We start from the raw sequence: 54,043 nt of genomic DNA, 5'->3' as shown, positions 1-54,043 counted from the left end.
ATGGATCACCAGCGACACGCCCATCGCCTCCCACGGCTTGCCGCCCAGGTCCGGGCGATGCGCCGACGCCGACGGCGGCAGCTTGGCGCCCATCACGTGCGAGAAGTTGACGCCGCCACGTTCGATGACATTGCCTTCCTCGACCAGGCGCGAAATCCCGCCACCGCCCTCCGCGCGATCCCAGGCGTCGCGCAGGAAGGCCTTGCCGTCGAGCGCTTCCAGCGACGCGACGATGCGCTCCTGGAGCGCAAGCAGCCAGGCCTTGACGACGGCGGGATTCGGCGCGCTGGACATGACTTAGTGCTTCAGACCGCGCCAGCCGATGTCGCGGCGGCACTGCATGCCTTCGAACGAAATCTGGTCGACCACTTCGTAGGCCTGCTTTTGCGCCAGCTTGACGCTGTCGGCCAGGCCGACCACGCACAGCACGCGGCCGCCGGTCACCTGCAGCTGGCCGCCGACGTCGGCGGTGCCGGCGTGGAAGGTCACCGCTTCCGGCGTCTCGGCCGGAATGCCGTCGATCGCGGCGCCTTTTAGCGGCGCGTCCGGATAGCCGGCGGCGGCCAGCACCACGCCGACGGCGGTGCGGCGGTCCCATTCCAGCTCGATCTGGTCCAGCGTGCCGTTGACGGCGTGTTCCATCACCGCCACCAGGTCGGTCTTCAGGCGCGACATGATCGGCTGCGTTTCCGGATCGCCCATGCGGCAGTTGAATTCCAGCGTGCGCGGATTGCCCTGGGCGTCGATCATCAGGCCGGCGTACAGGAAGCCGGTGAAGACGATGCCGTCCTTCGCCATGCCGGCGATGGTCGGGTTGATGATCTCGCGCATGACGCGGGCGTGCATCGCCGGGGTCACGATCGGGGCCGGGGAATAGGCGCCCATGCCGCCGGTGTTCGGGCCTTCGTCGTTGTCCTTGAGGCGCTTGTGGTCCTGGCTGGTGGCCAGCGGCAGGATGTTTTTGCCGTCGCACATGACGATGAAGCTGGCCTCCTCGCCGGCCAGGAATTCCTCGATGACGATGCGCGCGCCGGCGTCGCCGAAGCGGTTATCGGCCAGCATGTCGTCGACCGCCTGGTGCGCTTCGTCCAGCGACAGCGCCACCACCACGCCCTTGCCGGCGGCCAGGCCGTCGGCCTTGATGACGATCGGCGCGCCGTTGGCGTCGATGTAGGCGTGCGCTTGCGCCACGTCGGAGAAGGTCTGGTACTTGGCGGTCGGGATGCCGTGGCGCTGCATGAAGGCCTTGGCGAAGTCCTTCGACGACTCCAGTTGCGCCGCTTCCTTGGTCGGGCCGAACACTTTCAGGCCACGGGCGCGGAACAGGTTGACGATGCCGCCGGCGAGCGGGCTCTCCGGGCCGACCACGGTCAGTCCGATGTTTTCGCTCTCGACGAAGTTCGCCAGTTCGTGCAGGTCGGTGATGTTGACGTTGACCAGGCGCGAATCGCGCGCGGTGCCACCGTTGCCGGGGGCGACGTACACCACCTGGATGCGTTCCGATTGCGCGAGTTTCCAGGCCAGCGCGTGTTCACGGCCGCCGGAGCCGACCACCAATATTTTCATAATTCCTCAGTCTTCGATCAGCGTGTTGGAATAGACCTCCTGGACATCGTCCAGCGCCTCCAGCGCGTCCAGCAGTTTTTGCATCTTGACGGCGTTGTCGCCGGTGATGACGGTTTCGGCGTCCGGCTTCATGATGATCTCGGCCACTTCGGCCTTGAAGCCGGCCGCTTCCAGCGCGTCCTTGACGGTGGCGAAATCGTGCGGACCGCAGATCACTTCGAAGCCGCCTTCCTCGTCGGCCACGACGTCCTCGGCGCCGGCTTCGAGCGCTACTTCCATCAGCGCGTCCTCGTTGGTGCCGGGCGCGAACAGGAACTGGCCGCAATGCTTGAACATGAAGGCCACCGAGCCCTCGTTGCCCATGTTGCCGCCGTTTTTGTTGAAGGCGTTGCGGACTTCGGCCACGGTGCGCACGCGGTTGTCGGTCATGCAGTCGACGATGATCGCCGCGCCGCCGATGCCGTAGCCCTCGTAGCGGACTTCCTCGTAGGCCGCGCCGTCCTCGCCGCCGGTGCCGCGGGTGATCGCGCGCTGCACGTTATCCTTCGGCATATTGGCGTCGGCGGCCTTGTCCACGGCCAGCCGCAGGCGCGGATTGGTCTGGATGTCGCCGCCGCCCATGCGTGCGGCGACGGTGATTTCCTTGATCAGACGGGTCCAGATCTTGCCACGTTTAGCGTCGGTAGCTGCTTTTTTGTGCTTGATGTTGGCCCATTTGCTGTGTCCAGCCATGTTCGGTCTTCCTTCGGCGCGGTTTTGTTGGTATGCGGTGAGGGCGGTATTTTAGCATAAGAGGACGGCCGGAAACCGCCGCCGCCGGAGGTGTAAGTCTCCCTCGTCCTCCAGAGGACGCATGTCACATGCGGATGACGATATTTATTCTTTTCATATCGCCGTGGTTGGCGAGGTGGCTTCAGTGACGATCAGCTAGCGGACACGCCAAGTGCGAGCTTAAGCGCGCTGGCTATGTCGCTGAGGCTTGCCGGGTTGGTTTGCGCATCATGCGCCAGGGCGGTTTTCAGCTCATCGCCTGTCATCGATAGCGAGGGAGACAGCGCAGCAAAGCCAACCGTGTTGACGACCAGCATACGCAATAATTCTTGCGCGACGCTATCCTCCCCTTCAGCAAGGGTTTCGTCTATCTCACCCAACAAGGCCTCGCTCAACGCCCGGTCACGTTGAATCCGTTCGTTGATTCCGACTTCGAAGTCTTGAGTCAGCTCCATAATATTCCCTCTTCCGCAGCTTTCTTTCGTCGCTTAAATTCTTCGTGCAGCATCTTGGCACGCGTAATATCATCCACCGATATTTGCATAGCCTATCACGGCCAGATTGACACGGCTCACCCATCGCGCGGAATATCAAAAAATCGGCTTGCCAAGCGGCAGCCGTCATTTGGCTTTACAATTTGTCCATGAATAAAAGCATCACAGACAACGCCCCGGCGCGCGCCGCCTATCTGGGCGGCTTGGGACTCGCCATCGGCGGCGCGGTGCTATTTTCGACCAAGGCCATCGTCGCCAAGCTGCTGTACCGCTATCAGATTGACGCCGTCACCGCGATCGCCTTCCGCATGATGTTCTCGCTGCCGGTGTTCGCCGCCGTGGCGTTCTGGAAGATGCGCACCGGCGCCCCGCTCAGCGCGTCGGACCGCTGGCGACTGGTCGGGCTCGGGCTGGTCGGCTACTACCTGTCCAGCTTTCTCGACTTCCTCGGCCTGCAATACATCTCGGTCGGGCTGGAGCGGCTGATCCTGTTCCTCACGCCGACCTTCGTGCTGCTGATCAGCTCCACCGTGCTCAAGCAGCACATCAGCCGCAAGCAGTGGCTGGCGCTGCTGACCTCCTACTGCGGCATCGTGTTCGTGTTCCTGCACGACCTGCGCGGCGGCGGCAACGTGGTGCTGGGCGCCACGCTGGTCACCGGCTCGGCCGCCGCCTACGCGGTCTACCTGCTGCTGTCCGGCGAAATGGTCAAGCGCCTCGGCGCGCTGCGGCTGGTGGCGTACGCGATGTGCGTCTCCAGCGCGGCCTGCATCGGCCAGTTCTTCCTGCTGCGCCCCGTGTCCGGCCTGATCCAGCCGCTGCCGGTGTACGGCCTGTCGCTGGTGAACGGCATCCTGTGCACGGTGATGCCGGTGTTTATGACCATGGCCGCCGTCGAGCGCATCGGCGCCGGCACCGCCTCGCAGGCTGGTATGATCGGACCCGTCTCAACGCTGTTCCTCGGCGCGCTGCTGCTGGGCGAGCCGGTCACCTCCTGGCAGTTGGGCGGCACCGCGCTGGTGCTGGCCGGGATCTATGTGCTGTCCAAAAAATAGAAAGATAGAGAGATGAAATTCCGCATTGCCCTGATCGCCCACGACAAGAAAAAAGACGACATGATCACGCTGGCCGGCGAATACAAGGCCTTCCTGTCCGGCTGCGCGCTGGTCGCCACCGGCACCACCGGCGGCCGCCTGATCGCCGAAGTCGGCCTGGAGGTGGACCGCAAGCACTCCGGCCCCTTCGGCGGCGACCTGCAGATCGGCGCCATGCTGGTCGAGGGCTTGATCGACTGCGTGATCTTCCTGCGCGACCCGATGACGCCGCAGCCGCACGAGCCGGACATCAACGCGCTGGTGCGCGCCTGCGACGTGCACAATACGCCGTGCGCGACCAACGTCTCGTCGGCGCATCTGGTACTGTCGCAGCTGCAGCTGCAAGCGGCGCAGAAAACAACGATCTAAACAATTTACGGAGGCAGTGATGGTCAAGGCAATCCGCATGAGCCGTGTCGGCGGCCCGGAGGTGATGGAACTGGTGGACATCGACCTGGGCCCGCCCGGTCCCGGCGAGGCGCAGGTGCGGCAGCACGCCATCGGCCTCAATTTCATCGACGTCTACTTCCGCACCGGCCTGTATCCGCAGCCGCTGCCTGGCGGCCTGGGCATGGAGGGCGCCGGCGTGGTCGAAGCGATCGGCGAGGGCGTCACCGAAGTCAAGGTCGGCGACCGCGTCGCCTATGCCGGGCGGCCGATCGGCGCCTACGCCGAGGCGCGCAACATGCCGGCCGCGCAGCTGCTGGTGCTGCCGGAGAAGGTCGGCTTCGACACCGCCGCCGCGATGATGCTGCAAGGCCTGACGGTGCAGTACCTGTTCCACCGCACCGTGCCGCTCAAGGCCGGCGACACCATCCTGTTCCACGCCGCCGCCGGCGGGGTCGGCCTGATCGCCTGCCAGTGGGCGCGGGTGATGGGCGTGACCCTGATCGGCACCGTCGGCTCGGAAGAGAAGGCGGCGCTGGCCACCGAGAACGGCGCGCACCACGTCATCAACTACAACACCGAGAACTTCACCGAGCGGGTCAAAGAGATCACCGGCGGCAAGGGCGTGTCGGCGGTGTACGACTCGATCGGCAAGGACACCTTCACCGGCTCGCTCGATTGCCTGCGGCCGCTGGGCACCATGGTCAGCTTCGGCAACGCCTCCGGGCCGGTGCCGCCGTTCAGCCTGGGCGAGCTGGCCAGCCGTGGTTCGCTATTCATCACCCGGCCGTCGATGATGGCCTACATGTCGACCCGCGAGGAGCTGGAGGCGGCGGCCAAGTCGCTGTTCGGCGTGGTCGGCAGCGGCGAGGTCAAGATCGACATCCGCCAGCGTTACGCGCTGGCCGACGTGGCCCAGGCGCACATCGAGCTGGAGGCGCGCAAGACCACCGGCTCGTCGATCCTGCTGCCATGAACGATTTGCCGGACGACCGCGACGACGACAAGGACGGCGACGGCGATTTCTCCGACATGCTGAGCGAGATGCGCATCCTGCTGCCGGGTGCGCAGATGCTGTCGGCGTTCCTGATCATCCTGCCGTTCAACGAAGGCTTCGCCAAGATCGTGCACATGGAGAAGCTGCTGTTCCTGGCCACCTTCTTCCTGTCGCTGACCAGCCTGGTGCTGTTGAGCGCGCCGGCGATCCAGCACCGGCTGATGCGGCCGCTGCGCGACCGGGCCCGCTTCAAGCGCATCGCCACGCGGCAGATCGTCGCCGGCGCGTTCTCGCTGGCGGTGGCGCTGGTGCTGGGCACCGATCTGGTGATCTCGGAAGTGTTCGGGCCGGTGGTCGGGATCGCGATGGCGCTGATCATGGCGGCGCTGGTGCTGTGCTTCTGGTGGCTGCTGCCGGCCTGGCTGAAACGCCATGATCGGGTTTAGGTACGCAAGCGTACAGAACGCTGCGCCGCCGCTGGGTACACTGTTCCTTAATGACTGGCTATCCCGGCCAGCCCTTATTCAGGAGCACTACCATGAACAAAGACCAAATCGAAGGCAAGCTGAAAAACATCGGCGGCAAGATCCAGGAAGAAGTCGGCGATCTGATCGACTCCCCTGAGCAAGAAGCCAAGGGCTTCCAGAAGCAGGCCGAAGGCAAGCTGCAAGAGAAAGTCGGCGACCTGAAAGAAGCCGCCCGCGTCGCCACCAAGTAATTGGCCGCCCCGCAAATGAAAAAGCCGAGCATTGCTCGGCTTTTTCGTTGCCTGGACCGGAATCAGTTGACCTTGGCCGGCGCCTCGCCCGCGACCTTGGCAGGCGGCGCTTCATAGGTATCGGTCTTCGGCTCGATCTTGATGTCGATCTTGCGCGGCACGCCGCTCTGGCCGGGGAAACCGGTGAACGCGCTCTGCACCAGCGCCGGCATCACATGCGGCGTGGCCTGGACGCCGCTGGTGTTCTGCACCGTCACGTCGTACAGCTTGCGGCCGCTGGTGCTGTTGATGGTCACGCGCAATTCGCGCTGATATTGGTGCCGGATGCGCTCGGTCAGCATCAGCGGCGGGCCGAAGCGCCATGGATCGTAGAACGGGCTATACCCCCAGCGCCCGTAACCGCCCCAGCCATAACGGCCGTAACCCCGACCCCAATACCCGCCCATGAACGGATCATCCGACTCGATCACCCGCACCGGATGGTCGATGGTCAGGAATTTCATGCCAACCAGCAACTTCGGCTGTTGGCCCTCGGCGGCCTGGGTGAAGCCCAGCTTGCCCAATTCGTTGCTCACAAGCACTTGATAGTTGCGGAATTCCAGCGTGTCGTACGCGCCCTGCGGGGCCTCGAAGGCGTACGATTTGTCCTGGATGTCGCCCTGCCAGTCGTTGAAGGCGGTGACATCGCTATGGATGGTGGTGGCGCAGCCGCTCAGCAGCAGGACGGCGGCGGTCGCCAGGGTGGCGAGATATTTCATGGTGGTGCCCCTCTCAGGTAAGACGGTATTTTCCAGAGCTAAGTGTATGACGCACGCCTGGAGCTTGCATGATTATTACAGATTGTTACGGCGGCGTGGAAACAAGCAACTTTACCGCGCCGCCGCAGGGCATTCAAGCGTCCGCCCGGACGCTGGTATTGGTAAAATAGGTTTTTGCCTACGTCACAGAGCCCCCAATGCGCACAGACAGCAGTCCCCAGACGATATTCCGCAAAGATTACACCCCGCCAGCCTTCCTGGTGGACACCGTTGAACTCGGCTTCGACCTGCACCCGGAACGCACCATCGTCGCCAATCGCATCACGCTGCGCCAGAACCCGGCGTCGAAGCGGCGCGACATCGTGCTGCACGGCGAGGACATCGAACTGGTCCAGCTGCGCATGAACGGCCAGCTGCTGGGCAAGGACGACTACCTGCTCGACCACGCCACGCTGACCATCAAGAAGGCGCCGGCGCAGGTGGTGCTGGAAATCGAAACGCTGTGCGCGCCGGTGCAGAACACCACGCTGTCCGGGCTGTACGTCTCGAACGGCAACTTCTTCACCCAGTGCGAGGCCGAAGGCTTCCGCCGCATCACCTTCTTCCCCGACCGCCCGGACGTGATGGCCAAGTACACCGTGATGCTGCGCGCCGACAAGGCCAGCTACCCGGTGCTGCTGTCGAACGGCAACCTGATCGAACAGGGCGACCTCGACGATGGCCGCCACTACGCCAAATGGGAAGACCCGTTCAAGAAGCCGTCCTACCTGTTCGCGCTGGTCGCCGCCAGGCTGGTGTGCCAGGAAGAGACCTTCACGCTGGCCGACGGCCGCGACGTGCTGTTGCAGGTATGGGTGGAAGAGGGCAACCTCGACAAGACAGACTATGCGATGCAATCGCTGAAGAACTCGATCCGCTGGGACGAGGAACGCTTCAACCTGGAGCTGGACCTGGACCGCTTCATGATCGTCGCCGTGGGCGACTTCAACATGGGCGCGATGGAGAACAAGGGCCTGAACATCTTCAACACCAAGTTCGTGCTGGCCAATCCGCGCACCGCCACCGACATCGACTACGCCGGCATCGAAGCGGTGGTCGGCCACGAATACTTCCACAACTGGACCGGCAACCGCGTCACCTGCCGCGACTGGTTCCAGCTGTCGCTGAAGGAAGGCCTGACCGTGTTCCGCGACCAGGAGTTCAGCGCCGACATGATCGGCACCGACACCGGCCGCGCCGTCACCCGCATCGACCAGGTGCGGACGCTGCGCCAGGCCCAGTTCCCCGAGGACGCCGGCCCGATGTCGCACCCGGTGCGGCCCGACTCCTTCGTCGAGATCAACAACTTCTACACCGTCACCGTGTACGAAAAGGGTGCCGAAGTGGTGCGCATGTACCAGACGCTGCTGGGCCGCGACGGCTTCCGCAAGGGCATGGACCTGTACTTCAAGCGCCACGACGGGCAAGCGGTCGAATGCGACGACTTCCGCGCCGCGATGGCCGACGCCAACGGCCGCGACCTGGGCCAGTTCGAACGCTGGTACTCGCAGGCCGGCACGCCGGTGGTCACCGCGCGCACCCGCTACGACGCGGTCAAGCGCAACTTCGACATCATCCTCAGCCAGCGCTGCGCGCCGAGCGCCGGGCAGCAGGACAAGCTGCCGTTCCACATCCCGGTCGCGGTCGGACTGCTGGGCGCCAGCGGCCAGGACCTGCCGCTGACCCTGGAGGGCGGCAAGCACGCCAAGGGCGCCACCACCATCGTGCTGGAGCTGACCGAGCAGGAGCAGATTTTCCGCTTCCGCAATGTCGACGAACGGCCGACGCCATCGATCCTGCGCGATTTCTCGGCGCCGGTGGTGCTCGAATACGACTACACCGACGACGAACTGCTGCACCTGTTCAGTCACGACAGCGACCCGGTCAACCGCTGGGAAGCCGGGCAGCGGCTGGCGATGGAACGCCTGCTGAAGCTGACCGCGCAAGTGGCGGCGGCCGGCGGCAGCGACGCCAACCTGAAGCTCGACCCGACCTTCATCAACGCCCAGCGGGCCGTCCTGACCGACGAGACGCTGGACGCGGCCTTCCGCGAACTGGCGCTGATCCTGCCGTCGGAAACCATCATCGCCGAGCAGATGGACGTGGTCGATCCGCAAGCGATCCACACCGCGCGCCAGTTCATGCGCCGCACCATCGGCGCCGCGCTGAAGGAAGAACTGATCGCGCAATACCACGCCAACCAGACGCCGGGCGACTACAGCCCGGACGCCCTGTCGGCCGGCAAGCGCGCGTTGAAGAACCTGTGCCTGTCGTATCTGATGGTGGCGCCGGACATGGCCGAACTCAAACTGGCGCAGCAGCAGTTTGAAAAAGCCGGCAACATGACCGACCGCTCCGCCGCGCTGGTGGCGATGATCCACAGCGGCGCCGCGACCGGCCCGTACCTGCAGAACTTCTACGAAGATTTCGAAGGCGAAGCGCTGGTGGTGGACAAATGGTTCGCCATGCAGGCAGCCGCGCCGACCACCAACGTCGCGGCGGTGCGCCAGCTGATGGCGCATCCGGCGTTCACGCTGAAGAATCCGAACCGCGCGCGCAGCCTGATCTTCAACTTCACCAACGCCAACCCGTCGCAGTTCCACGCGGCGGACGGCAGCGCCTATGATTTCTGGGCCGAGCACGTGATCAAGCTGGACGCGATCAACCCGCAGGTCGCGGCACGGCTGGCGCGCGCCATGGACCGCTGGCGCCGTTACGCGCCCGCGTTGCAGGCCAAGATGAAGCAAGCGCTGGAAAAAGTCGCCGCGCGTGCCAAGCTGTCGAACGACGTGCTGGAAGTGATCAGCAAAGCCTTAGCCAATTAATTTACATCCACTACAAGGGAACCCATGAAACGCGTCAGCCTCACACAATACCTGGTCGAAGAACAGCGCCAGAACAACACGATCCCGGCCGAACTGCGGCTGCTGATCGAAGTGGTCGCCCGCGCCTGCAAAACCATCAGCCACTCGGTGGGCAAGGGCGCGCTGGGCGAAGTGCTCGGCACCGCCGACACCGAAAACATCCAGGGCGAAGTGCAGAAGAAGCTGGACATCATCTCCAACGAAATCCTGCTGGAAGCGAACGAATGGGGCGGCCACCTGGCCGCGATGGCGTCGGAAGAAATGGAATCGATCCACCCGATCCCGAACCGCTATCCGAAGGGCGAATACATGCTGCTGTTCGACCCGCTGGACGGCTCGTCGAACATCGACGTCAACGTCTCGATCGGCACCATCTTCTCGGTGCTGAAAGCGCCGGAAGGCATGGGTCAACCGACCGAAGCTGACTTCATGCAGGCCGGCACCAAGCAAGTGGCCGCAGGCTACGCCGTGTACGGCCCGCAGACGATGCTGGTGCTCACCACCGGCAACGGCGTCAACTGCTTCACGCTGGACCGCGAGATGGGGTCGTGGGTGCTGACGCAGCGCGACATGCAGATCCCGGCCACGACCAAGGAATTCGCCATCAACATGTCGAACCAGCGCCATTGGCACGCGCCGGTGCAGCGCTACGTCGGCGAACTGCTGGCCGGCGACACCGGCCCGCGCGGCACCAACTTCAACATGCGCTGGATCGCCTCGATGGTCGCCGACGTGCACCGTATCCTGAATCGCGGCGGCATCTTCATGTACCCGGCCGACACCCGCGACACCTCGATGCCGGGCAAGCTGCGCCTGATGTACGAAGCGAACCCGATGGCCTTCATCGTCGAGCAGGCGGGCGGCGCGGCCACCGACGGCCAGAACCGCATCATGGAGATCCAGCCGCACAAACTGCACCAGCGCGTGCCGGTGTTTTTGGGCTCGCGGGACGAGGTGGCGGTGGTGACGGGCTATCATCAGGCCTGATTAGCTGATAAAACGCACAAGGCAATGATATTTTTGCATCATGACTCAAATTTATCGTTTTGGGACTAGCGTGTAGCAAGAAATATTTGTTAGAATGTGCGACTTCGCCGCTTTAGCTCAGTTGGTAGAGCAGTTCATTCGTAATGAAAAGGTCGCCAGTTCGATTCCGGCAAGCGGCACCAAGACACAAACCTGCGAACGCAGGCAAAAACCGCCAGACCCCGTTTTCATAGGGGGACGGCGGTTTTTTTACGTCCATCGATTTTGCAGACACCGGCATTTTTAGGCAAAATGCTGATACCATTTGCCAAAATTTACCAACGGATTTGGCAAAAATGGCGGCACCTAAAAAAGAGGGAACTATCTGGCGGCACCGCATAATGTTGGCCGGCGTTCGAACATCCGGCACGTTTGACACCAAAGCGGCCGCGCTGGCCTGGGAAGCCGAGCAGCGGGTGGCCACGCCAAAAGGAAAATTGGGCCTCACAAAGACGTGCGCCGACGCGTTCGAAAAGTACGAGCTGGAGGTGTCGAAGCAAAAGCGCGGCTATCGGTGGGAGGCGCTTCGGCTGGCCGCCATGGCGGAGACGGACCTCGGCAAGGTCAAGATGGTCGACTTGGACAGCACGCACATCGCCGCCTGGCGCGACCAGCGCCTCAAGCAGGTCGCTCCAGGATCGGTGACGCGCGAGATGAACCTGCTGTCGAACGTCTTTTCGGTGGCGCGGAAGGAATGGAAGTGGATCAGCACCAGCCCGACCGCTGATGTCAAACGGCCGAAGGCGCCGCCGGCGCGCAACCGCCTGATCTCGCAGCAAGAAATCGAGACTATGTGCCTCGCACTCGGTTGGCGGCACGATGTGGTCGACGTGGCGCCGACCACGAAGCAGCAGCGGATCGCGCTGGCGTTCCTGTTCGCGATCGAGACCGCGATGCGCGCCGGCGAGATCTGCGGCTTGAAGGCTGACGATGTCACGGGCCGGGTGGCCAGGCTGCATATGACCAAGAACGGTTTGCCGCGTGACGTGCCACTGTCAGCGCGCGCGCTTCAGATTTGGGAGATGGTGCCGGAAGGCTTCGGAGTGACGGCCGCAACGCTCGATGCGATGTTCCGCGTAGCGCGGAAGCGGGCGGGGATCAACGATATGACATTTCACGATACTCGGCATGAGGCGATAACCAGGTTGGCCAAGAAGCTGCACGTGCTTGACCTAGCCAGAATGGTGGGGCATTCCGATATTCGGCAATTGCAGACTTACTACAACGAGACAGCAGCGGACATTGCTAATCGCCTTTGAAAATTTATCGAATGGAAGGTGCCACTTATGAAAAAAAGTTTAGCAATCTTAATAGGTGTCTCGGAATATGACGACACCACCCTAAACTTGCCGCCTTGCGTTAACGATGTGCAATTAATGGAAAAAGTTGTTTTGTATGGTGGGCGCTTTACCGACGTAGTTTGTCTACCATCCACCGATGCCGCAGTTTTGAAAAATGCTTTAGCGGGAACTATTCAGCGATTCGCCCACGAAGACGTGGAAACTCTATTATTTTATTACAGTGGGCACGGCGAGTTTACCGAAAATAGTTTCCGCTTTCTTCTGAAGGACTTCTCGAAGCAAAAAGCGTCGAGTACGTCTCTTGCGATGAGTGATTTGGATCAGATGTTCCGGTCCCTAAATCCTGAGACCATGGTGAAAGTGATAGATGCTTGCTATTCTGGCGCGCCAATCATAAAAAGTTCCGAACAGTTGAGAGAAAATATATTTGATAAGGGCCTGTTCAAGAACTGCTATTTTTTATTCAGCTCACATTCTGACCAACGTTCGTATGCTGAAATCGGTTTGAGCGATTTTACTAAAAATATTGTTAAGTCAATCTCAGAATCCGAAGTTCCGGAAATTAGATTTCAGCAGTTGATTTCCTCGTTGACTGATGCATTTAGCCAGAATCAACGCCAAACTCCAATGTTTGTTACGCAGGGTTCTGGGTTACATTCGTTAGGCGAATATAGTGAAGATGCGCGTGATAAGCTTTCGAAATTTGTCGATTCTCCTTCATCGGAGGCTGTGGTCTATATCGAGGAAACAGTCGGGGAAGCCGCAGAAGTGAAAGCCCTTTCGTTGTTTGAACGGGCTTCTGCACATGCGAAAAAATATGTGTCTCGTGATACGGCGGAAGTACTATTAGACGCAGTCAAGTGCGACTTGCTCGGGGCTAAGATTGACAGTCAGTTTGCCGGGATGTATGAGGCCAAAATAGAATTCGAAGTCGATCCCAATAAAGTTCCTTTTAGAAAAGGTGTCGGAATTTGGCTGCATAATAATGCTGCTAGTGAATATTTTATGTTACCTGAATATTACGAAGAGGAATATGAAATTCCAATCTCTGAGTTCGAGCTAGTTCATATTTTTCGTAAAAAACGCACGAGAACTAGGTCAGTCGTTCACGGATTTAGAACAGGTCTACACGGTCTACCATTCGTCGCGGCATCCCTGGAAATGAATCCGCTGTTGGAGAATCTTAAGAAATATGGAATGTGGCTTACATTTGCATTGTCGAAAACCCACATTACCTTCTTTTACGCTTTCGTTAATTATTTGGAAAATGGTTGGGGGGATTATTCGGCTGAAGATGCTCAAGATTTTAATATCCAAAAATACTCCCTGACTGCATCTGCGCCACAGGAAATGGTGAGTGGCATTCTGAATGATTTTATGATTTGGGTCCGGGAACGCGCCGAAGTTGAATTGGATCGTCAGGACTTTAACTGAGGTCCTGCCGAATCCGGTAACTAGCACTGATGTTTTTCTGCCCACGTGACCACCTCGCGCGCTTTATAAAGCGCTTGAGCTCGACCTTTTACAGGGAGGCGAATCGGCTTTGGGAAGGATGGGAGCGAGATGATGTCGCTGTACACACGGTCCCTGGAACGGTGCAAATATGCCGCGATGTCGTTGGTATCCCACAACGCGATCGAGATCGGTTGCTGCGGCGCCGGCGCGGTCAGGCGCGCCAGCAGTTTTTCGAGAAGTTCGTCGGTGCTCATGTTAATCTCCATTGTTCGTTGCTGCCACGCGGTCCAGGCGCTCGATCCTGGTTGGTGTTCATGCGGCCTCCAAGTTTCGTTCGGCCGCTGGCGCGCGCGGCACCTCCTTTTTGCCGAAGGCCTGGCCCCAGTAGGCATGTGGTGCTGGGTCTTTGGCGTGGGACATCAGCGGCATGATGATCAGCATGAATTCCTGCGCGTTGCAAAACTCTACGACCAACGATGCGGTTGGCCCGGCCTGCCAGAAGCGGATAGCGCGCGCGGTTCCCTTGGCGAGCGGATGTGCCTTAGCGGCCAACTCGTGATAGCGCACGTCGATTGCGTCGGCGCCGCCGGGCAGCAGGCGGTCGAAGGGAGGCATCACCTTGCGCCAGTCGACGTAGCTGTTCGCCAGGCCGGTAGTGTTCACGATGCATTTTCCCGGCTGCAGGTATAGCTCTTCGAACGTCTGGCCTTCGGAGATGGTGAGGCGTTGCGTCTTCTCGTCGAGGGTGGCCACCGCGTCGACACTCCCACGTTTCTTCGCGCCGTGCCGCGCAGCGTCGGCATGTACGCTGAACGTCGTCGGTGCTTCGCATATGGCGGAAACGTCGCGCACGCACATCATGGTGTGGCCGTTGCAGGCGATCAGGACGGCGCCGCCATCCTCGTGTGGGGCGATGTGGATGGCGTTGAGGTAATACCGGATATCGTGCTGCTGAGCCTTGAAGGGCAGCAGGTGCTTCAGATAGGTGGCATTGAACTGGATCATGATTATCCTTAAACGGAGATACGAATTTGCTCTGCCGGCGGATGGTCGGCCGGCTCCTTTACCTGCATCGCCCGCATGCTGCCGGTGCGCAGGTTGACGAAGGCGCCGTGCCAGGTGAGCTGGCCGTGCCGGAAGAGCTCCCACAGGATGTGCAGTGCCGGCGTCACGATCGACTGATTGACGAACAGCTCCTGGCGCTCCAGTGCCTCGGCCAGGCCGCAGCTCGGTGTGTCGTCCTCGATGGCTTTCGCGTCGACCAGTTCAGGTAGCACCTCATACGGGCTTGGCAGGCGCGCGCTGCCGGCCGGGCTGGCGCTGACCGCGCGCAGTTCGCCGAACAGCACCTGGCCGTCGGCCGCGCGATTGCCCAGGTCCATCAGATACATCGGGCAGCTGCGGCTAAACGTGCGCGAGATCTCGTGCCTGGATTTGGCGCTGTCGACGCAGACGATGATGATGTCCGCGTTGAGCTTTTGCCAGTCGTAGCGCCCGAAGTACGCCTTCCAGTTCAGGCCGAAATACGCGTTGACGCGATTGATCAGGGTGTGCGCCTTGCTCGCGCCGATGTCGAACGCGCCGAAGAGTTGGCGGCCGATGTTGGCCTCGCTCACCGTGTCCGGATCGAATGCGCATACGGTCAGGCCGGGGTGGTCTAGCGCGACCATGGCATGGTTCAGGCGCGCGAGGCCCGTGAGCATTTGGGAGCCGTTGCCGCCGCAGCCTACCAGGGCGATCTTGACCTGGTGCTGCAGGAGCTTGGCGGGGATAAGGTGGGGCATGTAAATTCCGTAGGTGCGTGGGTTAGCCGAAGATCTTTTCCGCCGGCACCTGGATAGGCAGGTACAGGCCCAGCACGCACAGGCGGAACGCAACCGTCGGCATGTTCTGGTCCAGGTTGCCGAAGACGCCGGCGATCTTGACCGTGCCTGCGTCGTCCGCGTCGTCGGTTGGGCTGAAGAACGCGGCAGCGTGGCCGTGGCTGTGCAGGTCCATGGCGATGCTTTCGCTACCGTCTTCGGCCAGGTCGACCTGTTCGTACTGGATCCGCGATGCGGTCGCCTCGCCGATGATCTTGGGCATCTTGATCGACCACTGCTTCAGGTCGCTGTTCCAGATCAGGCTGGCGGCAGACTCGAGCGGCGCCGCTTCCATGGCGTGCACAGCGAACTCGCGCATCTGCTCGAGCGCCGTGCCCAGCTGGCCAAACGCCAGTTCCACTTTGTTCGCAAGCGCGCCGTACGGGATGCGCACCGAAGTGTGCTCCGCCAGACGGTGAATGAAGTGGAGCCATGGCCGGCGCACTTCCAGATACAGGCCGTCGGCGGCCAACAGGAAGCGATGGCCAGCGTCCTGCAGCGGGTGGAAGGGACTGTGCGCCGGAACCGCAGCGATCGGCGCCGCCTTCAGCAGCGCGACGTCCAGCTGGAACTTGTCGGCATCGATGTTCTGTTCGTCGACCGCCAGCACCATCGGACGCTGTTCGGCGATCGCGCGTTCGGTCTGTTCCGCAAAGGCGGCGTACGATGCGCGCGTGATGTCAAGCAGCTCTTCAAATTTGATAATCAGGTCTTGGCCGTTCATATTGGATCCTCGGTTAAATTTCGTTACGGTTGGATGAAGCGATCCGTTCGATCGCCGTTTTCAGGGTGGCCTTAGCCTGCTTCAGCGCGCGGCGCATAGCCACGGCATCGGCGTTTTCAAGCTGATCGAGCCACAGCTGGCGCATACCGCCGCGATACTTCACGGCGCCAGCGTGGTTCGGATGCGTGAAGTGACTGCGATAGAACGCATCCTCGTATTGCCCGATTGCGTCGCTGCTCGGCGCCGCCGGCATTTTGATATTGCCGACGCAGATCCTTCCGTCAGGGCTGACGTTGAAATGCGGCGAGTGGAACAGGGGCGTGCTCAAATCGGGGCGCACCGAATCGCGGAGCGCGAAGACGTGCCAGCTGTGTGGCTGTGCGACGAATACGAGCGCCGGGTGAGCGGCCAGTCCATCATGATTGCCGATGCCGCCGTCGTCGCCTTTGAACCACGTTTTGCGCACCACCGCCGGCGCCCACCAGGCCATCATGTTCGGCGCGGTGTACAGGAGGTTTTCTGGCACGAAGCCAGCGTAGGCGGTGGCCGCTTCGACGGCTTTCGCGAACTTGCTGAGGCTCGCGCGGCTCATCGGCGTACCGGCGCTGATGATCGAGCGGCTCGGCATTTCGGCGTCGACCTCCACAATATGTGTCGTTGCGTACACGCTGCCGCGACCCGATTCATACAGCAGCACGGCGGTCTTCAACTGCAGCGTTTCATCGCTGCTAGATAGCAAGCGGACGTTACTCATACAGGTTCTCCGATCAATTCAATAAGTCGCTCGGCCAGCGCCGCCAGCTGGAGGATCTGCTCGGTGCGCGCCGCGTAGTTATGAAACGCGGCACTGTTAAGTTCGAGCGGATAGCTATCGATGAATTCGACGCATTCACCACCCTGATAGGCGAGATCAACCGCTTCGTCGATCGCTTGGCCGACAACTCCGGGGCAGGTCCAGAGCAGCACCATGCATCCTCCAACCATCTCGTGGCCGGTGCGGTGCGACCCGACATCTGATGGGCAAAGCAAGAAGGTGCTGCTGGACGCGAAGGCAGATAGGGCATCGCACGCCGAAATTACATCGCGGGCGAACGGTGTCGTCGCTGCCGCCACCAAGGTGGCCTTCGGCAGAGTCTGACGTGGTGCGGTTACCCAACGTGGCATGTGCTCATAGAATCGTTCGCGGGTCATAATGTCGCTATCGCGCAGCACGTCGTCGGCCGTTTCGTAATTGTTGTCCACGCGGAATTGTTCGATCAGATCCGCATCGTTTTCCGAATGATTCCACCAGAGCCAGTCCGCCCATTCCACGGCGCGCCACGGGTCCAGCGCGTTTGGCAGATGCATGCACGTGTGCAGCAACACCGCGAGTACTTCTTGACCGAAGCCTGGCAGGAGTGCCTCAAGTTCGAGGAGGCGGCGCTGCAGCGTCCAGCGCGGAACCTCGAAATCGCTCTGCTGGCTGATGCAGAACCATGCGACTGGCGGCGAATCCTCCTGCTCGTGGCGGCCGGTGAGATCGTCCAGTTCCTGAACATGCAACGTCCACCGAAAATATTTCATCGGGTTTCTTGCATTCAGTTCGGTCCACCAGGTGCCGAGCGCCTGCTCCACCAGCTTGTGTTCGTGTGCGGCCGGCTCCGCCAGCATGCTGTCGGTGATCAGCTCGGCATCGATTAGAGCGATCGCCAGCGGCGCCGCCAAAATGGCTTCACCGGGGATGTGATAACGCGTCGGCACCTCCCTGCTGATAGTTGGGAGCGACAGGGCATGCGACATCATGGGAGCACCCCGTGTGCTGCCGCCGGCGCGAGCAGGCGAGCGCCGTCGAAATGGCTGTCCGTGGCGACGAGGCGCTGGATAGCGCGCGCGGTCGCGTCGGTTGCCTGGGCGCGCGTGATCACGTTGAGTCGCTTCTTCCCAGGTGCGAGCGTACCCGTTGCGCGCAGGCGGGCGAGGGCGGTTTCGCGGGTCAGCATGATTAGGCGGCCGATGCGGTGCAATGCTTGCCGTGCAGACCCAGCAGGCGCATGCGCGAATCGCAGTCGATCTTGATGACTTCGTTCTTCGCCAGCGATTCCTGCAGGTCTTTGATGAACTCGGCGTCACCGGCGTCGAGCCAGTTCGCGTGCAGCAGCTCCGCGACGTCGTTGATCATGTCGGCCAGGTTGGCGCCGCCCTTGGTACCCACCGCGCGGCGGAAGGTGTAGATGGTCTTGTTGCCGACCTGCTTGGGCCCTTCGATGTCGGCGCTGACGATCTCCGGATAGACGTTTGCGTAGAAGTCGCGCACCTGGGCCAGCGGCATGGACGGAAGCGGGTCGGCCAGGCGCACGCCGTTGTAGCTGAATTCGCGTTCAAGTTGTTCGATTTTCATGTGGCGACCTTAGAAGAGGTTGAGGGTCACGGTGTCGACGACGGGCGCCGGCGCGGGCGTTGGCGCGGGTGCGGGTGCTGCGGCGTCGTGCGCTGGCGATGGCGGGCTGCTGGGCGGCGACGAAATCGGTGCGGGCGCGTTGCGCGGTTTGCGCGGCGCCTTGTCCTCCTTCGACTTGTTTGCGGCGCTGCGGGGTTTGCCGTTGGTGCTGCTCTTGCCCTCCACCTCTTCTTCGTCGTCATCGTCGTTGGTGTCGGCGGCAGCCTGGGCCTGCTCGATCAGCGAACGCTTCGGCGCGTGCCAGATGCCGATGGCCGCGGCGAAATCGGCGTCGAGCTCGTCGGCGGTGCCGGTCAGCACCAGGGGCTTAAGAGCATGCGCTTTCGGCTTGTCGCCGGGATAGGTCGGAGTGATGCTGACGCGCAGCTGGCCGTCATCCTCGCCGGCGACGACGAGCATGAGCGTGGCATTTTGCGCGAGCGCTTTCAATGCGTTGAACATAGCGATCCTTCTTGGATGGTGGTGGGGTACTACAGGGTTAATCGTTGTCGTTCGCTTGCAGCTTCTTCGGATCGAACCTGGCCCGGCTGCGCATGTGCTTGCGGGCCGCCGCGTACAGCGTCGCCTTCAAATTTGGCACCTTCAGCATGTCGTCCAGCGACATCGAGATGCGGCACTTGCGGTGCGCGATCTCCAGCGCGGCGCGGTCGGGTTCGATGCGGGCCATGGTCAAAGTCTTGAGTGGTCAATTCGTGGCGGCCGCTGCTTATTCGGCGAGGCCTGCGGCGCGCATTGCGTCGTCGAACGCGATCGCCTGCGGGAAGTTGGGGTTCGGCTCACGCAGGAAGATGATCGCGTCCGCCGGCAGCGGCTGCGTGTCGTGGTCGAAGTCCAGCGCCTGGACCTTGCCGTAGTGCGCGCACAGTGCCTGGGCGTTTTTGGTCTTGCCGCAGCCGGCGGGGCCGTGAATTATTACTGCCCTGTCCGACGTGTTTTTCTTCTTTGCCATGGTGGTGCTCCTGCTGATTAGAGTGGTTTGACAGAAATGCCGCATGCATCGAAGTGCAGGGCGATGAAGTCGCCGACGTCGCCGCTGCCGGCGCCGATGGCGTAAAACTTGATGGGGGCTTGGTCGGGCAGGCAGACCGTGACAGCGAAGGTGGTCATGAGGCCAGCCGAATTGTCATGACGCGTGCGTACGTGGCCTTTCCCGCTTCGAGTTTGGATTGCCAGTACTGAGGATCGAGGCCGTCGTCGACCGACGCCTGAAATTTCCAAATCTGCAGTTGTAGCGCGACGAGAATTTCTTGCGTGTCCGCCTCGGTCAGGGCGTTCAGTGCTGCTCGGCGGGTCGTGGGTGGCATATCTTCTCCATCAGCAAGTTGCTGTAATGGAGGGATATTAGTCGGACTGCTTATTGTTGTCAACAGTCAGACTAATAATTTAGTATGAGGTTTTGCTGTTGCCGTTGTTTTTTCTAGAACGGGACGGGTCTATCGACCTGAGGCCTATGATGATCCCGCCAGGGCAGTTCATCTGCGTTTAGCAAACAGATAAAATTATTGAGATCAAAATACGCGTAGCTTCTGGAAAAGCCGTGCACGCGCGGTGAGAGCAAAACGATTGGTAGGGTGGGAAAAATCCTCGCTGCGTCTTTGATAACTCGCCGCGCATTGTCTGGATAAGTTTGATCAGATTCCACCAGAATGACGGCAAGGGATACGCCCCGCACTACTACCGTCGCAGCCCTTAGTGTTTGCATGGCATGGTAAAACGATTCACAGGCGGTCCCTGAAATTTCGCGGTTCGAATCGCACGACACGGCCGACAACGTTACAGTCGCCTTGTTTGCAAGGTTCTGGCCTGAATTCGGGATTTTCTGAAGCCAGCCACCATTCGCGTCGTTCGTACTTCAGACGCTTAATTACCGCTTGGCCATTGTAATTTAAAGCAAAAACGCCGCCATTCACGCGCGCACGGTCATTAATATTGATGACCGCGATGTCTCCTTCATACATCAGGGGCACCATGCTATCACCTTTAACTTTTATGCCTAGGAGTGACTGTGGGTCGAGGTCATTCTCCTCCACCCATTGTCTCGGCACGTGAAGTTTACCGCCATCTTCAAACGCATCCTGCGTCTCGAAGCCCGTGACTCCCGCCTGCAGGTGTAGGGCAACCATTTTTATTCCGACTGTCTCTGGCGCCATGTCGTCGTCATCGGTAATGCCCCGTGCGCCTGGGAATGCTAATGCGCCGCCGGAGTCATCAACGTTTGTGATTGCATCTGAAAGTTGCGAGATTTGTTGAGCCAGCGTTGTGCTGAAGTCGCCGACCTGCACGCCAAGTAAATGCGCAAGCTTGAGCGCGGCATCGACGTTCAGCGGGATTTTCCCGTTGAGGTATTGCGCTAGCGCGCTCTGACCGAAACCAAGATATTCGGCTGCGGCCTCTTGAGACGGCGGCAGGCGGGCATCACGACGTGTTTGTTGCCACTGAAGAAATAACGACTTCAGCTTTGCGGCGTCGGTGAGTTGTTGTTGGGATAGGGGAAGGGCTGGCATCTGTCAACAATATAAGGAACACTAATAAAATTCAATTAGTCAGACTGTTGACATAGATAAGCAGTCAGACTAATATTTGACGTATGAACTCAATCTCTTCGATACGAGCGCGACTCGGCGTGACACAAATGGTGATGGCCGATGCTTTGGCCGTGACGCAAGGTAACGTTTCCCATTACGAGCGGGGGCAGCGTATGCCTCCAGATGTTGCGGCCCGGCTAATTCGGTACGCGCAATCAATGGGACATCGCGTCACTTTTGATGAGATATACGGGATGTCTGCATTGGAAGACATGCAGCAAAACCCGTCCGGGTGTGCTTCGAATCCTCTTCAAAGTTAATAGAGCGCGACGTATTTCGCCGGCACTGAAGCGCTGGCTCTTTTTTTGCCCAAGAGATTGCCTCTAGGAAATTGATTTCACAAGGGAATGACATGAATAAGAACAACAAGCCCGCCGCCTGGCGCGGCAAAACCTCTCGCGTGAAGTTTCCCGGTGGGACGTCCATGCGCCGAGCCAAGCGCTCCAAATCATTGTGTGCTCCGCTGGCGCCGCCCACACCGAGGTCGCTCTGGATGCGGCTAGGGGATTGGTTGACGTGGGACGGTAAATCGCGAATAGGTCCCGGAATTGGGTAGCAGCCGAATTCAGGTTTGGAGAGCAAATAGGGGCGCATTGGGATTTGGGTTTGTCGATTATCAATGAGGCAATCGTATAGCGCGGTGGCCAGGTTTACAACGTAGGGAATGGAAGGAATACCTGTGAGCGATTTCACGCAGTCTTTTAAGGACATGATCACCGTGCACGGCTGGAATGGCACTGCCGCCACATTAGGCATGAAGCGATCTTCGCTGGAGGCCCGTGTGTACGAGCTGAACGGGCACGGCATGCGCGTCGAGACCGCGATGATGGTGCAGGCATATTCCGGGACGACCTTGTTCGCCCAGGCCGTGGCCGCAGCGTCGGGGGGAGTCTTCATTGAATTGCCGACTGCTGGCCCGCTGGATGGCGTCGAACTGGAAAGTAAGTTCCACGAACTGTACGGCGAGATCGGCGACCTGTCGCGCGAGTACCGCGCGGCCATTGAGGATGGAGAGATCGATGCGCGCGAGCGCGTCAAGCTGCAACGCATCGAGGGTGCTATGCACAAGACGATGAAGGAGCTGATGACGACGATGTTCCGCGTTTATTGCCGCAGGCCTGCGGATGCGGCCGCGCGTGAGGTGGCGAAGTGAGCCAGGGCGTGCTTGTCGCAGTCCCTGGCTCAAGCGGAGGCGCGTATCTCGATCTGGTTCTTGCAGAGCGGCGTGCCCGGCTCGCTGTATTGCAGTGCCATCTAAAGGCCGCTTTGGTGGCCAGCGATGGCGAGCTGACGGATTCTATCGTGCGGCTGGAGGCAGAGTCCAGCCTTCTAGCTCTTCGGATAGAACAAATCGAAGGTGCTCGAAGCTCATTCCAATGACATCGCGCGGGAGCCACGAGAATTTATGGATCAGGTAGAAGTGCACCGCGTCGATACCTTTGACGGACCTATAGCCCTCGCGTTCGGCGATAACGTCGCCGAACACTTCGAGGCCGTAGTTCAAGCCGCCGGACGCTTCATGATAACGACGCTTGTTCTCGTAAATTTCCTTTTGCATATTCGTTTTCCAGGTGACGTTAATAAAGTGACAGCAAACAATCTTCTCACACTTGGGTCGGCGGTTGCTGGAAGCCCGAACGGGGTCGCCAGCGAATGAATTATTACCCCCATCACATCGGCGACTTCAATAGCGAGACCAGGCATTGCAATCGCCTGGAGCGCAGCATCTATCGCGACATGCGCGACTTGTATTTCGAGCTGGAAGCACCGTTGCCCGCCGACGAGTCGAAGCTGTTCCGACGCCTGCTCATCATTTCGCCTGAAGAGCAAGATGCGGCGCGCCAAGTGCTGGCGGACTTCTTCGTACTGACTGAACCGGGCTGGTTCAACCAGCGCTGCCAGGACGACATCAAGAAGTATCAGGAGGGTCTGGAGAAGGCGAGCGCTGGAGGCAAGGCCCGAGCGGCGAGACGTCAGGCGGCGCCGGCATCGGATCCGATGCAAGGCGCGCAGGCACCGCTTGACCTTGATCCGATAACTAGCGAGCAGGTTGCGCGCACGGTGCGCGAACAGTGCGCGCAGGATGCGAGCAGCATGCGCGAAGGTGCTAACCAGAACCAGAACCAGAACCAGAACCAGAACCAGAACAACCCCGCAGCACAGCCAACACAAATCGAAGACTGCGCGCGCGGCGCAACCCCGGCCGAGTTGAGCATCGCGCTGCGCCAGCAAGGCATGCGCTGCCAGCCGGCGGATCCTCGGCTGTTCGAGCTGTCGCGGCAAGGCCTGACGGTGGAGACCGCGATTTCGGCATACACCGAGGCGAAGAAGACGAAGGGCGGCGAGGAGATCAAGCTGGGCTACCTGGTGGCGATTCTACAGCGCTGGTGCGCGGAGGCGGCGCAGCTGCGCGTGACCGGCGCGCTGCCGCCAGCGCGGGCCTCGCCGTCCGGCGAATCGGCCAAAGACCGCGAACGACGCGAAACCCTGCAAGGATTGACTGGAGACGACGAACATGCACGACAGCCTCGATTTATCGACATCAACACCGTGGCCGGCTGAGGCCATACCCAAGCACTGGATCGAGAGCCTGTTCAAGAAAATGGCTTTCACCTACGGCACGAAGCTGGCCGACCAGTGGCGCGGCACCGACACCGCTGGAGTGAAGCAGCATTGGGCGCTTGAGCTCGGTGCGCTTACCAACGCGCAGCTGTGCGCTGGCGTCGCCGCGCTGAACACCCGGCCATGGCCGCCCACGCTGCCGGAATTTATCGCCATGTGCAGGCCGCCGGTAGATCCGATCGTGGCGTTTCACGAGGCGGCGGAGCAGGGTGCTCGGCGCGATCGCGGCGAACCGGATACGTGGTCAACGCCAGCGATCTATTGGGCCTGGGTCCGTGTCGGCCGGCGCGAGGTTGCGACGCAGCCGTACGCTGTGCTGCGGACTCGCTGGGAAGCCGCGCTGATCGCCGAGCTGGGGAAGGCTGAGATTGAGCAGGTGCCGGCGCCGGCGCCGCAGCTGCCAGCGCCCGGGAAGAGCGCGACGGCGCCGGCCAAGGCGAGGGAACTGCTCGCGCGGATGAAGCTCAAGGACCAGAACACGAAGCCCGAGGGCGACGGCCGCAAATGGGCGCGTGACGTGCTTGCGCGCGGCGACGCGGCGTCGATCCACTGCGTGAAGATAGCGCAGCAAGCGCTGGGGATGCGCTGATGGCCATTGACGTGCGACAGGCAATCGTCGGGCTGACCTCGACCGTAGTCGGGGGCCAGAAGCAGGTGCGGTTCGCCACCAGGGTGGCGCTGACGCGCACCGCGAAGAGGGCTGAGCTGGCGGAGGTGCGCGAGATGCGGGATGTGTTCCGCAACCCCACGCCCTTCACGCTCAGCAGCACGTTCACGCGGCCTGCCACGACGACCAGGCTGGAGGCCGAGGTAAAGCTGAAGGACGATTCGACCAAGGCTGTGCCGGCGTCGAAGTTCCTCGCCGCACAAGTGAGCGGCGGTCAGCGAAAGCTCAAGCGCTTCGAGGTGGCGCTGACCGCTGCTGGCGTGATGCCGGTGGGCTACCGCGCAGTGCCGGGGCAGGGCGCCAAGGTGGACAACTACGGCAACATGAGCCGAGGGCAGATTGTGCAGATCCTGGCTTTCTTCCGTGCCTTTCCCGAGATGGGCTACAAGGCCAACATGACCGACAAAGGCAAGGCCCGCCTCGCGCGCGGCAGCAAGCGCGTGCAGGGCTTCGTCTACTTCGTCGGCACTCCAGGCGATCGGCTGCCGTTTGGCGTCTATCAGCGCATCAACTTCAATGGCGGCACGGCCATCAAGCCGGTGCTGCTGTTCGTGCGCTCAGCCCTATACCAGCCCATCTTCGACTTCAAGTACGTGGTCGAGCAGACGGTCAAGACCGACTTCGACGGCGAGTTCACGCGCGCCTTCCGCGAAGCGCAGGAGACCGCCCGATGACCAGCCGTCAACCCCGCGCCCGGGGCATTTTGATGTGTCAGGAGCAACAGACCGATGGGTCGAAAGTTGCATCAGTGGCAACATCAAATATTTCCCCAAGGTACTCCCCAGCACTGGCTGTCAGGGGTAATTCGAACCCTGACTTCGCGCTAGTCACAGGCCCATTCCTAGGGGGTTGTATTGTCAGATCGTGACCTGACCAAGCCTATGACTCAGGCGGATTTCGGTTCGCTGGTCGGCATCAGCCAGCAGGCTGTCGGCAACCTGGTGGGACGCGGCGTGTTGGATACGAGCGCGCCGGGCTTGCAGGTGCTGCACGCCTACTGCTCGCACTTGCGCGAGCAGGCCGCCGGCCGCGCCGCCAGCGGCGATCTGGACTTGGCGACTGAGCGGGCCGGGCTGGCGCGCGAGCAGCGCATCCGCGTGGCGCTGCAAAATGCGGTCTCGCTGAAGGAGCTGGCGCCGGTGGCGCTGCTGGAGGAAGTGCTGTCCAAAGCCGGCGCGCGCATCGCCGGCATGCTCGACGCCATACCCGGCGGCGTGCGGCGCCGCGTGCCGGCGCTGTCGGCCGAGGAGATCTCGACCATCGGCGCCGAGATCGCGCGCGTGCGCAACATCGTGGCGGCCATGTCGCTGGCCGATCTGCGGGATGAGGAGGCGACCGACGACGTTGACGAGTCGACCGAAGAGGAGATCGATCCGTGAGCAACATGTACGAGGTTGTCAACTGGAAATCGCAAGAGCTGGCCTCGACGCTGGCGCGCGGGCTGGGCGCCTTCGGCGTGCCCGAGCCGATGACGCTGGAGGAGTGGTCACGCGCGAACTTTTACCTGTCGAAAGAATCGTCGTACGTCGAACAGGACTGGCGGCCATGGCCGTTCCAGCGCGCCATCATGGCGTGCATCAGCAACGACGATATCCGTTTCATCGACTTCATGAAGTCGGCGCGGGTCGGCTACACGAAAATCCTGCTGGCCGCGATCGGCTACTTCGCCGAGCACAAGCGCCGCAACCAGGTGCTGTGGCAGCCGACGGACGGTGACAACGACGAGTTCGTCAAGACCGAGCTGGACACCATGCTGCGCGACGTCAAGGTGATGGCCAAGGCGATGCCGGCCCACATGGCGCGCAACAAGGACAACACGCTGGCGCAGAAGAAGTTCTTGGGCTGCCTGCTGCACACGCGCGGCGGCACCGCAGCGCGCGCGTACCGCCGTATCTCGGTGGACGTCGCTTTCCTCGACGAGCTTGATGCGTTCCTGCGGGACATCGAGAAGGAGGGCTCGCCCGATAAGCTGGCGGCCAAGCGCGTCGAGGGCGCGACCTTCCCCAAGATGGTCACCGGATCGACGCCGAAGCTGTCCGGCTTCTCGCTGATCGAGGACCGCTACAACGGCGCCGACGAGCGCTTCAAGTACGCCATTCCGTGCCCGGGCTGCGGTCTGTTCCATCCGCTGGTATGGGGGAAGAAAGACGAGACGACAGGGTTTAAGTGGGTGAACGGCGACCCGACATCGGCGCGCCACCTTTGCCCGAACCAGGAATGCGGCCTGTTGATCACGCAGGCCGAATACCTGGCGGTGGCCGAGCAGGGGCGCTGGCAAAACGCCGACGGCAGCATCACCATCGACGCCGCCGGCGTGTTCCGCAACGGCGCCGGCGCTGTGATCGCGCCGCTAGAGCACATCGCCTTCCATGTCTGGACCGCGTACAGTCCTGCGGCGACCTGGGCGAACCTGGTCGACGAGTTCCTGGAGGCCTTCGAGAAGGCGCAAAGCGGCGACATCACCAAGCTCAAGACGTTCACCAACACCACGCTGGGCCTGCCCTGGGCGCTGGAAATGGAGAAGACCGACGCCGAGCAGTTGAAGGAGCGCGCCGAGCCGCACACCTTCGGCACGGTGCCGCGCGGCGGCCTGCTGCTGCTGGCCGGCGGCGACACCCAAGACAATCGCATCGAGATTACCGTGCGCGCCTACGGGCGCGGCTGTGAGACCTGGCAGGTCGATTACAAAATCTTTTACGGCAACCCGTCGGAAGACCAGGTATGGCAGGACGTTGCCGAGTACCTGTTCGAGACGGAATTCCAACACGCCGCCGGCACCAAGCTAAAGATCCACGCCAGCTCAATCGACAGCCAAGGCCACCACACCCAGGCTGTGTACAACTTCGTGCACACGCACGCGGCCAGGAAAGTCTTCGCCGTGCGCGGCAGCTCCGGGCGAGAGAAGCACATCAAGGATGGTGTCTCCCGCGTCGACATCGACTGGCGCGGCAAGGTCCGCAAGCGCGGGATGATGCTGTGGCGCGTCGGAACCAACTTGGCAAAAGATCTAATTTATGGCCGCCTCGGTATCGAGCGCGCCGGGCCCGGCTACATGCATTTTTCAAAGGACGCGAGCGATGAATTCTTCAGGCAAATGGCGGGCGAGGCTCGTGTTGAGCGAGCTACCGCCTACGGAAAGGAATCGCGCTGGACGGCGATGCGCAAACGGGTCGAGGCCTGGGATTGCACCGTCTACCTGGTATGGCTCGAAACGCACCTCGAGCTGGCGAAAAAAACGGCGAAATTCTGGGACCAGCTGGAGGCGGAAGTTCAGCCGGCGATAGATGACCTGTTCAACACACCGATGACCATCAGCATGCCGGCCGCGTCGACGCCGCCACCTGCACCTACGCCGGTGGCCACGCGGACGGCAGCGCCGCTGCGCTCCCAGTCCGCCAGCAGTTCGTTCGCATCCGACGATTGGTCAAGTAGAGGATTTAAATGAATCAAGAACAACAGTACGACATCGTCAGCGCCATGATCCAGGAGGCGCGTGCCTTGCTGGGCGCGGAGGTGTTGGCGGACGACGTCGTTTGCAAGCTGGAGGCGCGCTTGCGGCGGGATTGGGGCGGCCAGGCAGTGTACGTCAAGAAGATCGCCGTCGATGTCGAGGCCCGCCGTCAGGCGATCCGCGCGCGCTACAACATGACCAACCGGCGCGAGCTGCAGGCGGAGTTCGGGATTAGCCGCGGCCAGTTTTACAAGGACCTACGCAGCGCGGACGAGGCTGCAGGTGTCTCCTCTTTCCGTAGAAAAGAGACTCGGCACACGGTAACTTCAGGCGTCCAAACCGAGGAATGACCTATGACCCCCGCCGAAATGCTCGCCAAGTACATGACCGCCGAAGCCGCTATCCTCGAAGGCAAGGAGGTGCGCTTCGGCGATCGCGCCCTACGCATGGAGGATCTGAGCGAGGTGCGCGCGGGCCGTATCGAGTGGGAGCGCCGCGTTGCCGCCGGGGCGAGCCAGGTCGCCGGCCGGCCAACCTTCGGCGGCCTCGGCTACTCGCTTGCTGATTTCCGGGGTGAGCAATGACGCCGGCAGCGCCCACGATCCAGCTCAACCTGCTGGACCGCGTCGTTTCCGCCATCTCGCCGAACGCGGGGCTGCGGCGCCTGCACGCTCGACATGTGCTGAACCAGTACGAGGCAGCCAAGCCATCTCGTCTGCGAAAATCGGCGCGAGACAACCGTTCTCCGGACGCACAAGTGCAGCAGGGCGCCGTCGCGCTGCGCGGCCTGGCGCGCAACCTTGAGCAGAACCACGATATCGCGCGCGGCGCGCTACGCACGATGGTCAACAACGTGATCGGCCCCGGCGGCATCGGCATTGAGCCGCAGCCGCGCCGTCGCGATGGCTCGATCCATGAAGAATATGCGCTCGCACTGCGCGAGGGCTGGCGCAATTGGTGCCTCAATCCTGAGGTCACGCAGAAGCACCACTGGGCCAAAGTGCAGCGCCTGGTCTGCAACACCTGGTTCCGGGACGGTGAGTGCTTCAACCAGCGCCTGAAGGGCACGGTGCCTTCGCTCGATCACGGCACACGTGTGCCGTATTCCCTGGAGTTGATGGAGCCTGATCTGGTTCCGATGGATCTATTCGACGAATCGAAGGGCATCCAGCAGGGCATAGAGCGCAACACGTGGGGGCGCGCTACCGGCTACTGGTGCTACAAGGCCTTCCCAGATGGTATCAGCTGGTCGAAGCGGAACTACGACGTCAAGCGCGTCGCCGCCGCCAACATGCACCACATCGCATCGGTCGATCGCATCGGCCAGCTGCGCGGCGTGTCGATCTTCGCCAGCGTCATCACGAGGTTGGAGGACATCAAGGACTACGAGGAATCTGAGCGCATCGCCGCGAAGGTGGCCGCGTCGCTGACCGCGTATGTGAAGCGCGGCGGACCGGAGAACTATGGCGATGTGAATGTTGAAGCTCCGCAGCGCGGCGGCGCCCCGCACATCGGCATGTCGCCGGGCATGATTATCCAAGATCTTCTGCCTGGCGAGGAAATCGGCATGATCGATTCGAATCGCCCGAACCCCAACCTGATCACGTTCCGCAGCGGCCAGCTGCGCGCCGCCGTCGCCGGTATCGGCGCCAGCTACTCCAGCGTCGCACGCGACTACAACGGCACCTACTCCGCGCAGCGTCAGGAACTGGTCGAGCAGTGGATCAATTACGCCGTGCTCACAGACGATTTCGTCGGCCAGTACGTACAGCCGGTCTGGCAGGATTTCGTCCAGATCGCGCACATCTCCGGCGTCATCAAAGCGCCCAAGGACGTCGATCCGGACACGATGGAAGATGCTCTGTTCGTCGGTCAGTCGATGCCATGGATCGATCCGCTGAAAGAGGCGATGGCCTGGACGGCTCTGGTGCAAGCTGGCTTCGCCAGCGAGGTCGAAGTGATGCGCAAGCGGGGCGCCAACCCGCGCGACGTCCTGGAACAGATCAACGCGCATCGCACGGCGATCGGGAAGATGGGCCTGTACTTCTCGTCCGATTTTGCCAACGTCATGAAGCAACCGGCGGCGCCGCCCGAGCCAGCCGCAGAACAAAATAACGCAGATTCCTAGAAAGGGAAAAATTATGATACAGCCAGTTGTAGCCAACACCGCCGCCGGACTGCCGCACCCGAGCGATCCTACGTTAAAGATCCCCATGGTTTCGGTGGTCGGCGCTGATGGTATGCCCACAGGGCCCAACGTGGTAACCGACACGACAGGACAGTTCGCTTTTGATCTCAGTTCGCTCGCGAGCGCGCCGCACTACGACGTGGCCGGCAACATGGACTACGTGACCTATGGGCCAGATCGCAACGGCCGGTCGATCCGCCAGACGTCTACGTGGATGAATGGCGTTTGGATGGGTGATAGCGGCTGGGTGCTGGTATGACGCCGGGCATGTTTCGTCAACTGGCGGCTAAAGTTGGTTTGCCTAAGCTGACAGGAAGTACATTCAAAGCAGGTGGGAAACGAAGCGTGGCCATCTTTGGTCCGGCCGCTGCACTCGCACAAAAAGCGTTGGCCGACCAGATGGCAAGCCTGCGAGCCGGGATCGATACCTACAACGCCTCCGCAAGATTCGTAGAAATTTGGGGAGATACGGTCAACTGGACGAAAGGAAACGCGGCGTGGCAGGTAAGCGGCGGAAAGATGTATGCCGGCCCGGTTCAAGGCGGCGGCTCCAACGGCAATCGCGCGTTCGCGGTTGCCGCGACGGACCCGCTGCGTTGGTCCGTGTCGTTCATGCTGCCCGCCGCCGCAGGGACCGGCTCGGTGATCATTGGCTTCGACAATAACGCCCCCGGCGTAGCCCCGAGCAACGGAGCGTCGAGCGTGTCATTTGGGTTGGAGTTCAACCTGACGCAGGCTACCGGCATTCGGCGATATCTGAATGGCGTAGTGGGCGGTCTATTCGGCTACCCTGGTGGCGGGAACTATTCGGTGCATTACATCGGTGACGCCAACTGGCTTTCCTACGCTATTTTCAACGACGACACTGGCACCGAGTCCTACTACGGACGCGTGCTGCGTTCCACCATCGTGACTAACAACCTGTTCTTGTTTAATGCGGACAGCCGGCAGCTTGCAGGCGCCTCGATCAATGCGTGCAGCGCCCGCGCCGCTTTGCAACCTGGCATTGCAGGTGGCGCCAGCAATGCCGGCCGCTTTTCTCAGTACACCGCCAGCGACGCAGCCGGCACCGTCAATTATCACATTTGGGGGCCCGCGGGCTATGACCCGCGAACGCCAGTGCCCCTGGCGATTCTCTTTCATGGCGACGGCGGCGACGAGCACAGCTTCCTTGCTGCGGGGGTGTTACCCCTTAAGGAAGCGTTGGTCGCGGCCGGTTTCTTGGTCGTCGCCGGAGGTATCGCGGGGAACAAGTCGACTTGGGGAGGGCCATCTTCGATCGACGCGTACGTGAGCCTCTATCAATATGTCAGCGCCCGTTACACAATCGGACCGGTGGTGATGCTCGCGCAGTCGATGGGCGGTATTGAATCGCTCAACGTGCTCGCATCCAAACGGATTCCCGGCGTGGTGGCGTGGGCCGGCTATTCGCCAACCGCAAACTTGGCCCGTGCCTACGCGACTACTTGGACGGCGAAGATTAATGCCTCATATGGGATCACTGGTATCGGACAGGCGACTTATGCGCTGTGCACGGACGGCTATGATCCGCTACTGCAAACCGACCCGCACGCTTTCCAGGATGTCCCGATGATGTTTGTCGCGGCCACCGATGACGCCCTGGTTCCCCGTCAATTTAATACGGAGGCACTAAAGGCCAAAGTCGCGGCCACGGCAGCCGAGGTGATTGACGTTCCCGGCGTTACTGGAGGTCACGGCTTCGATCTTACACCTTACTGTCCGCAAATAATCGCGTTCCTGAATCGCTACGCGAAACCTTAGTAACGGTGATGACGAAATTTAACTAAAGAGAACTCTAAGCAAGCGCTGGCGCGATTAGTTTACGCCAGCGCACGTATACCTTAGATACGTCTCGTTAGGTGTAATAGCCGTCGCGTTCAAAGTGCCATCATCAGGCAACTGGCCCGAAGATAGATTGGGTCCAACGATGGTGTACTGGTCCATATATTATTTGGTTATCTACCCACCTATAAGTTACCAGCTGGAGCGCGAGGAGTCTCGCAAGAATATCCATGGTATCAGACTCGTTTAGCCCAAAAAGGCGCGACGTAGTATGTAGGTTCAAAGTACTGATGGCATTCGAAGGATCTTGGAGTTTCAGCCAGCGCTTTGGTACGCCGTGCGTCCACCAAAACTCCGGCTCCAGTGGATAGGGGCCATGCGTATCACGGACGTGGTCAGGTCGTACCACATCCTCGTTCCAGCTCTGAGCCTCCTGCTCCAATTGGTAGAGCATTGCTGCCGGAAGTTTGGCGAGGAAAGGTTCGACCGAATCACTGGCTCGCTTGTTTGAATCAATTATCGCAGTCGCGCTGACCTGAAGCTCATCGATCTGCTTTGATAGGCTGTCAGATACTTGTCGGCGAAGCGCGTTCGATTGTTCTAACGTAAAGCGCCTTTTGTTTTGCGCCCAAGCTTTGGCAGATTCGTGCTTGTTCTCGAAATAGCCGGTGGCCGCAGTCGTCAAAATCGATAGTACCGGCAGTACAAACGAATATAGCAAGGCCCCAATCAGTGGATATCCAATTAGTCTCAATAGAGGTGCAGTGTCTGGCCCGTAGAGCGTAGTTTCAAGAAAGCTTATTTTGTTCGAGTAGTGCTCTTTGCTGATCACTACCAAGACAGCTTTATAGTTTGTAATCAGCCAGGAAATAACAAAAGAAGTGAACAGCGGATTACTTATTCGCGCAGTAACTGCGTCAACGAATTCCGAAAATTTTTCCATAAATTCCTCAAATTGTTCAGTAGCGACAATATGACCTGATATTGCGTGAGTGGCAATCACTTGGCCGAAAATAAACTTATGGCGACTTAGCACATGCAGATGCTGTGCGCACTGCGTTCGTTGTCAATTGCTCTCGGCCTGTCCTTTAATTCCCGCGAAGAGTGGGGTTTGGTAAAAAAACAGTCTCCTCTTTACGTAGAAATGAGACTCGTCAAACTGGAAACTGTGCGTACCCAATAAGGAACGCACATGCCAACACCCACCGCACAAACGAAAGAACCGGCCAAGTGGTACACGATCCGCGCATCGGCTAAAGCTGTTGCCGGCGCCGTTCAAGCCGCGACCAGCGCCGAGATTCTGATCTACGGCGACATCGGCGAAAGCTGGTACGACGACACCGTCGCCGCCAAGGACTTCGTTCGTGAAGTCGGCGCGCTGGACGTCGATGCGATCACGGTCCGCATCAACAGCTTCGGTGGCTCCGTCACCGACGGCATCGCCATCTTCAACGCACTCAAGCGCCACAAGGCCACCGTCACCACCGTGGTCGACGCGATCGCTGCGTCGGTCGCGAGCCTGATCGCCATGGCCGGCGACACGATCGAGATGGCCGAGAACGCTCTGCTGATGATCCATGCGCCGTGGCTGCAATACGTGTCCGGCAACGCGGTCGATCTGCGCGAATACGCGGACATGCTCGATACCTATTCCGACGCGATGGCCACCAGCTACGCCTCGCGCTCGAACGACAAGGCCGGCACCCTGGCCCTGCTACAAGACGGCAAGGATCACTGGTACACCGCCGAAGAGGCGCTGGCCGCTAAGTTCATCGACCAAGTGGTCGCCAGTCTGCCGATCGCAGCCTCAGCCCATATCAAGCCTTTCATCCAAGCGCGCTATGCCTCGTTCCCCGAAATAGTGGAATCGGCGGCGCCCGTCGCAGCAGCTTTACCCACCCCCTCGAAGGAGAGCACCACCATGACCATTCCAGCTCCAGCGGCAGCAGCTGCTCCAGCTCCAGCCGTCGACGCCACCCAGGCCGCAGCGAGTGCCGCAGTAGTTGCAGCCCTGGCAGCGGACAAGACCCGCCGTACCGACATCACCACCGCGTTCGCAAAATTCTCGGCACACGAAGGCATGTCGGTCATACAGGCCGCCTGCCTGGATGACCAGGCCTGCACGGTGGATCAGGCCAACGCCAAAATCCTGGCCCATCTGGGTAAGGATTCGGGCCCCATCGCCGGCTCCCACATCATCACGCTGGAAGATTCGCGCGACAAATTCCGTGCGGGCGCTGCCGCCGCATTGATGGCGAAGGCCAAGCTGGGCAAGGACGACAGCGCCAACAACTTCCGCAGCTACGGCCTGATGGACTTGGCGCGTGAATGCCTGGCCCACGCCGGCGTCAACGCACGCGGCATGGATAAAATGACGCTGGTTGCAGCGGCATTCACCCATACCGGCAGCGACTTCCCTTTGCTGCTGCAGAATGTCGCAGACAAGGCCATGCTGAAGGGCTACCAAGAAGCCGAGGAAACGTTCCAGAAATGGACGTCCAAGGGTACTCTGGGCGACTTCAAGCCTGGCAAGCGCGTCGACCTGAACTCGTTCCCGGCGCTGGCTAAAATCCAAGATGGCGGCGAGTACACCTACGCGACCGTTGGCGATCGCGGTGAGACGGTACAACTGGCCACCTACGGGAAAATGTTCCCGATCACCCGTCAGACGATCATCAACGACGATCTGGACGCATTCTCGAAAATCCCGCGCTACATGGGCCGTGCGGCAATCCGCACCATCGGTGACTTGGTGTACGCGATTCTGACCAGCAATCCGGTGATGCGCGACAACGTCGCCCTGTTCCATGCGAACCACAAGAACCTGATGGGTGGTTCGGGCATCAGCACCGGCTCGGTCGATGCGATGCGCGTGCTGATGGGCAAGCAGACCGACGGCAACGCCGTCCTGAATATTCGCATGGCGCAGCTGCTGGTGCCGCTGGCACTGGAAGGCACCGCCAATGTCGTGCGCGACAGCGAATACGAAGTGGGCGCTGCGACCAAGAACAACACCACGCCGAACTTCGTGCGCAATACGTTCGAAGTGATCTCCGACGCCCGCCTGGACGCCGCGTCCGCGACCGGCTGGTACGGCACCGCGAACTCCAGCGTCACCGACACCGTTGAAGTGAGCTACCTGGACGGCGTCGAGACGCCGACGCTGGAACAGCAAAACGGCTGGAACGTCGACGGTGTCGAATTCAAGGTGCGCATGGACGCCGGCGTCGCGCCGCTGGACTTCCGCACCATGGTCGCCAACCCAGGCGCGTAATCGCTTCATTGCCGTCCGCGTTCGCGGGCGGCTTAACTTCCTTAGGAGCCATTCATGGCAAAGAACTTTGTTCAAGAAGGTGATGTGTTGAGCTACACCGCTGGCGGCGCGGCGATTGCCAGCGGCGCTGTTGTGTTGATCGGCGCGCGTATCGGCGTCGCGCTGGGCGACATTCCGGCCAACGGTACCGGCACCGTCGCCGTCACCGAGGTCTGGCAGATCGCCAAGCTGGTGACCGATGTTGTCGCCCAGGGCGCGGATCTGTACTGGGATGCGGCCAATAGTCGGCTGACCACCACGGCAGGCGGCAACACCAAGGCCGGCTACGCCGCCGCCGCCGCCGGCAACGGCGTGACCACGGTCAGCATCAAGATCAACGCCTGACCATGTTCAGCGCGCTCGAAGCCCGAATCAACCAGGTCGCCATGAAGAAACTGGCCAACGCGCTGGCGCGGATCGGCGGCGTGGATGTGCCGGTGATTTTCGACGCGGAGTACAAGCAGGGAAACGTCGGCCCGGTCGGCATGGGCGCGGCGGATCCGCAGATGGTGATCAGCAGCGCCGATGTGCCGTCCGACTTCATCGGCACCGACATCACGATCAACGGCAAGGCGTGGAAGGTTGCCGACCGCCATCCGGACGGCCAGCTTGATGCGGGCTTGACGCTGATCTTTTTGGAGCGGCCATGACCACGGCGCACCGCGCGATTCGCCAGGCGATGGTCGACCGGCTGAAGGCGGCGCCGGCTCTTGTTGGCGGCCGCGTCTTCGCGAATCGCGACCGCTCGATCGGCGTGGATTCGCCGAACGCCATCGTCGTGCGGTTGCGGCGCAGCGTCTGTCAGCTTGCATCGGTCATCGGCGGCCCCACCAACTGGACCACGCTGGTGAGCGTCGAGTGCTACGGCCGTGCGGCGTCCGACGACAGCCCCGCCGACCAGGTCGTGGATGACGTCTTCGCCAAGCTGGCTGTCGACCCGACGTTGGGAGGCCTGGTGATGGAGTGCGTGCCTTACGAGGGCGACACCTTGAACTGGGATTCGGAAGAGCTGGACGAGAAGCTGGAATGCATTACCGCAATTTTTGAAATCAAACACCAAACCACCGGAAGGACACTGACGTGACCGACGCAACGAAACCAAAAAAAGAGGCTCCCGTGCCTTCGGCCGCAGTTCCGGTCGTGCAGCACGCCGAACCGCAACGGGGTGGCAGCTACACCCGTAATCTCGACACCGGCGAGCTGGAGCAAGTTCCAGCCGAGCCGGCAGCGCCAATCTCCCAGGAGTAAACCATGGTCTCTCGCCTGATTAAGAAAACCGCCATCTTGGCGAAGCTGGAAACCAACTACGGCGTAGACGCAGTGCCGACCGGCGCCGCCAACGCCATGTTGGCCAGCAACCTCAGCATCAACCCGCTGAACGCTAACAATGTCGACCGCGCACTGATCCGCGCGTACTTCGGCGCATCGGAGCAGCTGGTCGGCACTCGCTACATGGAGTGCGGCTTTGACGTCGAGCTGGTAGGTTCCGGCGTCGCCGGCACGGCGCCGGCCTGGGGCCCGCTGATGCGCTCCATCGGCTTTGCTGAAACGATCACCGCCGCGTTGCGCGTCGACTACACGCCGATCTCCGACGGCATCGAGTCGTCGACCATCTACTGGTATGACGACGGCGTCCTGCACAAGCTGCTGGGAGTGCGCGGCACCGCGACGCTGGACCTGTCGGTCGGCGTCAAGCCGGTCATCTCGTTCAAGTTCATCGGCATCTACGGCGGCATCGCCGAGCAGGTGGCGCCGACCACGACGCTGACGGCATGGAAGGTGCCGCAGATCGTAGTGGACGCGCAGTCCGGCGACGTGACTTTGGGTGCAACGCATGCGCCAACGACCGCGCCGGCCTTGGTCGGTGGCACGCCAGTCGTCAGCCAGGGTCTGACCATTGACCTGGGCATCGTCGCCACGTTCCAGCCACTGCTGGGCGAGGAGTCGGTAGAGGTAACCGACCGGGCTGTCACCGGCGCGATCAAGTTGAAAGCTTCGGCCGCGCAAGAGGTCGAATACATGGGCAAGGTACTGCTGGCGCAGCTGTCCAGCGTCGGCCTGCAGCACGGCACCGTGGTCGCCAACAAGATCATGGTCTTCATGCCGGGCGTCCAGTTCACCGCGCCGACCAAGGAAGAGCTCAATGGCCAGCGCCTCATCGGCTACGCCCTGCGCGCCGTGCCGGTTGCCGGCAACGACGAATTCCGTCTCACCTGCTATTAAACCCTGGGGCCGCAGCGCCCCTCATTCAAGGAATACACATGAGCACTAAGTACAAAACGATTATCAGCAACACCGCCCGCATTCCTGTAAAGGGCTCGATCTCCGATGCGGATGGCAATCCAGTGCCGTTTAAATTTGCCCTGATTTGCACGCGCATGAGCGCGAAGGAGATGAAGGACCGTCTGGTCGGCGGCGAGGTACTGATGCAGGAAGTCCTCCAGGAAGTGGCCAAGGGTTGGGAAAAACAGACCTTGGTTTTGGACGAAGACGACAAGCCGGCGCCGTTCAATGAAGACTCGTTCGCCGCTTTGCTTGAAATCAGCGGGATGGCGGCGGTGTGCTTCAACGCGTACGTCAAAGGGCAGGCGGCGACAGAAAAAAACTAGAACAGGTCGCGCGCTTCGCGGCGCTCGGCCTGATCGAAACCGAAGGCGCACTCGCCCGCGAGCAGAGGGTGGTGGACGAGGCGCTAGCTGCTATCGGGCTTGTGGCAGTAACGCCGGTCACTAAGCTCGAAGAACTGTATCTCTGGCCGGAGAACGTCCGGTCTTGGAATCTCTTCCATGCGGTGGGTACACAGTGGAACATCGGTGCTAATGGCGCCGTCGGTCTGAACTACCAGGGAGTCGAGATGGTGATGCGGAACTGGCGCATCAAGCGCCGCGATGAGCAGCGAGTATTTCGTGAAATTCAAGTAATGGAACGCGCGACTCTTCGCGCATGGGAAGAAAGAAAAGATGGCTGAGACTCGGGTAGTTATCACAGGCGATGCAAACCAGGCGGTGAGTGAGTTCCAGCGCTTGCTCGCCGTGGCGACCGGGTCCCTGCAGAATATCTCCGCGCTCGGTGGGTCGACTGCAAGAGTGATGGCAGGCATCGCCGGCACGGTCGCCGCCGCCAGCGCCGCCTACCTGAGCTTCGCCGGGATCATCAACGGCGTCAGCCAATCTATCGACCGGCTCGCCCAGCTCGACGACTCGGCGCAAAAAACCGGTTCGTCGGTTGTGGATAGTTTGTCGAAATTGCAGAAGGTCGCGATGATGACCAATGTCGAATTCGGCAACGTCGACAAGGCCGTCTTCAATTTGGCGAAGACCCTTGGCGCGGCTGGTGACGAATCCAACGCGGCGCGCAAAGCGCTGTCGGATCTCGGTATCTCCGCGAAAGATATCCAGGGCGAGGACACGGCCGCGACGTTTATCCGGATCGCGAAAAGCCTGCAAAATTACGAGGACGGCGCTGGCAAGTCCGCCGTCATGAACACGCTGTTCAAAAAGTCAGCAGAGGAATTGATGCCGTATATGAACGACGTCGCCGAAAGCGTCGACAAGTTCTCCGGCAGAACCCAGCAGGCGGCCACGCAGGCATCTGGTTTCCAGGATGCCATGGGTTTGATGAAGGTCCGGACGGCGGAAATGTACGATGTGCTGACCGACAGCCTGCTGCCGGCGCTGGCCGCCTTCACAGGCCGGCTGCTCGACAGCGACGGCGCCATCAGCCGACTATCCGGTCGCGTGGATGCATTGGGCAAAAGCGGCGAACTGCGCAAGTGGGCCGAGGACATCGCGGACAGTGTCGGTTACATCGTTAATGCGATTGGCCCAGCAGTGAAAGTTGCGGCGGCTTACTTCGCGCTTTTCGTTGCCGCGCCCGCGATCTACACGGCAGTCGCTGCTGTGGTCTCCACTTTGGTCGGGGTGATCGCAACCTATGCGATGAATGTGCTGATCGGCCAGACCGCGACCATCGGCCTCAACACTGCGTTGTTCGGTACTTCGGTACAGGCGGAACTGGCATCCGGAGCGCTGACGAAGATGCAGCTCGCTGGCAATGCGCTGTTCGCGGCATTCGCTGGATGGCAGATCGGGACTTACCTGCGCGATAACTTTGTCGAGGCGCGGCTCGCCGGCCTGACTTTCGTGGGCGTCATGCTCAAGGGTTGGGAGAACTTAAAATACGGCGGCACGATGGCGGTCGAAGCAATCAGCTTCGCCTGGGATTCTGCCATTGGCACGATGAAGGCCGCGCACGCGGGCTTCGTTTCCGCCGTCGCAAAAGGACTTTCGCTGATTGGTCAGGATGATCGCGCCGCCGAGATGGATGCGTATGCAGATAGCTTGCGCGCTGCCGGCGGCGCCGTCGGCACATTCACTGCACGCACGGCCGCGCTCAATGCGGCACATCAAGCGGAGATCGACACCATCGACAGGAACATCGTCGAGATGATGGCATATGAGATGTCCTCAAATGCCGTGGCGGCAGCAGATGGTACCGTCGAAGAGAATAAGAAAAAGTTATTGAAGGCCACCAAGGACAACACCGAGGCCATCAAGGCTGAGCGCGAAGCATACGCCGGCATTATCTCCGGAATCAAATCGAAGATTGCTGAAGGGCGCTTGGAATTGGCGCTCGATGCCAATGCGACCGAGAGCCAGAAGGCCCGTATCAAACTCGACCAGGAGCTGGCGTCGGGCAAGCTCAAGCTGAGCAGTGCGCACCAGGCCACCGTGCGCGGTGTACTCGACGAGCAGGCGGCCGTTGAACTGTTGCTGAAAACGCGCGCGACCGAGAAAGAGGTCGCCAAGTACATCGATCAGAGCACTACTGCCCGCTCCGCGTCGACCGCCCAACTGGCCGCGGAATACCAGGCGTACGGACAATCCAGCGACGCGCGTGAACTTGCGATGGTGGAGGTCAAAGAGCAGGCCGCTTTGGAGCAATTCCTGAGCCAGCAAAAAATTGCGGGTCGAGCCATCAGTGATGAGCAGATCATTCAGCTGAAAGGCGAGGCTATGGCCCGGGTTGCCGTCGAACAGGCGACTTTAGCCCAGTCCAAGGCGCTGGCATATGCCGGCTCACTGAAGACCGAGAATGCCAAGTTCGCAGCCGAATCTCTGGCGGATCCGAAGGCTCGTGCCGACGCGCTGCTGGCGATCGACGTCGACATGTGGCAGGAGCGGATTGCTATTGCTGGCGCTGGGACCGAAGCTCAGCGTTCGCTGCAAGGCGAATACAACACCTGGTACAGGAACCAATCCAAGAAGCTGCTGGTCGATGTCGACCTGACACGCGCTACCGAAATGTTGAAGATCATGGAGGCGGTAGATGATGCTGCGCGCCAGGCCGCCGCTGGTATGGAGGCATCCTTCGGGCGCATCGGATCGGCCATCGGTAGCCTGACAACCGCGTTGACTGGCTACCAGCGTGCGCAAGCGACGGTGGCCGCGCAGCTGGCAGCCGCTATCCTGGATGCGAAAGGCGATCCGACCAAGATTGCGCAGGCCCAGGCGCTAGCAGCGCAGCAGGGCGCGCAGGCGCAGATTAAGTCGTATGGTGACATGGCCGGCGCCGCGAGGGGATTCTTCAAGGAAAACAGCAAAGGCTATAAGGCGCTCGAAACCACTGAGAAGGCGTTCCGCGCTGTTGAAATGGCGATGGCAATTGAGAATACGGTACGCAAGAGCGGTCTGCTCGAAGCGTTCACGGGCTTGTTTGTGGCGAGCAAGGCGACCGAAACCACTGTGGACACGGCGGCGACAGGTACGTCGGTGGTCAACTCCGGAATCCGTGCGGCCGCCGACGGTGTGGCGGCATTCGCCAAGACGCTGGCGTCCATCCCTTTCCCATTCAACGTCGCGGCCGGTGCCGCCGTGGTGGCGCTACTGGCCGGCATGGGAGTGAAGATCGCTGGAGGCGGCGGGGGCGGAGGAATGACTTCTGCTCAGCGTCAGGAGACTCAAGGCACCGGTTCCGTTTTCGGCGATAAATCGGCAAAATCCGACTCTATCGCGCGCTCGATCGAATTGGCTGCGACCAACTCCAGCATCGAGCTCACGCACACCGCCGGTATGCTGGCCTCGCTGAAGGCCATCGAGAACTCTATCGGCGGCCTGGGCAACCTGTTGGTGCGCGGCTCGGGACTGACTGGTGAAATGCCTGCGGGCAGCAAGAGCGCTGCCGAGAACCTAGTCAACAACGACAAATTCCAATTGGTTTTTGGCGGCGTGATCGGCCTCGCCTTTAGTAAATTAGATCAGGCCCTGGGCGGCTGGGCCGGGAAAATCGCAAGTTCCGTCTTCGGAGGTAAAGTCACAACGCTCGACACCGGCCTCACGGCGAACGCGGCGTCTCTGGGTAGCATCGCCGCCGGCGGCCTGAATGCGCAGCAATACACCGACATCAAGAAGTCGGGCGGGCTATTCCATAGCGACAAATACGACTCGCCGAAGACCGAACTGGGAGCCGAGGCTAATGACCAATTCTCAAAAGTGATCCTGAGCCTGGCCACTGGCGTCAAGACCGCTGCCGAGCTACTGGGCGTGGGCGGCGACGAGTTCACCAGGCATTTGAACTCGTTCGTTGTCGACATCGGCAAGATCAGCTTGAAGGATCTGAAAGGCGAGGAAATCCAGTCCGCCCTCGAATCCGTGTTCGCCAAACTCGGTGATGACATGGCGCAGTTCGGTGTCGCCGGCCTGGAGCAATTCCAGCAGGTAGGCGAAGGTTATTTCGAGACGCTGACCCGTGTCGCGACGAACTACGCAAATCTGAACTCGATTATGGAATCGATCGGCACGTCATTCGGCGCCACCGGCACGTCCAGCATTGCAGCGCGTGAGCGGCTGATTGAACTGACGGGCGGTATCGATGGTCTGGCCAGCCAGACGTCGGCGTTCGCGAACAATTTTCTCACGGAGGCCGAGCGGCTGGCACCGGTGCAAAAGTACGTTACCGACCAGTTGGCAGCTATGGGCCTGCAGAGCTTGGACACACGCGACAAGTTCAAGGAATACGCGCTTGGCCTGGTGAACTCGGGCGCGCTCGCCACCGAGGCCGGCGCGCAGCGTTACGCGTCGGTGCTGGCCCTGTCGGAAGCGTACGCAAAAACGCATGTCGCCACGGTCGACCTGACGAAGTCGGAGCAGGCAATCGCCGACGAGCGCGTCGACCTGCGCAACCAGTTGGACGAGTTGACGATGACGCAGGCGCAGCTGGCAGCAAAGGCGCGCGCGGCGATCGATGGCCACAATCTGGCGCTGTACGACCAAGTGGTGGTGGCGCAGGCGGCGAAGGATTCAGCCGCCGCTCTGGCCAGCGTGAATGAGGGCTATCAGCAGCAGATCGACGCGCTGCTCAAGGCGAGCATGACGGTCGTCGAGGTACGGGCGATCGAAACGAGGGGAATGGATGCAACCACTCTGGCGCTGTACGACCGCCTTGAGGCGCTGAAGGCGGAGGCCAAGGCTGTGGTGGATGCGAAGGCCGCGACTGAGGCGCTGACCAAGGCCCAACGGGATGCGGCTGCGGCGCTGGGCAAGGCGCTGTTGACTGCGGTCGAGAGCGCATTCAGCGGCTTGACCGCCGCAGTCGGTGAGCAGAAGAAGTTGCTGGAGTCCGCACACAAAACGGTGATGGACTCCATTCAGGCGCAGATCGATAGGACCTCGGGTCTGGTGACGAAATTGACCTCGCTGTCGGACGCGCTGCACGGCACCCTCGACAGCATTCGCGGGCAGTCGGGTTCGGCGGTCGATGACCGTGTGTCAGCTCAAGCCCAGGTCGCCGCTGCACTTGCAGTCGCTCGGGCGAGTGGCGTGATGCCGGATGCGGATTCGTTGAAGGGCGCACTGTCTACGCTTAGCAAGGATGCATCCGATCAGTTTTCGTCTTATCTGGACTACCAGCGTGATCTATACAGCACGCAAAACAACCTGGCTGCGTTGGCCGACTTGACCGACGACCAGCTGGGAACAGAAGAGCGTGCGCTGATCATGCTGGAAAAGCAGAAAGATCTAGCGCAGCTGGCGTATGACGCGGAAGTGCTGCGTCTGGACGGCTTGATCGATACCGCCAAGGCCCAGCTTGACGTGCTGAACGGCATCAACATCGGCGTAGCTTCGATCCCGGCGATGCTGGCCGCGTTCGCGAACGCAATCAAAGCGGCTATGGCGAACCCTGTCGCCAACGTGGGCGCGACAACGGCAGACGCGTATTCGCAATTCTTGGGTCGCGCGGCATCGACAAGCGAGGTCGATTACTGGAAGGGCCAGGCCGGCAATGGCGTGGATGTTGTGGGCGCCATCAAAGGGTCGGACGAGGCCAAGATCCAGGCGCTGTACAAGTCCCTGCTGGGCCGCACGGGCGACGCTGCCGGCGTCGATGCTTGGGAGGCTGCGCTGGCTGCTGGCCAGTCGTGGGATGCGATCAAGGCCGGCTTCATCGCCAGCGATGAGTATAAAAAGCTGCATCCGCCAGGCTTCGCTGCAGGTGGTGACTTCATGGGCGGCCTGCGCATCGTCGGCGAGAACGGACCTGAGCTGGAGGCAACGGGGCCATCGCGCATCTTCAACGCCAGCCAAACGCGCTCAATGCTGAATGGCGGCGACAACAGCGAGGTGGTTGCCGAGCTGCGCCTGTTGCGCGCGGAGGTGAAGGAAATGCGCAACCGGGAGCTGTACGCGATCGCTAAAAACACACTCAACACCGCCGACTCGCTCGACGGCGCCATCAACGGCGAAACGCCAATCGCAACCAAAGAAGTGGAAACCGCATGATTATCCTGGACCCAATCGCGGTGTCCGCCCCCGGCGTGTTCGTCAGCTCTAATGTTCCGGAAGATGACGCGCCGATCCAGAGCCTGACCCGGGTGTATGCCGCCGGCGACCGGATCATGGACCCGGCGGCGCACATGCTCTACGACTCGAAGGTGGGTGTGCGGGCGCCGGTGACTATCTCTATTGCGTCACCGGGTGTGATCAACTGCGCCGCGCACGGGCTGGTCGCTGGCGTTCCAGTCTCGTTCGCGAGCACCGGTGCGCTCCCGACCGGCCTGCTTCCCAATGTCGTCTATTTCGTGGTGGCGCCGACGACGAACGCCTACTCGGTGAGCGGCACCGTCGGCGGCGCGGCGATCGCGTTCACCGGCAGCCAGTCCGGAGTGCACAACGTGACGGCCGGCCAAAACTTCAACCGGCCGCTGACAGACAAGACGTATTGGCTACCGGCCGGCGCGACCAATCGCTGGAAGATGCTCGACACCTACAACAACACGCAGACAGAGCGCGCTGAGTCCATCGTGCTTAACGTCAAGCCGCTGGCAATCGCGCAGGGCATCTTCCTGGGCAACGTCGACGGCGCGGAGATTGTGATTACGTCGACGGATCCAGTTGCCGGCACTGTCTACAGCCAGGCAACCAGCATGCAAACCTCGAACTCGGGCAGCAGCTTCTATCGGTGGCTTTTCGGACGCCGACGCCGCAAGAGCTATTTCCTCACCTTGGACCTGCCGCTCTATTACAACGCGACGGTCTCAATCACGATCAATAAGCCGGGCGGCGTCGCCAAATGCGGCATGTGCTGCATCGGGCCGGTCGAGGATATCGGTGGCACTTATTACGGGCTCGGAACCGACATCAAGGACTACTCGACGACCAGGTTCAATTTCGACGGCACCAGCGAGACAACCGAGCGTGGCTTCTCCAAGCGCATGACGATCGATGTGTTGCTGGCCAACGATCTGATCGACTACGTTCAGGAAAAGCTCGCCGCCGCACGCCAACGCACATTGGTCTACATAGGCTCCAAAGAATATGGCTCAACTGTGCTGGCCGGGAAGTTCTCTTCGTTCAAAAATGTGATCGAAGGCCCCAAGCACTCAAAAATGGCACTGCAAATCGAAGGGACTGTTTAATGCCGATCACAAAACTGATGGAAGGCCTGCCGAATCAATCGATGTCGCAGGCTGACTTCGACCAGGCGACTGGTAAATACATGGCGGACCTTCCCGCTTGGGGTACCGAGGCGAACGCGCTCGCTGCCGACGTCAACGCGAAGCAGGGTGCGGCAGCAGACAGCGCCGCCTTGGCCGGCACGCGTGCCACAGCCGCCGGCGCCGCAGCAGGCGCCGCTGACGACAGCGCCGACGCGGCGGCCTTGAGTGCATCCGCCGCGCATGCCAGCGAGGTGGCTGCCGCCGCGAGTGCTGTCGCGTCCGCCAATTCGTCCGCAGGTGTCACCGCGTCGAGCACCACGCCCCTGACGCTCACCAATGGTACCAAGGCATTTACGGTTCCCGCTGGCAAGCAGTTCCTGGGGGGCGTTCCGATGGTGGCCGTCAGCGCCAGCACGCCGGCCGCAAAAGCGTTCGGGGTGGTCGCGTCCTACGTCGGCACCACGCTGACGCTGACGATCACCCACGTGGAAGGACCTGCCGGAACCTATGCCGACTGGAACATTTCGCCCGCTGGCGCGCAGGGCGGTACCGGCGGCACCGCCGGCGGCCAGCTGACCGGCGCCCTCGACGAGAAAAAGGGCACCGCGCCGGCCAGCAGTGCGACGCCGGACATCTGGGGCGCCGGTGGCAACTACGTCCCGATCACGCAGACGGCGGCGATCACCGGGTTCCCAAATGCGCCGCAGCCCGGTGCCAAGCGCACCTTGCGCGCGGAAGCATCGTTTCCCATTACGGCAAGCGCCACTCTGGACGTGCACGGGGGCTCAACGACGATCAATATCGGAGATGAACTTGACGTGGTAGCCGACACGGTTTCAGTGTTCCGTGTCACGGTTCGCCGCAATAACGGCGGCGGGTCGGGTTCGCCGGGCCGAGTAGTGCGGGTCTACAAGACTTCCACCGTCTTCACCGCCTCCGTTACCGGGTGGCACACGATTATTTTAGAAGCGGCTTCTGGATCCGGCGCCGTTGCTATGGCACACAATAACGACCGGGCCGCCGCCAGTGGTTCCTCGACCGGCGGGATTGTGATCAAAACATTTTACGCGGTGGCAGGCGATACTTTCGTGCTCAATCTCGGGTCGAGGGGGGCATCGGTATCGCTCACGGGCGCCGCTCCGGGTGCTGTCAACGGCAACGACGCCGCCGATTCGACCTTTGTTGGCGGTTCCGTATCACTCACAGCCGGCGGCGGAAAGAAGGGCAACGCCACTGTGGGTTCAACTAATTCCACCGTTGCAGCCGGCGCTGCCGGCGGCACGGCTTCCGGTGGCGACTTCAATTTTCCGGGCAGCCCTTCGGGGACGGTCACTGTCACGCTGACGGGTTCCGCAATCAGTGCCGCTGGGGCATCGGGGGGCGCCGCACCGCCTTACAAGGGAGTCGCCAACAAAAGCGGAGATGTACAAGTGACTAGCAACGGAACCGGGGGGGTGATGGCGGCCTCTGGCGGCGCCGGTGTTGGCGGCAAAAGCGGCGACGCCACGGCGGTAAATTCAACCGCGACCAGCGGCGGCGGCGGCTCGGATTCGGCATCCCCTAATGCCACTACTTCTTCACCTGGGGTGGGTGGGGCAGGTGTCGATCCCGATTTTGCGGGAAATCTCGTCGCTGCGCCATTTAACTTTACGGGGGCTGGTTCTCCTTCAGTAGCGGGCGGCACTAGCACTGGAGGGGGTGTATCGGGCGCAGGCAGTGGTGCTTTGATTTTGTCATCCGGGTCCAGCGCGGCTACAGGCATTGCAGCTTTGATGGGAGGCACCGGGGGGATCGCTTGCACTACCGCTTCCAGCGGTGCGGTGTTGAATAGCGGTACTTCAAACTACGCAGGCGGAACAGGCGGTGTTGCTTTAGCCTCCAACACTACCGTAGGTGCCACCCTGATCTCGGGTAATGGCGGTGTGGCGCTCGCAACTATCATCTCGCCCTAAGGAGCAAAAATGAGCGGAATTCTTTACACTTGCGCCGGCGACGAGCTGCCCGGCGATGCGGAACTGATCAACGCCGACGGTGTGCACTTCACCACGATCGTAGCCTCGCGCTGCCACGCTGAATGGTACTGCACCAGCAACGGCTACACCTGGCGCTGGCGTGAGGGCATCGATCCCGAGGATCCGACCACCTGGCCGGCGCCGCCGGAGGATCCGCAACCCGAACCGGAGCCGGCAAAATGAGCCGCGCCGCCGCCCGGCCACTGGCGGAGCGCCGCACGCATCACCGGCGCAAGTCGATTCAGGCGCACGCGGGTTCGGTTTTTCGATTCTACATCGGAGGCAACGCCATCGTCAGCTGGTACGTGGCGATGACCGATCCGCGTTCGCTGCTGCACTTGATCGCCTCAACGCCCGAAGGCATGGTGCTCGCGTGGGCGGTGATGCTGATCGGCGCTTGGGCGCTGGCCGACGCGATCATCAACGACGTGCTGCCGTGCCGCTTCCGGTGGCCGCTGGCGCTGGCGCAGCGCCACTTCATCCTGGTGGGCATGGCGTTCGGCTACGTTGCCCAGCTCTATATCGCGGTCAGCACCGCGCGCCCAGCTTCGCTGCTTGTCTATTACGTCTGGCACACGTCGGTCATCATGGCCGTCGCCTTTATCGACGCCACCCAGAGATCAAAGGATCAAGCATGCAAAATTACGGCCTCCTAAAAAAAGCGGCCTGGACTTGGTTGGCGATGTTTTGGAGCGCCAGTGCGTGGGCGGCCACGACGACGTTCGCCAGCGACCTTTCGAAAATCCCAGCAGCGGCCGTCGCCGTGGCGCTTGGCCTGTCCCTGATCGGCGGTGCCGCCGCCACGCTCCGCAAGATCGCCAGCCCTGACGTGGTCATCACCAACATGCGCTGGGTCGTCGCCAGCGACATGTTGATGGCAGTCGTGGCCGGCTTGGTCACGTATTCGGTGATCGCCTGGCAGGAATTCCCGCTGCTGTTGCAGCCGGGCTGCATCACGATTGCGGCGTTCGGCGGCTCGCGCGTGCTGGATCGCTACCTCGGCGCCGGCCTGGCGCAGGTCGACCGCCTCGCAGGCAAACCACAAACTGAAGGAGTTCAACCATGAACCTGACGAAGAACTTCACGCTGGCGGAGCTGACCTATTCAGCCACGGCCGTGCGCGACGGGCTGGACAATACGCCTTCCGTCACCGTGATCGCCGAACTGCAGCGTACCGCTAACATGATGCAGCGCATTCGCGACTACCTGTCGACGCTGCAGGACCGCGATACGCCGCTGTCCGATATCAGCGGCTATCGCGCGCTGCAGGTCAATCGAGCAGTAGGCAGTTCGGATACCAGCGATCACGTCAAGGGGATGGCGGCCGACTTCAAGGCAGCTGGCATGACGCCCTACGATGTCTGCCAAGCGCTGGCGCCGAAGATGGCGGAGTTGGGCATCGGCCAGCTCATCAACGAACTGACCTGGGTGCACGTCGGCCGGCCGGTACCCGCCAAGGCGGTCAACCGGATCATCACCATCGACCGCCACGGCACGCGGCCGGGAATTATACGGGTGCGACTGTGAGCGCGCTCGGCGACATGGCCAGCGCCGCCGGTGGTGCAGTGACCGGCGGCTTGTGGAAGGTCGGCGCCATTGTGCTTGCCGGTCTGCTGGTGCTTACCGGCGGATCGCTGGGCGGCGGCTGGTGGTTGGCGGCGCACGACCGCGACAAGGCCGAGGTGGCGCTGCGGGTGGAGCAGGGTACCAGCGCCGCGCTGCGCGCCGGCATCAACACCCAGAATACAGCCATCATTGCCTTGGGCAAGGAGAAGCTGAAGGCTGAGGCGCGCGGCCTAGCCGCCCAGCAGCTCGCCGCAGCAAATGGCAAACGCTTCGATGCTGCCTTGGCGGCGGCCGCCGGCAAGCGCGCGACCACCTGTGCCGAAGCTATGCCCATCGTCGACCAGTTGCTGAAGGACATCAAATGAAAAAATGGATCTTGCTGAGCGTGCTGCTGGCCGGCTGCGGCGCACTGCCGCCGGCCACCCAGCGGGTCGACATTCCCGTTCTTGCTCCGTGTGTAAAGGAGGTGCCGCCGCGCCCCGATTATGAGTTTGGGAAGATGTCGATCTCCGATGCCGATGGCGAGAAGGTCCTGGCGCTCGCGCGCGATTGGCCGCGAGGTCGTGCCTACGAGCAAAAGCTAGAGGCGGTGATTGCGGGATGCCTATAGCTAGTATTGATAATTTGATAAATCGCAAACCATAGGATAGAGGCTCGCCATATCATCGTGCGTTTTGAAGGAATCGAACGATGGTAAAAAGTGCGCCTACCCTGCCAAATGACCTCCGCGACATCTTGTCCAACTGGGTCGGATTGGCGAATGCCACGGTTGCGCCGCAACTAGACGGTGACGATTGGCTGCGTTTAACGCGGGCCGCACAGGCCGTCGAGATGATGATCCAGAAGGAAGATGTCCCGGTCACCGCAGCAGCGACCGTTGCACATCTCTTGCGCGCCATGGCCTTGCACTGGAAGGGTGGGGACCAGCACCTTGACCAGCATATCGCGGTAGTGCGTGCATGGCTGAAAGGCCTGAGAAAATAGCGCGATGCTGGCGACCTCAGGCGGCCAGCTCGATCGGTTCGCCCATTTCCGGGCCGTCTGCGCCGGTGTTTAGCGCACGGGTGACCGGAAACCATTCGAAGAGCTCGACGTCGAGCATCGCGGTGCGCGCCAGGTGCTCGGCTTCTTCGGGCGTCAACGCCGGATCCAGCCAGCGGCGCGCGTCCTCGGCGCTGACCGCGACGGGGCGGCGGTCGTGCACGTCGACCATGCCGCCCAGGGAATCGGCGGTGACAAGCACGAAGCCCGCTTCTTCGCGGTTCTCGACGAACGGCCCGAAGTTGGCCAGCGCCAGGAGGAATAGCGGCTCACGATCTCTCCGATGGATGTGCCACGGCTGCTTCGATCCCTTTTCTCCGGTCCACTCGTACCAACCGTTTGCGCACACGATGCCGCGCCCGGCCCGGGTGAGCGGCTTCCAGTAGGCGCCGAGGAGCTTCTCGACCTTGGCATTGACTGCGATCGGGATTTTTTTCCTCGGCGGGACCGGTTTCGCGGCCGCAGCCCACGCAGGGCGGTAGCTCCAGAACACGTCGTCAGCTACCAGGCGGCCTCCGTCCATGTGCAGCACCGGCCTGTACGTGCCGGGCGGCACGTTCCAGCGGCCCGCCGCCTCACTGCGATTCAATACTTCGTCCACCCAGTCGAAGTTGACGAGGAGGCGGCTAATGTCGTTCTGATCTAGGCGTCCACACATGCAGTTATCATAACCCGCGTCACCTTTTTGATATACTGTACGCGCATACAGTATTTATCAGGTGAAATAAATGAAAGCGTGGGTAGCAAGAAGGCGGTCGGGCGGCGCGCTGCTCGATGAGCCAATCCAATTCGCGGCGTCGCCCGAGCTGCTGGAGCTGCTGGTGGTCGAGGTAACCGATCAGGGCAAGCGCCGCCCGTCAAGAGTCGCGCGCCTTTTTCTGGCCGGCTCGCGGGTGCCGCTGGCGCAGCTGGTCACGCCGCGCCTGGTATGGGGCAACGGCTGGGACCTAGTGCTTAGCGGTGCCGAGGAGGGGCAAGCCGAGGGCGGAATTGCCGGAGTGGCGCAGTCGTGGATTTGCCGGCTCGCGCCGCCCCCGTATGCCGTCGGCTTTCTGGCGCGCCACACGCACAAGGACGGTGTGGAACTCAGGAAGGGCGCGATCTTCGATCGTTACGCGTCCAGCACCAAGGGCAAGCTGGTAGTGGCCAGTGCGCACGCCACCTCCCTCGGCCGCCAAACGATGCGAGCCGACCTGACTCGTGGGAAAGATCGGGAGAGGACTTTTGGAGGTGCCTTGGTTGACGTCGAGCTGGGGTGGATGTCCGAAGAGCGGTTCTCGCTGATCGGGTTCCAGCAGCACGAGGCCTATGAGAGCCGGCCGGCGCGGCTAGTGCGCCAGGGCTGGCTCTGCGAATACGAAATTGAGGAGCCGGAGGATGACCGGCGCCGGCGCAAAAACGGTGACCTGCGTTGAGGCGTAACTTTCGGCGTAACTGGGTTCAGCGAGCTGGTAGCTTTATAGGGGAAAGCACCAAGCCATCATCGGTACGAGGCATATCGGTCTAGGTTGAGAGAAATTGGTGTTATTCTCGAGCTATCTTTTTTGACAATGGTCCAAGTTCCATGAAAATTCCTAAAGTATTTATTTCGTATTCGCATGACTCGCAGGCTCATAAAGAGTGGACCATGAATTTTGCAATTCGTTTGCGTAACTCTGGTGTTGACGCGATTCTTGACCAGTGGGAGTTACAGCCTGGTGGGGACATACCGCACTTTATGGAACAGAATTTGGCATCTGCCGATCGAGTACTGATGATATGCACGGGTGCATATGTAGCAAAAGCGAACTCGGGGGCCGGCGGGGTCGGGTACGAAAAAATGATCGTCACAGCCGATCTCATGAAGTCAATCGAGTCTGCTAAAGTAATTCCAATCATTCGTCAGGATGGCGGACGCACGGTTCCCACGTTCCTCTCTTCTAAATATTTCATTGATTTTTCCGGCGCGGACAATGAATATGCCTATGATGAGCTTGTCCGCACTCTCGTAGGTGCGCCTTTATTCGTAAAACCGCCTATATCGCATGATCTGTTCAAGCCAGTTGCACAGACTCCTGCAGAACCTACAATCGACAATGTCCGGATGGTGATGCAGGTAGTGGTATCGCTCTTCGAGAAAACGCCGGATACGTGGATACTTTACGCGCATGTTTTGAAGGCCGCACCGGTATCCAGAATACTGCTCGATTTCGCAATTGATGAAGCTTTGCAGCAAGGCTTACTTGCTAGAGATTCTCTAAATAGGATAGGAATTAGGTCTTCCGGTAAGGAATACGCCGTGTTGCATAAGCTAATCCGGAGCTAGTTGGTGACAAGAACTTAGGGGGGCAGTTTTTGCTTGTAGGTATATTTTTAAGGACATAGGTCTGGCGTACTTTTGAAGCCGTGATGATGGCGATTGTGCGCTTACACCGCTGGCACTGAATTCGGTTCCAGATCGGGGAATCGCATTGTGCGGGGACGGCTAAATTTTTCTGGCGGGAAGATGGTAAAGAGCAGTATAACTATTTGATTATATTGGTTTTTCGTTTCCGGCAAGCGGCACCAGAACTCAGCATTAAGAAATACCAAGAAGTACCGAGACCCGCTTTTCCCATAGGAGAAGCGGGTTTTTTGCTGTCCCCGGACGTTTAATGAATTAGCATGAAATACCAACATCTGGTTGGTCTTTTTGTTGGTACTTACCTCAGCAGGTAAAAAAAGTACCAACACCGGAGTCAACTATGGCACTGACAGACACCTTTATCCGGCACGTCAAGCATAGTGGTGCGGCTGCGGGAGATAAGCATTCCGACGGGCAGGGCATGTTCTTGCTGGTCAAAAAGACGCACAAGTACTGGCGTATGAGCTACAGATGGCTCGGTAAGCAAAAGACGCTGGCGCTTGGTGTTTATCCTGAAGTTTCGCTGGCGCAGGCCCGCAAGCTTCGCACTGAGGCTCGCGAGGCCCTGGCGGCTGGCATCGATCCAAGCCAACTCAAACGCGAGACTAAAGCAAACAAGGTTCATGAGGCAGCCAACACTTTTGAAGGGCTGGCGCTGGCGTGGCTGGCGATGATGTCGCATAGCCGCTCAGCTGGCACCCAGGAGAAGGTGGCGGCCTGGTTGAAGCATGACCTGTTTCCCTACCTTGGCAAGCTGCCGGTAGCGTTGATCAAACCGCGTGACATCCTTACAGTGGTGCAGAAGGTTGAGGCACGAGGCGCAATTGATTCGGCCCATCGCATCAAGCAGGTCTGCGGCCAGATCATGCGATATGGTGTGGCGATTGGCGTGGTGGAGCGCGATGTCACGGCGGATCTGAGGGGCGCGCTGATCTCTGTGCCGCGAACTAATTTTGCCGCGATCACGGAGCCAAAGCAGGTCGCGGCCCTAATGCGTTCCATATACGGCTATAACGGCCATTTTGTGGCAGTGGCGGCGCTTAAGCTCTCGCCCCTTCTGTTTGTGCGTCCGGGAGAATTGCGGAGCGCAGAATGGCTGGAATTCGATCTGGACGCGGCGGAGTGGCGCATCCCCGCAGCGAAAATGAAGATGAAGGTCGAACACATGGTGCCGCTGGCGCGGCAGGCGGTGGAGATTCTGCGCGAACTGCATCGGGTGACAGGCCACGGAAAATTTGTGTTTCCGAGTTTTCGCACCGACGATGCATGTATGAGCGAGAACACCATCAACGCCGCATTGCGCGGCATGGGCTACGCGAAAGAAGTCATTGTTCGTTTGCTGGCCGGATTGACCCTCTCGAATTGACCCTCCCTCCAGGTCCTCGCGAACGCCGCGACCCTGTCGTAAGACCCCTCGAACCCCAACTCCTTTAAATCCTCGTGGATCTGTTTCAGCGTGCGCCGCTGCTTGCGGGATCGCGCCGCCTCGGTCTTGAGCATCGCCGAAAGTTGGAAAGCGTATTGGTCGATGGCCCGCTTGGAGCGCCGCTCAGCGTAGGCCGGCTCTATGGTTTCCGAGCGCAGGTAGCGCCGGACGGTGTTCCGCGAGATGCCCAGACGCCTGGCAATCTCTCTCAATGGGATCTGGTCACGAATGTGCCAGCGTCGAATAATGCCTAGTAATGCCACGTCGATCACTCCGATTCCCCGCTCAATGTCGTGAGCAGGATTGTGTCTTAAACGTGGGTCAGATTCGTTTGCAAATTATGCGGCAAAGTGGGTCAGATTTCGCTGCAAATCAACACCTATGGGCGACAAAGAGTCTCCATAAGGGTAGTTTATTACGTCCTACCGGCCGGGCATTGAGATAGCCCCCTGATTCACCGTACACGGCCTATGCGCTATTCTTACGGATAGGAATAGGACTGTGCATATGACTAGGAACAAGCAAACAATCGAGGTTGTAACGGTAAGCGAAGAGCGCC

At 60.9% G+C, this 54,043-nt stretch carries 65 protein-coding genes, 1 tRNA gene and 1 pseudogene (1 of these 67 cut by a window edge); 43 read left to right on the top strand and 24 right to left on the bottom strand.

Going from position 1 to position 54,043, the window contains the following annotated elements; translation table 11 throughout:
• The 4 genes from hemF to GW587_RS19660 all read right to left on the bottom strand — a co-directional run.
• Positions 1 to 294: the 5' portion of an oxygen-dependent coproporphyrinogen oxidase gene (gene hemF / locus GW587_RS19675; protein WP_166106305.1), read on the bottom strand. 621 nt of this gene lie to the left of the window's left edge; the window shows 294 of its 915 coding nt (coding positions 1-294); its start codon is at positions 292 to 294; its stop codon lies off the left edge, out of view.
• Positions 295 to 297: 3 nt separating this feature from the next.
• The gene (purD, locus tag GW587_RS19670; protein ID WP_166106304.1) at positions 298 to 1,566 is read right to left on the bottom strand and encodes a phosphoribosylamine--glycine ligase; all 1,269 of its coding nucleotides are present in this window, start codon (positions 1,564 to 1,566) and stop codon (positions 298 to 300) included.
• 6 nt (positions 1,567 to 1,572) lie between these two features.
• Complete coding sequence (locus GW587_RS19665; protein WP_166106303.1) at positions 1,573 to 2,298, bottom strand: YebC/PmpR family DNA-binding transcriptional regulator; 726 nt, start codon at positions 2,296 to 2,298, stop codon at positions 1,573 to 1,575.
• A 191-nt stretch (positions 2,299 to 2,489) separates the two neighbouring features.
• Positions 2,490 to 2,792, bottom strand: a complete 303-nt coding sequence (locus GW587_RS19660; RefSeq protein WP_166106302.1) for a hypothetical protein — start codon at positions 2,790 to 2,792, stop codon at positions 2,490 to 2,492.
• Between the two features lie 188 nt (positions 2,793 to 2,980).
• On the opposite strand from GW587_RS19660, the gene GW587_RS19655 reads away from it, so the two are divergent.
• From GW587_RS19655 to GW587_RS19635, 5 genes are all read left to right on the top strand, one after another.
• Positions 2,981 to 3,886, top strand: coding sequence for a DMT family transporter (locus GW587_RS19655; protein ID WP_166106301.1), 906 nt, complete (start codon positions 2,981 to 2,983; stop codon positions 3,884 to 3,886).
• A gap of 12 nt (positions 3,887 to 3,898) precedes the next feature.
• Positions 3,899 to 4,294 carry a methylglyoxal synthase gene (locus GW587_RS19650; protein WP_166106300.1) on the top strand — a complete coding sequence of 132 codons (396 nt, stop codon included), beginning with the start codon at positions 3,899 to 3,901 and terminating at the stop codon, positions 4,292 to 4,294.
• Positions 4,295 to 4,313: 19 nt separating this feature from the next.
• On the top strand, positions 4,314 to 5,288 hold the full coding sequence (locus GW587_RS19645) for a quinone oxidoreductase family protein (protein ID WP_166106299.1): 975 nt from the start codon (positions 4,314 to 4,316) through the stop codon (positions 5,286 to 5,288).
• The gene (locus tag GW587_RS19640) at positions 5,285 to 5,755 is read left to right on the top strand and encodes a DUF6328 family protein (protein ID WP_166106298.1); all 471 of its coding nucleotides are present in this window, start codon (positions 5,285 to 5,287) and stop codon (positions 5,753 to 5,755) included. The genes GW587_RS19645 and GW587_RS19640 overlap by 4 nt, the downstream gene beginning before the upstream one ends.
• 92 nt (positions 5,756 to 5,847) lie before the next feature.
• Complete coding sequence (locus GW587_RS19635; RefSeq protein WP_166106297.1) at positions 5,848 to 6,027, top strand: CsbD family protein; 180 nt, start codon at positions 5,848 to 5,850, stop codon at positions 6,025 to 6,027.
• Between the two features lie 62 nt (positions 6,028 to 6,089).
• Here GW587_RS19635 and GW587_RS19630 read toward each other — a convergent pair whose 3' ends face one another.
• The gene (locus GW587_RS19630) at positions 6,090 to 6,785 is read right to left on the bottom strand and encodes a DUF4136 domain-containing protein (protein WP_166106296.1); all 696 of its coding nucleotides are present in this window, start codon (positions 6,783 to 6,785) and stop codon (positions 6,090 to 6,092) included.
• A 197-nt stretch (positions 6,786 to 6,982) separates the two neighbouring features.
• Here GW587_RS19630 and pepN point away from each other — a divergent pair, with 197 nt between their 5' ends.
• From pepN to GW587_RS19605, 5 genes are all read left to right on the top strand, one after another.
• Positions 6,983 to 9,649: an aminopeptidase N gene (gene pepN, locus GW587_RS19625; RefSeq protein WP_166106295.1), complete on the top strand. Its 2,667-nt coding sequence runs from the start codon at positions 6,983 to 6,985 to the stop codon at positions 9,647 to 9,649.
• A gap of 24 nt (positions 9,650 to 9,673) precedes the next feature.
• The gene (locus GW587_RS19620; protein ID WP_166106294.1) at positions 9,674 to 10,675 is read left to right on the top strand and encodes a class 1 fructose-bisphosphatase; all 1,002 of its coding nucleotides are present in this window, start codon (positions 9,674 to 9,676) and stop codon (positions 10,673 to 10,675) included.
• 106 nt (positions 10,676 to 10,781) lie between these two features.
• Positions 10,782 to 10,857, top strand: a tRNA-Thr gene (locus GW587_RS19615).
• Between the two features lie 153 nt (positions 10,858 to 11,010).
• Complete coding sequence (locus GW587_RS19610) at positions 11,011 to 11,973, top strand: tyrosine-type recombinase/integrase (RefSeq protein ID WP_166106293.1); 963 nt, start codon at positions 11,011 to 11,013, stop codon at positions 11,971 to 11,973.
• Between the two features lie 27 nt (positions 11,974 to 12,000).
• On the top strand, positions 12,001 to 13,449 hold the full coding sequence (locus GW587_RS19605; RefSeq protein WP_166106292.1) for a caspase family protein: 1,449 nt from the start codon (positions 12,001 to 12,003) through the stop codon (positions 13,447 to 13,449).
• A gap of 20 nt (positions 13,450 to 13,469) precedes the next feature.
• On the opposite strand, the gene GW587_RS19600 is transcribed toward GW587_RS19605, so the two are convergent.
• From GW587_RS19600 to GW587_RS19535, 14 genes are all read right to left on the bottom strand, one after another.
• Entirely contained in the window at positions 13,470 to 13,724 is a 255-nt protein-coding gene (locus tag GW587_RS19600; protein ID WP_166106291.1) for a hypothetical protein, read from the bottom strand.
• A gap of 58 nt (positions 13,725 to 13,782) precedes the next feature.
• Positions 13,783 to 14,475: a hypothetical protein gene (locus GW587_RS19595; RefSeq protein ID WP_166106290.1), complete on the bottom strand. Its 693-nt coding sequence runs from the start codon at positions 14,473 to 14,475 to the stop codon at positions 13,783 to 13,785.
• An 8-nt stretch (positions 14,476 to 14,483) separates the two neighbouring features.
• Positions 14,484 to 15,254 carry a PRTRC system ThiF family protein gene (locus GW587_RS19590; protein ID WP_166106289.1) on the bottom strand — a complete coding sequence of 257 codons (771 nt, stop codon included), beginning with the start codon at positions 15,252 to 15,254 and terminating at the stop codon, positions 14,484 to 14,486.
• A gap of 22 nt (positions 15,255 to 15,276) precedes the next feature.
• A complete protein-coding gene (locus GW587_RS19585; protein ID WP_166106288.1) occupies positions 15,277 to 16,056 on the bottom strand; it encodes a PRTRC system protein A in 780 nt (259 codons plus the stop codon).
• 13 nt (positions 16,057 to 16,069) lie between these two features.
• Complete coding sequence (locus tag GW587_RS19580; RefSeq protein ID WP_166106287.1) at positions 16,070 to 16,810, bottom strand: PRTRC system protein B; 741 nt, start codon at positions 16,808 to 16,810, stop codon at positions 16,070 to 16,072.
• A complete protein-coding gene (locus GW587_RS19575; protein WP_166106286.1) occupies positions 16,807 to 17,838 on the bottom strand; it encodes a PRTRC system protein F in 1,032 nt (343 codons plus the stop codon). The genes GW587_RS19580 and GW587_RS19575 overlap by 4 nt, the downstream gene beginning before the upstream one ends.
• On the bottom strand, positions 17,835 to 18,035 hold the full coding sequence (locus GW587_RS19570) for a hypothetical protein (protein WP_166106285.1): 201 nt from the start codon (positions 18,033 to 18,035) through the stop codon (positions 17,835 to 17,837). Before GW587_RS19570 ends, GW587_RS19575 begins: the two co-directional genes overlap by 4 nt.
• 2 nt (positions 18,036 to 18,037) lie before the next feature.
• Positions 18,038 to 18,433 carry a PRTRC system protein C gene (locus GW587_RS19565; protein ID WP_166106284.1) on the bottom strand — a complete coding sequence of 132 codons (396 nt, stop codon included), beginning with the start codon at positions 18,431 to 18,433 and terminating at the stop codon, positions 18,038 to 18,040.
• A gap of 9 nt (positions 18,434 to 18,442) precedes the next feature.
• On the bottom strand, positions 18,443 to 18,934 hold the full coding sequence (locus GW587_RS19560; RefSeq protein ID WP_166106283.1) for a PRTRC system protein E: 492 nt from the start codon (positions 18,932 to 18,934) through the stop codon (positions 18,443 to 18,445).
• Between the two features lie 37 nt (positions 18,935 to 18,971).
• Entirely contained in the window at positions 18,972 to 19,160 is a 189-nt protein-coding gene (locus tag GW587_RS19555) for a hypothetical protein (RefSeq protein WP_166106282.1), read from the bottom strand.
• A 39-nt stretch (positions 19,161 to 19,199) separates the two neighbouring features.
• On the bottom strand, positions 19,200 to 19,442 hold the full coding sequence (locus GW587_RS19550; RefSeq protein WP_166106281.1) for a DEAD/DEAH box helicase family protein: 243 nt from the start codon (positions 19,440 to 19,442) through the stop codon (positions 19,200 to 19,202).
• 17 nt (positions 19,443 to 19,459) lie between these two features.
• A complete protein-coding gene (locus GW587_RS19545) occupies positions 19,460 to 19,600 on the bottom strand; it encodes a hypothetical protein (protein WP_166106280.1) in 141 nt (46 codons plus the stop codon).
• Complete coding sequence (locus GW587_RS19540) at positions 19,597 to 19,797, bottom strand: hypothetical protein (RefSeq protein WP_166106279.1); 201 nt, start codon at positions 19,795 to 19,797, stop codon at positions 19,597 to 19,599. Before GW587_RS19540 ends, GW587_RS19545 begins: the two co-directional genes overlap by 4 nt.
• Positions 19,798 to 20,211: 414 nt before the next feature.
• Complete coding sequence (locus tag GW587_RS19535) at positions 20,212 to 20,997, bottom strand: LexA family transcriptional regulator (RefSeq protein WP_166106278.1); 786 nt, start codon at positions 20,995 to 20,997, stop codon at positions 20,212 to 20,214.
• Between the two features lie 83 nt (positions 20,998 to 21,080).
• Here GW587_RS19535 and GW587_RS31885 point away from each other — a divergent pair, with 83 nt between their 5' ends.
• Positions 21,081 to 21,338 carry a helix-turn-helix domain-containing protein gene (locus tag GW587_RS31885; protein WP_371875623.1) on the top strand — a complete coding sequence of 86 codons (258 nt, stop codon included), beginning with the start codon at positions 21,081 to 21,083 and terminating at the stop codon, positions 21,336 to 21,338.
• Here GW587_RS31885 and GW587_RS19530 read toward each other — a convergent pair.
• Positions 21,250 to 21,771 (bottom strand): hypothetical protein, encoded by a 522-nt coding sequence (locus GW587_RS19530; protein WP_166106277.1) that lies wholly within the window; start codon positions 21,769 to 21,771, stop codon positions 21,250 to 21,252. The two genes, GW587_RS31885 and GW587_RS19530, sit on opposite strands and share 89 nt — an antisense overlap.
• Here GW587_RS19530 and GW587_RS19525 point away from each other — a divergent pair.
• The gene (locus GW587_RS19525) at positions 21,758 to 22,231 is read left to right on the top strand and encodes a YmfL family putative regulatory protein (protein WP_207393572.1); all 474 of its coding nucleotides are present in this window, start codon (positions 21,758 to 21,760) and stop codon (positions 22,229 to 22,231) included. The two genes, GW587_RS19530 and GW587_RS19525, sit on opposite strands and share 14 nt — an antisense overlap.
• A 144-nt stretch (positions 22,232 to 22,375) precedes the next feature.
• On the opposite strand, the gene GW587_RS19520 is transcribed toward GW587_RS19525, so the two are convergent.
• The gene (locus GW587_RS19520) at positions 22,376 to 22,636 is read right to left on the bottom strand and encodes a hypothetical protein (protein WP_166106276.1); all 261 of its coding nucleotides are present in this window, start codon (positions 22,634 to 22,636) and stop codon (positions 22,376 to 22,378) included.
• Positions 22,637 to 22,731: 95 nt separating this feature from the next.
• On the opposite strand from GW587_RS19520, the gene GW587_RS19515 reads away from it, so the two are divergent.
• The 10 genes from GW587_RS19515 (at position 22,732) to GW587_RS19470 (ending at position 31,788) form a co-directional block, all read left to right on the top strand.
• Positions 22,732 to 23,640, top strand: a complete 909-nt coding sequence (locus GW587_RS19515) for a YdaU family protein (RefSeq protein ID WP_166106275.1) — start codon at positions 22,732 to 22,734, stop codon at positions 23,638 to 23,640.
• Positions 23,594 to 24,289 (top strand): hypothetical protein, encoded by a 696-nt coding sequence (locus GW587_RS19510; RefSeq protein ID WP_166106274.1) that lies wholly within the window; start codon positions 23,594 to 23,596, stop codon positions 24,287 to 24,289. The genes GW587_RS19515 and GW587_RS19510 overlap by 47 nt, the downstream gene beginning before the upstream one ends.
• Complete coding sequence (locus tag GW587_RS19505; protein ID WP_166106273.1) at positions 24,289 to 25,041, top strand: hypothetical protein; 753 nt, start codon at positions 24,289 to 24,291, stop codon at positions 25,039 to 25,041. The genes GW587_RS19510 and GW587_RS19505 overlap by 1 nt, the downstream gene beginning before the upstream one ends.
• Before the next feature lie 180 nt (positions 25,042 to 25,221).
• Positions 25,222 to 25,746, top strand: coding sequence for a terminase small subunit (locus GW587_RS19500; RefSeq protein WP_166106272.1), 525 nt, complete (start codon positions 25,222 to 25,224; stop codon positions 25,744 to 25,746).
• A 5-nt stretch (positions 25,747 to 25,751) separates the two neighbouring features.
• Positions 25,752 to 27,812, top strand: a complete 2,061-nt coding sequence (locus GW587_RS19495; protein ID WP_166106541.1) for a phage terminase large subunit family protein — start codon at positions 25,752 to 25,754, stop codon at positions 27,810 to 27,812.
• Positions 27,809 to 28,168: a Mor transcription activator family protein gene (locus tag GW587_RS19490; protein WP_166106271.1), complete on the top strand. Its 360-nt coding sequence runs from the start codon at positions 27,809 to 27,811 to the stop codon at positions 28,166 to 28,168. The genes GW587_RS19495 and GW587_RS19490 overlap by 4 nt, the downstream gene beginning before the upstream one ends.
• Before the next feature lie 3 nt (positions 28,169 to 28,171).
• A complete protein-coding gene (locus GW587_RS19485; protein ID WP_166106270.1) occupies positions 28,172 to 28,402 on the top strand; it encodes a DUF6148 family protein in 231 nt (76 codons plus the stop codon).
• Positions 28,399 to 29,946 carry a phage portal protein gene (locus GW587_RS19480; protein WP_166106269.1) on the top strand — a complete coding sequence of 516 codons (1,548 nt, stop codon included), beginning with the start codon at positions 28,399 to 28,401 and terminating at the stop codon, positions 29,944 to 29,946. The genes GW587_RS19485 and GW587_RS19480 overlap by 4 nt, the downstream gene beginning before the upstream one ends.
• A gap of 13 nt (positions 29,947 to 29,959) precedes the next feature.
• Positions 29,960 to 30,265 (top strand): hypothetical protein, encoded by a 306-nt coding sequence (locus tag GW587_RS19475; RefSeq protein ID WP_166106268.1) that lies wholly within the window; start codon positions 29,960 to 29,962, stop codon positions 30,263 to 30,265.
• 8 nt (positions 30,266 to 30,273) lie between these two features.
• Positions 30,274 to 31,788, top strand: coding sequence for an alpha/beta hydrolase family protein (locus GW587_RS19470; protein WP_166106267.1), 1,515 nt, complete (start codon positions 30,274 to 30,276; stop codon positions 31,786 to 31,788).
• Between the two features lie 130 nt (positions 31,789 to 31,918).
• On the opposite strand, the gene GW587_RS19465 is transcribed toward GW587_RS19470, so the two are convergent.
• Positions 31,919 to 32,752, bottom strand: coding sequence for a hypothetical protein (locus GW587_RS19465; RefSeq protein ID WP_166106266.1), 834 nt, complete (start codon positions 32,750 to 32,752; stop codon positions 31,919 to 31,921).
• Positions 32,753 to 33,001: 249 nt separating this feature from the next.
• On the opposite strand from GW587_RS19465, the gene GW587_RS19460 reads away from it, so the two are divergent.
• From GW587_RS19460 to GW587_RS19375, 18 genes are all read left to right on the top strand, one after another.
• Positions 33,002 to 35,083 (top strand): ClpP-like prohead protease/major capsid protein fusion protein, encoded by a 2,082-nt coding sequence (locus GW587_RS19460; RefSeq protein WP_166106265.1) that lies wholly within the window; start codon positions 33,002 to 33,004, stop codon positions 35,081 to 35,083.
• A 54-nt stretch (positions 35,084 to 35,137) separates the two neighbouring features.
• A complete protein-coding gene (locus GW587_RS19455) occupies positions 35,138 to 35,467 on the top strand; it encodes a DUF2190 family protein (protein WP_166106264.1) in 330 nt (109 codons plus the stop codon).
• 2 nt (positions 35,468 to 35,469) lie between these two features.
• Positions 35,470 to 35,772, top strand: coding sequence for a head-tail joining protein (locus GW587_RS19450; RefSeq protein WP_166106263.1), 303 nt, complete (start codon positions 35,470 to 35,472; stop codon positions 35,770 to 35,772).
• On the top strand, positions 35,769 to 36,206 hold the full coding sequence (locus GW587_RS19445; protein ID WP_166106262.1) for a hypothetical protein: 438 nt from the start codon (positions 35,769 to 35,771) through the stop codon (positions 36,204 to 36,206). The genes GW587_RS19450 and GW587_RS19445 overlap by 4 nt, the downstream gene beginning before the upstream one ends.
• Positions 36,203 to 36,370 carry a hypothetical protein gene (locus GW587_RS19440; protein ID WP_166106261.1) on the top strand — a complete coding sequence of 56 codons (168 nt, stop codon included), beginning with the start codon at positions 36,203 to 36,205 and terminating at the stop codon, positions 36,368 to 36,370. Before GW587_RS19445 ends, GW587_RS19440 begins: the two co-directional genes overlap by 4 nt.
• 3 nt (positions 36,371 to 36,373) lie before the next feature.
• A complete protein-coding gene (locus GW587_RS19435; protein WP_166106260.1) occupies positions 36,374 to 37,345 on the top strand; it encodes a phage tail tube protein in 972 nt (323 codons plus the stop codon).
• A gap of 38 nt (positions 37,346 to 37,383) precedes the next feature.
• A complete protein-coding gene (locus GW587_RS19430) occupies positions 37,384 to 37,731 on the top strand; it encodes a hypothetical protein (protein WP_166106259.1) in 348 nt (115 codons plus the stop codon).
• Complete coding sequence (locus GW587_RS31425) at positions 37,683 to 38,090, top strand: DUF1799 domain-containing protein (RefSeq protein WP_166106258.1); 408 nt, start codon at positions 37,683 to 37,685, stop codon at positions 38,088 to 38,090. The genes GW587_RS19430 and GW587_RS31425 overlap by 49 nt, the downstream gene beginning before the upstream one ends.
• Complete coding sequence (locus GW587_RS19420; RefSeq protein ID WP_166106257.1) at positions 38,083 to 43,899, top strand: DUF4214 domain-containing protein; 5,817 nt, start codon at positions 38,083 to 38,085, stop codon at positions 43,897 to 43,899. The genes GW587_RS31425 and GW587_RS19420 overlap by 8 nt, the downstream gene beginning before the upstream one ends.
• Positions 43,896 to 45,035 (top strand): hypothetical protein, encoded by a 1,140-nt coding sequence (locus GW587_RS19415; protein ID WP_166106256.1) that lies wholly within the window; start codon positions 43,896 to 43,898, stop codon positions 45,033 to 45,035. Before GW587_RS19420 ends, GW587_RS19415 begins: the two co-directional genes overlap by 4 nt.
• Entirely contained in the window at positions 45,035 to 47,008 is a 1,974-nt protein-coding gene (locus GW587_RS19410; protein ID WP_166106255.1) for a hypothetical protein, read from the top strand. The genes GW587_RS19415 and GW587_RS19410 overlap by 1 nt, the downstream gene beginning before the upstream one ends.
• Before the next feature lie 9 nt (positions 47,009 to 47,017).
• Positions 47,018 to 47,251, top strand: coding sequence for a hypothetical protein (locus GW587_RS19405; protein WP_166106254.1), 234 nt, complete (start codon positions 47,018 to 47,020; stop codon positions 47,249 to 47,251).
• Complete coding sequence (locus GW587_RS19400) at positions 47,248 to 47,724, top strand: hypothetical protein (RefSeq protein WP_166106253.1); 477 nt, start codon at positions 47,248 to 47,250, stop codon at positions 47,722 to 47,724. Before GW587_RS19405 ends, GW587_RS19400 begins: the two co-directional genes overlap by 4 nt.
• Positions 47,703 to 48,134 carry a hypothetical protein gene (locus tag GW587_RS19395; protein ID WP_166106252.1) on the top strand — a complete coding sequence of 144 codons (432 nt, stop codon included), beginning with the start codon at positions 47,703 to 47,705 and terminating at the stop codon, positions 48,132 to 48,134. Before GW587_RS19400 ends, GW587_RS19395 begins: the two co-directional genes overlap by 22 nt.
• Entirely contained in the window at positions 48,131 to 48,595 is a 465-nt protein-coding gene (locus GW587_RS19390; protein ID WP_166106251.1) for a D-Ala-D-Ala carboxypeptidase family metallohydrolase, read from the top strand. The genes GW587_RS19395 and GW587_RS19390 overlap by 4 nt, the downstream gene beginning before the upstream one ends.
• Positions 48,592 to 48,999 carry a hypothetical protein gene (locus tag GW587_RS19385; protein ID WP_166106250.1) on the top strand — a complete coding sequence of 136 codons (408 nt, stop codon included), beginning with the start codon at positions 48,592 to 48,594 and terminating at the stop codon, positions 48,997 to 48,999. The genes GW587_RS19390 and GW587_RS19385 overlap by 4 nt, the downstream gene beginning before the upstream one ends.
• The gene (locus tag GW587_RS19380) at positions 48,996 to 49,244 is read left to right on the top strand and encodes a hypothetical protein (protein ID WP_166106249.1); all 249 of its coding nucleotides are present in this window, start codon (positions 48,996 to 48,998) and stop codon (positions 49,242 to 49,244) included. The genes GW587_RS19385 and GW587_RS19380 overlap by 4 nt, the downstream gene beginning before the upstream one ends.
• Positions 49,245 to 49,324: 80 nt before the next feature.
• Positions 49,325 to 49,618: a hypothetical protein gene (locus GW587_RS19375; protein ID WP_166106248.1), complete on the top strand. Its 294-nt coding sequence runs from the start codon at positions 49,325 to 49,327 to the stop codon at positions 49,616 to 49,618.
• 16 nt (positions 49,619 to 49,634) lie between these two features.
• On the opposite strand, the gene GW587_RS19370 is transcribed toward GW587_RS19375, so the two are convergent.
• The gene (locus GW587_RS19370; RefSeq protein WP_166106247.1) at positions 49,635 to 50,333 is read right to left on the bottom strand and encodes an SOS response-associated peptidase; all 699 of its coding nucleotides are present in this window, start codon (positions 50,331 to 50,333) and stop codon (positions 49,635 to 49,637) included.
• Between the two features lie 70 nt (positions 50,334 to 50,403).
• On the opposite strand from GW587_RS19370, the gene GW587_RS19365 reads away from it, so the two are divergent.
• The 3 genes from GW587_RS19365 to GW587_RS19355 all read left to right on the top strand — a co-directional run bounded on the left by GW587_RS19365 (position 50,404) and on the right by GW587_RS19355 (position 53,424).
• Positions 50,404 to 51,090 carry a hypothetical protein gene (locus tag GW587_RS19365; RefSeq protein ID WP_166106246.1) on the top strand — a complete coding sequence of 229 codons (687 nt, stop codon included), beginning with the start codon at positions 50,404 to 50,406 and terminating at the stop codon, positions 51,088 to 51,090.
• A gap of 149 nt (positions 51,091 to 51,239) precedes the next feature.
• Positions 51,240 to 51,980 (top strand): toll/interleukin-1 receptor domain-containing protein, encoded by a 741-nt coding sequence (locus tag GW587_RS19360; protein WP_166106245.1) that lies wholly within the window; start codon positions 51,240 to 51,242, stop codon positions 51,978 to 51,980.
• A 418-nt stretch (positions 51,981 to 52,398) separates the two neighbouring features.
• A complete protein-coding gene (locus tag GW587_RS19355; RefSeq protein ID WP_166106244.1) occupies positions 52,399 to 53,424 on the top strand; it encodes a tyrosine-type recombinase/integrase in 1,026 nt (341 codons plus the stop codon).
• A gap of 2 nt (positions 53,425 to 53,426) precedes the next feature.
• Here the strand turns inward: GW587_RS19355 and GW587_RS19350 are convergent.
• Positions 53,427 to 53,756: pseudogene (locus GW587_RS19350) on the bottom strand (helix-turn-helix domain-containing protein); the annotation flags it as partial.
• Positions 53,757 to 54,043 lie beyond the last annotated feature (287 nt).

The organism is Duganella aceris (assembly GCF_011090165.1).
Classification (GTDB): Bacteria; Pseudomonadota; Gammaproteobacteria; order Burkholderiales; family Burkholderiaceae_D; genus Rugamonas; species Rugamonas aceris.
This window is presented reverse-complemented; position numbering and strand designations above follow the sequence as displayed.

Coding starts and splice junctions, on each gene's coding strand:
- purD (WP_166106304.1), bottom strand. CDS start 1,566: ATGAAAATATTGGTGGTCGGCTCCGGCGGCCGTGAACACGCGCTGGCC.
- GW587_RS19665 (WP_166106303.1), bottom strand. CDS start 2,298: ATGGCTGGACACAGCAAATGGGCCAACATCAAGCACAAAAAAGCAGCT.
- GW587_RS19660 (WP_166106302.1), bottom strand. CDS start 2,792: ATGGAGCTGACTCAAGACTTCGAAGTCGGAATCAACGAACGGATTCAA.
- GW587_RS19655 (WP_166106301.1), top strand. CDS start 2,981: ATGAATAAAAGCATCACAGACAACGCCCCGGCGCGCGCCGCCTATCTG.
- GW587_RS19650 (WP_166106300.1), top strand. CDS start 3,899: ATGAAATTCCGCATTGCCCTGATCGCCCACGACAAGAAAAAAGACGAC.
- GW587_RS19645 (WP_166106299.1), top strand. CDS start 4,314: ATGGTCAAGGCAATCCGCATGAGCCGTGTCGGCGGCCCGGAGGTGATG.
- GW587_RS19640 (WP_166106298.1), top strand. CDS start 5,285: ATGAACGATTTGCCGGACGACCGCGACGACGACAAGGACGGCGACGGC.
- GW587_RS19635 (WP_166106297.1), top strand. CDS start 5,848: ATGAACAAAGACCAAATCGAAGGCAAGCTGAAAAACATCGGCGGCAAG.
- GW587_RS19630 (WP_166106296.1), bottom strand. CDS start 6,785: ATGAAATATCTCGCCACCCTGGCGACCGCCGCCGTCCTGCTGCTGAGC.
- pepN (WP_166106295.1), top strand. CDS start 6,983: ATGCGCACAGACAGCAGTCCCCAGACGATATTCCGCAAAGATTACACC.
- GW587_RS19620 (WP_166106294.1), top strand. CDS start 9,674: ATGAAACGCGTCAGCCTCACACAATACCTGGTCGAAGAACAGCGCCAG.
- GW587_RS19610 (WP_166106293.1), top strand. CDS start 11,011: ATGGCGGCACCTAAAAAAGAGGGAACTATCTGGCGGCACCGCATAATG.
- GW587_RS19605 (WP_166106292.1), top strand. CDS start 12,001: ATGAAAAAAAGTTTAGCAATCTTAATAGGTGTCTCGGAATATGACGAC.
- GW587_RS19600 (WP_166106291.1), bottom strand. CDS start 13,724: ATGAGCACCGACGAACTTCTCGAAAAACTGCTGGCGCGCCTGACCGCG.
- GW587_RS19595 (WP_166106290.1), bottom strand. CDS start 14,475: ATGATCCAGTTCAATGCCACCTATCTGAAGCACCTGCTGCCCTTCAAG.
- GW587_RS19590 (WP_166106289.1), bottom strand. CDS start 15,254: ATGCCCCACCTTATCCCCGCCAAGCTCCTGCAGCACCAGGTCAAGATC.
- GW587_RS19585 (WP_166106288.1), bottom strand. CDS start 16,056: ATGAACGGCCAAGACCTGATTATCAAATTTGAAGAGCTGCTTGACATC.
- GW587_RS19580 (WP_166106287.1), bottom strand. CDS start 16,810: ATGAGTAACGTCCGCTTGCTATCTAGCAGCGATGAAACGCTGCAGTTG.
- GW587_RS19575 (WP_166106286.1), bottom strand. CDS start 17,838: ATGATGTCGCATGCCCTGTCGCTCCCAACTATCAGCAGGGAGGTGCCG.
- GW587_RS19570 (WP_166106285.1), bottom strand. CDS start 18,035: ATGCTGACCCGCGAAACCGCCCTCGCCCGCCTGCGCGCAACGGGTACG.
- GW587_RS19565 (WP_166106284.1), bottom strand. CDS start 18,433: ATGAAAATCGAACAACTTGAACGCGAATTCAGCTACAACGGCGTGCGC.
- GW587_RS19560 (WP_166106283.1), bottom strand. CDS start 18,934: ATGTTCAACGCATTGAAAGCGCTCGCGCAAAATGCCACGCTCATGCTC.
- GW587_RS19555 (WP_166106282.1), bottom strand. CDS start 19,160: ATGGCCCGCATCGAACCCGACCGCGCCGCGCTGGAGATCGCGCACCGC.
- GW587_RS19550 (WP_166106281.1), bottom strand. CDS start 19,442: ATGGCAAAGAAGAAAAACACGTCGGACAGGGCAGTAATAATTCACGGC.
- GW587_RS19545 (WP_166106280.1), bottom strand. CDS start 19,600: ATGACCACCTTCGCTGTCACGGTCTGCCTGCCCGACCAAGCCCCCATC.
- GW587_RS19540 (WP_166106279.1), bottom strand. CDS start 19,797: ATGCCACCCACGACCCGCCGAGCAGCACTGAACGCCCTGACCGAGGCG.
- GW587_RS19535 (WP_166106278.1), bottom strand. CDS start 20,997: ATGCCAGCCCTTCCCCTATCCCAACAACAACTCACCGACGCCGCAAAG.
- GW587_RS31885 (WP_371875623.1), top strand. CDS start 21,081: ATGAACTCAATCTCTTCGATACGAGCGCGACTCGGCGTGACACAAATG.
- GW587_RS19520 (WP_166106276.1), bottom strand. CDS start 22,636: ATGCAAAAGGAAATTTACGAGAACAAGCGTCGTTATCATGAAGCGTCC.
- GW587_RS19515 (WP_166106275.1), top strand. CDS start 22,732: ATGAATTATTACCCCCATCACATCGGCGACTTCAATAGCGAGACCAGG.
- GW587_RS19510 (WP_166106274.1), top strand. CDS start 23,594: ATGCACGACAGCCTCGATTTATCGACATCAACACCGTGGCCGGCTGAG.
- GW587_RS19505 (WP_166106273.1), top strand. CDS start 24,289: ATGGCCATTGACGTGCGACAGGCAATCGTCGGGCTGACCTCGACCGTA.
- GW587_RS19495 (WP_166106541.1), top strand. CDS start 25,752: ATGTACGAGGTTGTCAACTGGAAATCGCAAGAGCTGGCCTCGACGCTG.
- GW587_RS19490 (WP_166106271.1), top strand. CDS start 27,809: ATGAATCAAGAACAACAGTACGACATCGTCAGCGCCATGATCCAGGAG.
- GW587_RS19485 (WP_166106270.1), top strand. CDS start 28,172: ATGACCCCCGCCGAAATGCTCGCCAAGTACATGACCGCCGAAGCCGCT.
- GW587_RS19480 (WP_166106269.1), top strand. CDS start 28,399: ATGACGCCGGCAGCGCCCACGATCCAGCTCAACCTGCTGGACCGCGTC.
- GW587_RS19475 (WP_166106268.1), top strand. CDS start 29,960: ATGATACAGCCAGTTGTAGCCAACACCGCCGCCGGACTGCCGCACCCG.
- GW587_RS19470 (WP_166106267.1), top strand. CDS start 30,274: ATGTTTCGTCAACTGGCGGCTAAAGTTGGTTTGCCTAAGCTGACAGGA.
- GW587_RS19465 (WP_166106266.1), bottom strand. CDS start 32,752: ATGGAAAAATTTTCGGAATTCGTTGACGCAGTTACTGCGCGAATAAGT.
- GW587_RS19460 (WP_166106265.1), top strand. CDS start 33,002: ATGCCAACACCCACCGCACAAACGAAAGAACCGGCCAAGTGGTACACG.
- GW587_RS19455 (WP_166106264.1), top strand. CDS start 35,138: ATGGCAAAGAACTTTGTTCAAGAAGGTGATGTGTTGAGCTACACCGCT.
- GW587_RS19450 (WP_166106263.1), top strand. CDS start 35,470: ATGTTCAGCGCGCTCGAAGCCCGAATCAACCAGGTCGCCATGAAGAAA.
- GW587_RS19445 (WP_166106262.1), top strand. CDS start 35,769: ATGACCACGGCGCACCGCGCGATTCGCCAGGCGATGGTCGACCGGCTG.
- GW587_RS19435 (WP_166106260.1), top strand. CDS start 36,374: ATGGTCTCTCGCCTGATTAAGAAAACCGCCATCTTGGCGAAGCTGGAA.
- GW587_RS19430 (WP_166106259.1), top strand. CDS start 37,384: ATGAGCACTAAGTACAAAACGATTATCAGCAACACCGCCCGCATTCCT.
- GW587_RS19420 (WP_166106257.1), top strand. CDS start 38,083: ATGGCTGAGACTCGGGTAGTTATCACAGGCGATGCAAACCAGGCGGTG.
- GW587_RS19415 (WP_166106256.1), top strand. CDS start 43,896: ATGATTATCCTGGACCCAATCGCGGTGTCCGCCCCCGGCGTGTTCGTC.
- GW587_RS19410 (WP_166106255.1), top strand. CDS start 45,035: ATGCCGATCACAAAACTGATGGAAGGCCTGCCGAATCAATCGATGTCG.
- GW587_RS19405 (WP_166106254.1), top strand. CDS start 47,018: ATGAGCGGAATTCTTTACACTTGCGCCGGCGACGAGCTGCCCGGCGAT.
- GW587_RS19400 (WP_166106253.1), top strand. CDS start 47,248: ATGAGCCGCGCCGCCGCCCGGCCACTGGCGGAGCGCCGCACGCATCAC.
- GW587_RS19395 (WP_166106252.1), top strand. CDS start 47,703: ATGCAAAATTACGGCCTCCTAAAAAAAGCGGCCTGGACTTGGTTGGCG.
- GW587_RS19390 (WP_166106251.1), top strand. CDS start 48,131: ATGAACCTGACGAAGAACTTCACGCTGGCGGAGCTGACCTATTCAGCC.
- GW587_RS19380 (WP_166106249.1), top strand. CDS start 48,996: ATGAAAAAATGGATCTTGCTGAGCGTGCTGCTGGCCGGCTGCGGCGCA.
- GW587_RS19375 (WP_166106248.1), top strand. CDS start 49,325: ATGGTAAAAAGTGCGCCTACCCTGCCAAATGACCTCCGCGACATCTTG.
- GW587_RS19370 (WP_166106247.1), bottom strand. CDS start 50,333: ATGTGTGGACGCCTAGATCAGAACGACATTAGCCGCCTCCTCGTCAAC.
- GW587_RS19365 (WP_166106246.1), top strand. CDS start 50,404: ATGAAAGCGTGGGTAGCAAGAAGGCGGTCGGGCGGCGCGCTGCTCGAT.
- GW587_RS19360 (WP_166106245.1), top strand. CDS start 51,240: ATGAAAATTCCTAAAGTATTTATTTCGTATTCGCATGACTCGCAGGCT.
- GW587_RS19355 (WP_166106244.1), top strand. CDS start 52,399: ATGGCACTGACAGACACCTTTATCCGGCACGTCAAGCATAGTGGTGCG.